Raw genomic sequence first — 56421 nt, forward strand, 5'->3', positions numbered from 1 at the left:
GAGCTTGCGCTTGTCGCGGATGACGACCCGGGGTTCGTCGCCGGTGTCCTTGCCGGCGCCCGGCGCCGACCCGGTGGCACCCGGGTCGGCCGCTCGTGGCTTGTCCGTCATGCGGTTACCTCATCCCTCTGCGGTGCGAATCGTGTCCGGGACCGGATGTCACTTCTTGTCCTCGTCCACGATCTCCGCGTCGACCACGTCGTCGTCGCCACCGGCCTTCGGGCCACCGGCCGCACCCGCGCCGGCACCCGGCCCGGCCGCACCCGATGCGGTCTGCTCGCCCTCCTGCTGCTGGGCGTAGAGCAGCGAGCCCGCCTGCTGGGAGACCTGCGCCAGCTTCTCGTGCGCGGACTTGATCTTCTCGATGTCCTGCCCGCCGAGGGCGCTGCGCAGCTCGCCGAGCGCCTCGTTGAGCTGGTCGCGGTTCTCGCCGGGCAGCTTGTCGCCGCTCTCGGCGAGGAACTTCTCGGTCTGCCACTGGAGCGCCTCGGCGACGTTGCGGGTCTCGGCCTCCTCGCGGCGGCGCTTGTCCTCGTCGGCGTGCTCCTCGGCGTCCCGGCGCATCCGCTCGATGTCGTCCTTCGGCAGCGAGGAGCCGCCGGTGATCGTCATCTTCTGCTCCTTGCCGGTGCCCAGGTCCTTGGCGTGCACGTTCACGATGCCGTTGGCGTCGATGTCGAACGTGACCTCGATCTGGGGCACGCCGCGCGGGGCCGGCGGGAGACCGGTCAGCTCGAAGGTGCCGAGCTTCTTGTTGTAGGCGGCGATGTCCCGCTCGCCCTGGAACACCTGGATCAGCACCGACGGCTGGTTGTCGTCGGCGGTGGTGAACACCTCGGAGCGCTTGGTCGGGATGGTGGTGTTGCGCTCGATCAGCTTGGTGAAGATGCCGCCCTTGGTCTCGATGCCCAGGCTCAGCGGGGTCACGTCGAGCAGCAGGACGTCCTTGACCTCGCCCTTGAGCACGCCCGCCTGGAGGGCGGCGCCGACGGCGACGACCTCGTCCGGGTTGACGCCCTTGTTCGGGTCGCGGCCGGTGAGCTGCTTGACCAGGTCGGTCACGGCCGGCATCCGGGTCGAGCCGCCGACCAGGATGACGTGGTCGACGTCGGAGATCTTGATGCCGGCGTCCTTGACGGCCTGCTCGAACGGGCCCTTGCAGCGGTCCAGCAGGTCCTGCGTCATGCGCTGGAACTCGGCGCGGCTGAGCGTCACGTCCAGGTGCAGCGGGCCGGCCGAACCGGCGGTGATGTACGGCAGGTTGATGTTGCTGGTGGTGGCGGCGGACAGCTCGATCTTGGCCTTCTCGGCGGCCTCCTTGAGCCGCTGCATGGCCATCTTGTCCTGCGAGAGGTCGATGCCGTGCTCACCGCGGAACGTCTTCACCAGGTGGTCGATGATCCGCTGGTCCCAGTCGTCACCACCGAGCTGGTTGTCACCGCTGGTGGACTTGACCTCCACCACGCCCTCGGCCAGCTCCAGCAGCGACACGTCGAAGGTGCCGCCACCGAGGTCGAAGACCAGGACGGTCTGCTCCTTGGAGCCCTTGTCCAGGCCGTACGCCAGGGCCGCCGCGGTCGGCTCGTTCACGATCCGCAGCACGTTGAAGCCGGCGATCTCACCGGCCTCCTTGGTGGCCTGGCGCTGCCCGTCGTTGAAGTAGGCCGGGACGGTGATCACCGCGTCGGTGATCTGCTCGCCCAGGTACGCCTCGGCGTCCCGCTTGAGCTTCATCAGCGTGCGCGCCGAGATCTCCTGCGGGGTGTACTTCTTGCCGTCGATGTCGACGGTCCAGTTGGTGCCGATCTCACGCTTGACCGACCGGATGGTCCGGTCGGGGTTGGTCACCGCCTGGCGCTTGGCGACCTCACCGACGAGCACCTCGCCGTTGCGGGCGAACGCGACGATCGAGGGAGTCGTACGCGAGCCCTCGGCGTTGGCGATGACGGTGGGCTCACCGCCCTCGAGAACGCTGACGCAGGAGTTCGTCGTGCCGAGGTCGATGCCGACCGCACGTGCCATGTTCGCTTCCTCGCTTCGTAACGGGTGAGCAGGTCAGACGGCCTGCCCGGCGGGTCGCCGGGAAGCGACCGCACCACAAGTTGAGTGAACTTGACTCAATAGTGCCACGCGATCGCCAATCCGCAAGTCGGGGTTGAGCCGACCCGGCGCAACCCGACCGTTACTACTGTCCGGTTGTCTTACCTTGCGTCGGTCGGGCACGCTTTAGCGGTGACGACGCATGGCGATTCCGCCACCCGTGCCGGCGCGCCCGCCGTCGCAGCCCGCACCGGGCCCACCACGGGCGACGATCAGCCTGCTCACGCCGCCGACGGCCTGCCCGCCGCGCTCACCGGCCTGCGCGCGGCGATCGACGCGGCCCGCTTCCCGCTCACCCTTCCCTCGGCCGAGCCGGCCCGGCACGCCGCCACCAGCCTCACCGACCAGCTCGACGACTACCTGCTGCCCCGGCTGGCCCGGCTCGACGCCCCGCTCCTGGTGGTCGTCGGCGGCTCCACCGGCGCCGGCAAGTCGACGCTCGTCAACAGCCTGGTCCAGGCTCGGGTCAGCGCGGCGGGCGTGCTCCGCCCCACCACCCGCTCCCCGGTGCTGGTGTGCAGCCCGACCGACGCGGCCTGGTTCCGGCAGGGCGAGCTGCTGCCCGGCCTGACCCGGACCACCGAGCCCAGCGAGCAGCCGGGCACCCTGCACCTGGTCACCGCGCCGGCGCTGCCGCCCGGCCTGGCCTTCCTCGACGCGCCCGACATCGACTCGGTGGTCGACGCCAACCGGGCGCTCGCCGGTCAGCTGCTCGCCGCCGCCGACCTCTGGCTGTTCGTCACCACCGCCGCCCGGTACGCCGACGCCGTCCCCTGGGAACTACTGCGCAGCGCCCGGGCCCGGGGCACCGCAGTGGCGATGGTGCTGGACCGGGTCCCCCCGGAGGCAGCCGACGAGGTCGCCGCCCACCTGTCCGAGATGCTCGCCGAGCAGGAGCTGGGCGCCTCCCCGCTGTTCGTGCTGCCGGAGACCTGGGTGGACGGGCAGGGCCTGCTGCCGGACCGGATCACCGCGCCGCTGAGCGACTGGTTCGCCCGGCTCGCCGCCGACGCCGAGGCCCGCGCCGCGGTGGTCCGGCAGACGCTCGACGGTGCGCTGGCCGCGCTGCACCCGGTGGTGGAGGCGCTGGCCGAGGCCGCCGACGAGCAGGTGAGCGCCGCCGACGCGCTGGACGAGCGGGTCCAGGCCGCGTACCGGAGCGCGGAGCGCAGCGTCGACCAGGGGCTCAGGGACGGCCGGCTGCTGCGCGGTGAGGTGCTTGCCCGCTGGCAGGAGTTCATCGGCACCGGCGACTTCTTCCGCGGGCTGGAGGCCCGCATCGGGCGGCTGCGCGACCGGGTGGTCGCGGCGGTCACCGGGCGGCCCGCGCCGGCCGCGGAACTGCGTACCGCGATCGAGTCCCAGCTCGTCACGCTGCTGCGCGGGGTGGCGGCCGAGGCGGCGGAGAACGCGTACACCGGTTGGAAGGCGCACCCGGCGGGTGCGGCGCTGCTGGAGCCGGACCTGGCCCATCCCTCGGCCGACCTGCCGGAGCGGGCCGAGCAGCTGGTCCGCGACTGGCAGCGCGGCGTGCTGGAGCTGGTCCGGGTCGAGGGCGGCGACCGGCGGTTCGTGGCCCGCACGGCCGCGTACGCGGTGAACGCCACCGGCCTCGCCGTCATGATCGGCGTGTTCGCCTCCACCGCGTTCATCCCGACCGGCCTGGAGGTCGCCGCGGGCACCGGTACGGCGGTGGCCGGGCAGACGGTGCTCCAGGCGATCTTCGGCGACCAGGCGGTCCGCAACCTGGCCCGCAAGGCCCGCGTCGACCTGCTCGACCGGGTCGGCAAGCTGCTGGCCGAGGAGGCCGAGCGCTACCTGAGCCGCACCGAGGCCGAGCGCCCCGCCGCCAACGCCGGTGCGGCGCTGCGCTGGGCCGCCGTCGAGGTCGAGCGGGCCCGGCACCGCAGCGGCCTGTTCCCGAACATCGAGCAGGACGGTCGCCCGTGAGCAACGTCGTCGGACGGATGCGTGACGCGCTGCGCGGCGAGCAGCGGGTCGACCCGGACGTGCTGATCGAGCGTCTCCAGGCGATCCAGCGGTTCCTCGGCGCGGTGGACGGCCACGTGCCCGACGCCCAGCTCGTCGCCGCGCACACGGTGGTCGAACGCGCCGGTGACCGGCTCGCGCTCTCCGGCCGCCACACCGTGGTCGCGCTCGCCGGCGCGACCGGCAGCGGCAAGTCGAGCCTGTTCAACTCGCTGGCGCGGCTGGACCTCTCGCCGGTGGGCGTACGCCGGCCCACGACGGGAGTCGCGCACGCCTGCGTATGGGGTCCGCTCGACGGCGCGGTCCGGCTGCTCGACTGGATCGGCGTGCTGCCCCGGCACCGGTTCGTCCGGGAAAGCCCGCTGGACGCCGACGACGAGTCCGGGCTGCACGGCCTGGTCCTGCTCGACCTGCCCGACTTCGACTCGGTGCAGCACGGCCACCGGCTGGAGGTGGACCGCCTGCTCGGCCTGGTCGACCTGGTGGTCTGGGTGGTCGACCCGCAGAAGTACGCCGACCGCGTGATCCACACCAGCTACCTGCGCGAGTTCCACAGGCACAAGGACGTCACCGTCGTGGTGCTCAACCAGGCCGACCGGCTGCACCCGACCGAGCTGCCGAAGGTCCTCGACGACCTGCGCCGGCTGCTCGACGCCGACGGGCTGGGCGGGGTGCCGCTGCTGCCGACCGTCGCGGTGGACCCGAACGGGCTGGAAGGGCTGCGGACCGAGCTGGAGCGTACGGTCGCCGAACGGCAGGCCGCGCTGCGCCGGCTCTCCGGCGACGTGGACGCCGTGGTGGCCGATCTCGAACCGCTCGTGGGGCCGGAACCGCCGCGCACCCGGCCCGGTGACGCCTCGGCGCAGGAGCTGACCCGGGCACTCGCCGGGGCGGCCGGGGTGCCGACAGTGGCGGCGGCGGTCGAGGGCGCGTACCGGCACCGGGCGGTCGGCAACACCGGCTGGCCGCTGCTGCGGAGCTGGCGCAAGCTGCGGCCGGATCCGCTGCGCCGGCTGCACCTGTCCGGGCGGGACCCGGACGCGCCGGCGGAGAGCCTGGTCGCTGCCACCTCCGTACCCGATCCGACAGCCGCGCAGCGCTCCGCCGTCATGCTGGCGATCCGCGCGGTGGCCGAGCGGTCCGCGAGCGGCCTGCCGGCGCCGTGGCCGGCCGCGGTGACCGCCGCGGCCCGCGCCCGGCAGGCCGACCTGCCGGGCGCGCTCGACCACGCGGTCGCCGCGACCGACCTGGGCATGGACCGGCGGCCCGCCTGGTGGCGGGTGGTCGGCGCGCTCCAGTGGGTGGTCACCCTCGCCGCGCTGGCCGGCCTGGTCTGGCTGCTCGTCGGGTACGCGGTGCGCCTGCTCGGCCTGCCGCCGCTGGAGCATCCGACGCTCGGCGTGGTGCCCTGGCCCACGGTCCTGCTGCTCGGCGGCCTGCTGGCCGGGCTGCTGATCGCGGCGCTGACCCGGCCGGTCATCGGGTGGGCGGCCCGGCGGGCCCGGGCGCGGGCCGAGCAACGCCTGCTCACGTCGGTGGGCAGCGTTTCCGAGAAGTACGTGCTGGACCCGGTCTGGGCGGTGCTGGCGCGCTACGGCACGGCCCGGGACGCGCTGCGCGAGGCGGGACGGCGCTGAACCCGGCGTGCTGACCGGTGTGGGGGCGGCCGGTGCGGCGTAGGGTCGATGCATGGCCACGCCACAGACCCCCTACGACGCGGTGCTGCACGCCGCGCGCGACGTGACGAGGCTCGACTCGGCCCTGGACGCGGAGATGCTCGGCGCCGCGTTGCTGGGCAGCGTCTACGCCGTCGCGGAGCACGACCGGGAGCAGGCCGTCCGCGAGTTCGTCAGCGGCTTCCTCGCCGCCACGTCCCGGCGCCGCAGTGCCGCCGCGACCACACTGCGGGCCGTCTTCGCCGCGCTGGTGCCCGACGCCGACGGCGCCGCCCGGGTCCGGCCCGGGGCGTACGCCCCGTCGTGGGCCGGCCAGCTCGGCCGGGTGCGCGTCACCGGCGCCTGGGCGTACGGCGACGTGTACGGCGACCAGACCTCCTACCTCGCCACGTTCGCGTACGACGACGAGGAGGAGGGCGGCCCGGAGCACGCCCTGGTCGCCCTCGTCGACCACAACATCGGCATCACCAAGGACGTCTTCGTCGGCGGCCCGGCCGGACGGATCGTCGAGCAGGCCCGGGAGATCTGCACCGAGGACGAGTTCACCTGGTTCCGCACCGAGGACCCGGCCCGGATGCACGCCGAGGTGAGCCGCCACCTGGCGGTCACCGACGACCTCACCGAGCTGCCCGCACAGGGCTCGCTGGCCACCGACCGGGCGCTCGTGGGCGCCCGGCTGGCCGCGCTCCCGGGGCCGACGCCGCCGGCCGGTCCGGCCGTGATGCCGGCGCCCACCGACGAGGAGCGCACCCGCCTGGTGCGTGCCTTCCTCGACTCACCCGAGGCGACCCGGTTCGGGCTGCCCGAGGTGGCCGACGGCGAGCTGGCCTCGCTGCACTTCTGCCTCGGCCTGCTGCTCGACCACGCGGCCAGCTTCCCGGATGCCGACCCGATGCGGTGGAGCCCGATGGTGGCCGAGCTGTTCCTGCTCGACTGGGTGCACCGCCGGGCCGTGCTGGACATGGACGACGCGGCGATGCTGCCCCGGGTGCTGCGCGCCTGGGCGGCGTACGCGGCCCGGCAGCGCGGGCTGTCGCAGTCGGCGGCGGCCCGGACGGACGAGGCGATCACCGAGATGGTCCCGGAGTTCGCCCGGCTCTACAGCACCGGTGAGCGGCGCAGCCCGGCCACCGCGGCGGTGGCGCAGCTCATGGCGGACGGGGTGGACCCGGACGACCCGGAGGCGCTGAACGCCTGGATCGAGGCGAACCGCCACCGCCTCACTGACGACCCGGCCTAGGCATTCCCGTTCGCATGATCGGCACCACGTCGGCGAGGTGGCGGCATCAGACCGCCCGGAACCACACCACCACGCCGTACTGGTGTCGATCATGCGGGTGACCGACCCGATGGCCTCGGCCCTGCCCTCGCTGATCCACACCACCTCGCCGAGGTGGCTGCATCGAGCCGGTCGGAACCACACCAGCACGGCGAAGTGGTGTCGATCATGCGACCCGCGCGCATCGGGACCACCCCGCCCGACACGCGGGGCTTCCCCCGAACCTCGTTGATCCACACCATTCCGGCGAGGTGGCCGTATCAAGCCGCTCGTGACCACACCACCACGCCGTACTGGTGTCGATCATGCCGGCGCCAGCCCCCAATCACCTCACCCCTCGTTGATCCACACCACCTCGGCGAAGTGGCTGCATCGGGCCAGGCGGGACCACACCACTACGCCGGAGTGGTGTCGATCATGAGGTGTGGGACACCGACGGGCCGGACGGAACAGAGGTGGCGGACGGCCCGGCAGGACCCGACGGATCAGCGGAACCCGACGGAGCAGCAGAACCCGACGGCTCGGCGGGACTCGACGGGTCGGCGGGACCTGACGGATCCGATGGGCTGGACGGGCCGGACGAGCCTCCCGAGGGCGTCGGCTCGGCGGTCGTGACGGACGGCTCGGGGCTCGGGCTCGGCTCGGGCGTCGGCGTGGCCGGGTCCGACGGCGAGTGCGACGGCGACGGCGACGGCGAGTGTGACGGCGACGGTGAGGGCACCGGCGACGGGCGCGGCGGGCGGATCGGGGTGGGCCGGACCGGCGTGGACGGCGGCGGGGGCGCGGCGACCGGGCGGGACCGGTGCCGGGAGCCGAGGTCGCTGTCGTCGGGCAGGGCCGGCGCCGCCGGGAGCACTGGCCGCGCCGGGGGCACCGAGGTCACGCCGACGGCGGGCGTGGGCGTGGACGGCGCCGGGGCCTGGGTGCCGTGGGGCATCGGGATCACCACCGGGCCGACCGAGGGGGTCGGCAGGAACGGGGTGCTGGTGTCGGGGAGGGCGCTGTTGCCGACCGTGGCGGATCCGGTGCTGATCGCGGCGAGGATCGGCATCGACGCGGTGCCGGCGAGCAACGCCACGGTGAGCAGGTAGCCGCGGCTGGGACCGCCGGTCCCGGTGGCGCGGTGGGCGCCCACGACCCGGCGGTACGGTGAGGCGGGCAGTGCCCGGTGCCGGCCGAGGAAGGGCGTACCGGGCGGACCCTCTGGTTCGGACACCGGCACACTCCTCACGCACGGACGGACGAAGAGCACGCGCGGATATTCGGACAAATGCCGCGCAACAGCTCACCGCAAGCTTGACCCAGTGACGCTCAGTTCACCAGCCGCAACCGCGTGTCGACACACATTTTGTACGTCGGCCGCATCCACCACTGCGGACAAAGCGCTTATCCGTCGTGAACCCGATCGAACCTCACCGGCGAGGGAGGCCATACTGTGGGCCCGCTCACCTCCTCTGCAATCATTCAGACACGACGGCAACGCAGCCGCCACCTCCGCGTACCCCGCGGCTGGTGCGGAACGGTGCCGGCGCTCCCGGGCCTGGGTCTGTCCCCGACCGACTCCGGCTCACGCCGCGCGGCAACCCCTACCGGGGTCAGGCGCGGTCGCCAGGGACCGACCCGGCACCAGCCGGGCGGGCGCACGAGGTGCTCGGCTCGGGTAACCCCCGGCGCCGGCGCAGACAGACAGGGAGAGACGGATGGCAAAGGGCGACCCCGGGGCCGCCACCCGCAGCAAGCGGGCCGCACCCCGAACCAGACGCGCCGCCGCGACCGGTGAACCGGAACTCGTACAACTGCTGACCCCCGAGGGTGAGCGGATCGAGAGCGCGCTCGGCCCGGACGGGACCGAGTATCGCGTCGACTTCACCGACGAGGAGTACCGCGGGCTGTACCGCGACCTCGTGCTGGTCCGCAAGCTGGACGCCGAGGCCACCGCTCTGCAGCGCCAGGGCGAGCTGGGACTCTGGGCCAGTCTGCTGGGCCAGGAGGCCGCGCAGGTCGGCTCCGGCCGGGCACTGCGTACGCAGGACATGGCCTTCCCGACCTACCGCGAGCACGGCGTGCTCTACTGCCGCGGCATCGACCCGATCATGCCGCTGGGCCTGTTCCGCGGCGTCGACCAGGGCGGCTGGGACCCGAACGAGTTCAAGTTCAACATGTACACGATCGTGATCGGGGCGCAGACCCTGCACGCGACCGGGTACGCAATGGGTGTCGCCATGGACGGCAAGACCGGCGGCGAGGACGGCGAGGCGGTCATCGCCTACTTCGGCGACGGCGCCACCAGCCAGGGCGACGTCAACGAGTCGTTCGTCTGGGCCAGCGTCTTCAACGCCCCGCTGGTGTTCTTCTGCCAGAACAACCAGTACGCCATCTCCGAGCCGCTGGAGCGGCAGACCCGCGTGCCGCTGTACCGGCGGGCCGGCGGGTTCGGCTTCCCCGGTGTCCGGGTGGACGGCAACGACGTGCTCGCGTCGTACGCGGTGACCCGGCACGCGCTGGACAACGCGCGCAACGGCCAGGGCCCGAGCCTGATCGAGGCGTACACCTACCGGATGGGCGCGCACACCACCTCCGACGACCCGACCCGCTACCGCATCGCCAGCGAGGTCGAGGCGTGGCAGGCGAAGGACCCGATCGCCCGGATGAAGGCGTTCCTGACCAAGCAGAAGATCGCCGACGAGTCGTTCTTCACCGCTGTCGACGAGCAGGCCCGCACCGAGTCGGTGCACCTGCGCGAGCGCGTGCTCGCCATGCCCGACCCGCAGCCGGTGACCATGTTCGACCACGTCTACCCCAACGGCTCTCCCGAACTGGACGAGCAGCGGGCCCGGTTCACGCAGTACATGGAGTCCTTCGAGGGGAGCGCGCACTGATGGCCACGGAGACGCTCACCCTCGGCAAGGCGCTGAACACCGGCCTGCAGCGGGCCCTGGAGAACGACCCCAAGGTCGTCATCATGGGCGAGGACGTCGGCAAGCTCGGCGGCGTGTTCCGGATCACCGACGGTCTCCAGAAGGACTTCGGCGACCAGCGCGTGATCGACACCCCGCTGGCCGAGTCCGGCATCATCGGCACCGCCGTCGGCCTGGCCATCCGCGGCTTCCGGCCGGTCTGCGAGATCCAGTTCGACGGCTTCGTCTACCCCGCGTACGACCAGATCGTGTCGCAGGTGGCGAAGATGCACTACCGCTCGCAGGGCAAGGTGCGGATCCCGATGGTCATCCGCATCCCGTTCGGCGGCGGCATCGGGGCGGTCGAGCACCACTCCGAGTCGCCCGAGGCGTACTTCGCGCACACCGCCGGTCTCAAGGTGGTGAGCTGCGCGAACCCGCAGGACGCGTACGTGATGATCCAGCAGGCGATCGCGTCGGACGACCCGATCGTGTTCCTGGAGCCGAAGCGGCGCTACTGGGAGAAGGGTCCGGTGGACCTGGACGCGCCGATCGCCGACGCGTACCCGCTGCACTCGGCCCGGGTCGCGCGGCCCGGCACCGACGCGACGGTGCTGGCGTACGGCCCGATGGTCCGCACCGCGCTCGACGCGGCCACCGCCGCCGCCGAGGACGGCCGCGAGCTGGAGGTCATCGACCTGCGCACGATCTCGCCGCTGGACCTGACCGCCGCGTACGAGTCGGTACGGCGCACCGGCCGCTGCGTAGTAGTGCACGAGGCCCCGGGCAACCTGGGTCTCGGGTCGGAGATCGCGGCCCGGATCACCGAGGAGTGCTTCTACTCCCTGGAGTCTCCGGTGCTGCGGGTGACCGGCTTCGACACCCCCTACCCGGCCGCCCGGGTGGAGGAGGAGTACCTGCCCGACCTGGACCGGGTGCTCGACGCCGTCGACCGCACGTTCGGCTGGTGAGCGGCATGTCCCGGATCAAGGAGTTCAACCTTCCCGACCTGGGCGAGGGCCTGACCGAGGGCGAGATCCTCGCCTGGCTGGTCAAGGTCGGCGATGACATCGAGCTGAACCAGCCGATCGTCGAGGTGGAGACCGCCAAGGCGGCGGTCGAGATCCCGGCGAAGTGGGCCGGCCGGGTGCAGGCGATCTTCCACCCGGAGGGGTCCACGGTCGAGGTCGGCGTGCCGATCATCGCGATCGATACCGACCCGAACGCCGGGCCGATCGAGGAGTCGACGACCGCGACCCCCGCGTCGGACCTGCCCGCACCGTCTGCCGCGTCGCTCGCCGCGGTCCAGGTCGCGCCGGCCGAGGGCATGGTCGAGCCGGGCCTGATCGGTGGTGTGGCCCCGGGTGGGCGCACCGCCGTGCTGGTCGGCTACGGCCCGCGCAACGCCCCGGCCAAGCGCCGCCCGCGCAAGGGCGACGCGCCGGCACCGGCTCAGGCCGCCGCCCCGGTGGCGCCCGCGCCTGTCGCTCCCGCGCCGGTGGCACCCGCTCCGGCGTCGGCGGTCAACGGCAACGGCCGGGTCACCGGTCCGGTGCTGGCCAAGCCGCCGGTCCGCAAGCTGGCGAAGGATCTCGGCATCGACCTGGCCACGCTCACCGGCTCGGGTCCGCTCGGCTCGATCACCCGTGAGGACGTGCAGCGGGCGGCGAGCGCGACCCCGGCGGCGGCCGAACCGCAGACGGTCGCGGCACCGGCCGCGTCGGCCGCGAGCTTCGGCGCGGACCGCGAGCAGCGCATCCCGGTCAAGGGGGTACGCAAGCTCACCGCGGAGAACATGGCCCGCTCGGCGTTCACCGCCCCGCACGTGACGGAGTTCCTGACCGTCGACGTGACCCGGGCGATGAAGGCGCTGGACCGGCTGCGCGAGCGGCGCGAGTGGCGGGACGTACGCGTCTCGCCGCTGCTGCTGGTCGCCAAGGCGGTGCTCCTGGCGGTCAAGCGGCACCCGATGGTCAACTCGACCTGGGCCGGTGACGAGATCGTGGTGAAGGAGTACGTCAACCTCGGCATCGCGGCGGCCACCGAGCGCGGCCTGATCGTGCCGAACATCAAGGACGCCGGGCGGCTCTCGCTGCGCGAGCTGGCGGACGCGATGACGGAACTGGTACAGACCGCGAAGTCGGGCAAGACGTCCCCGGCGGACATGTCCGGCGGCACGCTCACCATCACCAACGTGGGCGTCTTCGGCGTCGACACCGGTACGCCGATCCTGCCCCCGGGCGAGTCGGCGATCCTCGCCTTCGGCGCGGTACGGGAGCAGCCCTGGGTGCACAAGGGCAAGGTGAAGCCGCGCCTGGTGACCACACTCGGCCTCTCCTTCGACCACCGGATCATCGACGGTGAGCTGGGCTCGAAGTTCCTCCGCGACATCGGGGACTTCCTGGCCGACCCGGAGGCGGCGCTGCTCGCCTGGACCTGACGAACCACCGCTCCGGTCACGGCCGGTGTGCCGAGGGTGAACGCCCGGCACACCGGCCGTAACCGTTTTGGGAACGGAATCATAGGATTAAGGGGCGGGTGGACCTACGATCCGTAGGTGCGTGGTTCAGCTCACCTAATAATCGATGGCGATGACGGGCCCAGTGCGCTTAAATAGAGACATCAAGGGGCTGACAACCGAATAGCCAGGAGGAGAGACCCAAGATGAGCATGATCGAGCGAATCCGCACCCGCCGCGACGCCAACCGCCGCGCCCGCGCCATCGAGCACGCGCTGCGTTCCGCCAACTCGCCCGCGGTCCGCGAGGAGCTTCTCGCCATCGCCCAGCGTCACATGAGCTGACGCCACAGACCTTTCTCACCTCCTCCAGTCCGAAGACCCGCCCGACTCCGGGCGGGTCTTCGGCGTACCGGTATCGGTCGGCACCGGGATTCCACCTCGCTTCACCGCCCGGTACGGTTGGCACGGTCGCCAACCGGCTGACTCCGGACGGATACGAGACAGCGAAACCCATCGACGTCGTCCGGTGACTTTCGGTGACCGCTGATGCTCCCCCGAGCGGCCTCGGGCGACCACCGGATACGGTGCGGGGAGCCCGCACGGCCGGTACCCGCCGGCGACGCCGGTAGTCGTGCCGACGGTTCTCCCGACCGGCATCGGCGGCCGACCTGTGATGGAGGAGGCGCACCCATGACGTCCGAGGCTCCGCACCGCCCCGGCCAGGAGCCGGGCGAGGTGTCGCCGGGCACCGGCGGACCGGTGCCGTACGGCGATCAGCCGGCGCAGCAGGACAACGGGTACAACGGCGCACCCGACCTCGGCTGGGCACCGCCCCCGCCGGCCGGTCGGCCCGCGCAGCCGGCCCCGGCCTGGGCCGCGAACGACGACCAGCCACCCGCGTGGGCCCCGCCCGCCGGGCAACCGGTGACCGGGCGGGCGACCGCCCAGGTCCCGCAGCCCGCCTGGGGCGGCAACGACCAGGGCAGCCCCGCCTGGTCCGGTTCCGGTGGCCCCGCCTGGGGCAACCAGGAGCAGCCCGGCCCTGATCGCGGCGCCGAGCAGGCGCCGCCCGCCTGGTCCGCCACGCCGCCGGGCAGCCCGGCCGAGCCGTCGCAGGCCCCCTGGGCCGCCGCCGAGCAGAACCGTCAGGGGTGGAACGCCGGCGAGCAGCAGCAGGGCTGGTCGCCCTCCGGTGACCCGGCCGCCCGCGGCACCGGTTACGTGCCCGCCCCGGCCACCGTGCCGAACGAGACCTGGGTCACGCCCGCCCCCGCGGACGACCCGAACCGCTCCGGCGGCTTCGCGCCCACCGGCGGGCAGCACGAGGACGCCTCCGGTCGCGCCGGTGGCTGGGCCGCCGCGCAGCAGCAGCAGGACGACCCGAACCGCTCCGGCGGCTGGGCCCCACGCGACGAGCAGCCCGCCGCGTCCGACGACCCGAACCGCTCGGGCGGCTGGAACCCGCGGGAGAGCCAGCCTGCCTGGGCACCGGGTCAGCAGACCGGCGCCACCTGGCCGCCGGCCGACCCCCCCGCCCGGGCCGCCGCAGCGGTCTCGGTGCCCGGCGCCACCCGGCCGGACAACGCCTGGTCCACTCCGGAGCAGTCCGATCAGGACAACCGCTCGGCCGAGGACAGCGGCGGCTGGCGCGCGACCGGTGGACCCCAGCACGACGAGGGACAGCGCTCCGGTGGCTGGCCCGCCCCGCAGGCCGAGAACCGGTCCGGCGGCTGGGACGAGCCGGCCCGCACCGAGGACCCGGACCGCTCGGGCGGCTGGGCCGCCGGGCGCGCCGCGAACCCCGCCGAGGCGGCACAGCCGGGCGGTTGGGAGCCGAACCAGGGCCGGCAGTCCGGCGGCTGGGGTGACGGCGCCGCCGTACCGCAGCAGCGCGAACCCGCGCGGCCGTCGGACGAGCAGGCGCAACCCGCCTGGGGTGCCGCCGCGCCGGTCGAGGCCCGCGCGAGCGTGTCCGTGCCGTCGTCCGACGCGCCCGCCGGCTGGGGCGGCAACCAGGACGAGCGTCCGGCCGCACCGTCGCCCGAGCCGTGGCCGCAGGCCGAGGCGTGGGGCCGGTCCGAGGACTCCGCCCCGGCCTACCAGCCCGCGCCCGCGCCGGGCATCTCGCCCGGCAACGCGGTGCCGCTGCCGGCACAGCAGCAGCGAGTGCCGGGCGCCGCGCTGGCCGCGTCGTCGCCCGCCGACCACCCGGGCCCCGAACCCCAGGGGTACGAGCCGGAGCGCGGCGACGGCGGCTGGAACGCGTCCCGCCCGGAGGAGCCGCAGTCGCCCGCCGTTCCCGGCCCGCGTACCTCCCCGGAGGGCGGCCCGGTCTCGGCGAGCGCATCGGTGCCGGTGGCCAGCCGGGTCACCCCGCCGTCCGACCAGCCGCTGCCGACCGGCGGCCCCACGCCGCAGCCCCGCGTGTACGGGCGGCCCGCCCGCCCGGAGCCCGAGGACGCCCCCGAGCAGGACGAGTCCGGGTTCCCCGGCCAGGACGGGCCGCACGGCAACGGCTTCCCCGGCCCGCAGTCGCGATCCGAGGACACCGACGGCCCGCACGGGTACGCCGGAGCACCCTCCTCGCCGGCCGCGCCGCCGTCGTTCCCGGTCGGTGTGCCGTCCTTCGTGGACCCGCCCGGCAACACCCGCCCGGCAAACGGCGTGCACCCGGGCGGCGAGCAGCCCGACGCCTCCCGTGACCCGTTCGGCGGCCCGCAGAGCCCGTACGGCGCTCCCGGCGGCCAGGACGCGTTCGGCGGCCCGGGTGGCCGGCCGGACCCGTTCGGCCCCGGGGGTCAGCAGGAGTCGTTCGGCAGCCCCGGCGGGCACCAGGATCCGTTCGGCAACCCGGGCGGTCAGCCCGACCCGTTCGGCGGTCCGGGTGGGCAGCAGGCGGCGTTCGGCAGCCCGGCCGGCCGGCCCGAGCCGTTCGGCGAGCCGGACCGGTTCGGCCCGTCCGCCGGGGGACGCGCCTCGGTCGCGGTGCCCGGCCAGGGCCCGGCGGGTCCGAACGCCTTCCCGCCGCCCCAGCAGGCCCCGCCGGCGTGGGCGCAGGACGGGCCCGGCACCGAGCCGGAGCAGGGCCGCTTCGACGCGTTCAAGCCGGATGCCACCGAGTCGCAGACCGAGGCGCCCCCGCCGAAGGTGCGCAACGGCCGGGTGCTCGCCGCCGTGCTGATCGCGGCGGTGCTCATCCTCGCCGTACCGCTGGGTCTGCTCACGCTGCTCGGCAAGGTCGGCGGCGACAAGTCGGCGGGCTTCGACCCGGCCGTCGGCTCCTGCGTGAAGCAGTCCGGCACGAGCGCCGTGGCCGCCGACTGCGGCGAGCCGGGCGCGTTCAGCGTGGTGTCGAAGGTGGACAACAAGGACAAGTGCGCCGATCTGTCGCAGCCCTCGGTCTCGGTCGAGGGCGGCGGGACCACCCGGATCCTCTGCCTGAAGCCCGCCGGCCAGTAACCACACGTACGCGGAGCGCCCACCCCTCGCCGGGGTGGGCGCTCCGCGCCGTATCGGTGTGCTGAACACCGGCGGCAAGGCCGTCATGCTGGCCGACCTGCGCGGCAAGATCGTCCTGCTCGACTCCTGTAAGTCCTGAAAGACGCTTGCATCTAGTCCCGCCAGGGCCCTAGCGTCCTCGGCATGTCCGGCCCGTCCCGACGAGCCGCCGCTGCGCGTGACCCCCGTAGGACCCCATCCCGCGCCTGTTCGGCCCGGTAACTAGTCCAGCTGGAGCTGGGGCCGTTTGGCGTTGCTAGGGCCTCTGACGGCGTCGTTAGCGGCGTGGCAGGCTTGGCCGCATGACCTCTGCACCACGGGTACGAGCTCCCGAGCTTCGCGGTCGCGCTTGGCTCAACACAGGCGGACGAAACCTGACATTGCGGCACCTCCGAGGTCGTTGCGTCATCCTAGATTTTTGGACGTTCTGCTGCATCAACTGCCTGCACGTGCTCGACGAGTTGCGCCCGCTCGAAGACAAGTACGGCGACGTCCTGGTCGTGATCGGCGTGCACTCGCCGAAGTTCGAGCACGAGAAGGACCCGGCGGCGCTGGCCGCGGCCGTCGAGCGGTACGGCGTGCACCACCCGGTGCTCGACGACGCCGAGATGGACATGTGGCAGCAGTACGCGGCCAAGGCGTGGCCGACGCTCGCCGTGGTCGACCCCGAGGGCTACGTGGTCGCCACCATGGCCGGCGAGGGGCACGCCGAAGGGCTGGCCCGGCTGATCGACGAGTTGATCGCCGGCCACGAGGCGAAGGGCACGCTGCACCGGGGCGAGGGCCCGTACGTGCCGCCGGCCGAGCCGGACACGGTGCTGCGGTTCCCCGGCAAGGCGCTGCCGCTCGACGGCGGGAACCTGCTGGTCAGCGACTCGGCCCGGCACTCACTGGTCGAGCTGGCCGCCGACGGCGAGACGGTGGTCCGCCGCATCGGCGCCGGTTCCCGGGGTCGTACGGACGGCCCAGCCTCCGCCGCCACGTTCGCCGAGCCGCAAGGGCTCTGCCTGCTGCCGCCGCACGTGGCCGAGGTGGCCGGTTACGACGTGGTCGTCGCGGACACGGTCAACCACCTGCTGCGCGGCGTACGGCTGTCCTCCGGCGAGGTGGTCACCGTGGCCGGCACCGGGCGGCAGTGGCGCTCGACAGTCGACGACCACGCGCACGACGCCCGTGCCGTCGACCTGTCCTCCCCCTGGGACGTGGCCTGGTACGACGACCGGGTGATCGTGGCGATGGCCGGCATCCACCAGCTCTGGTGGTTCGACCCGATGAAGCGGACCGCCGGCATGTACGCCGGGACCACTGTCGAGGCGCTGCGCGACGGCCCGCTGCCGGACGTGTGGATGGCCCAGCCGTCCGGGTTGTCGGTCTCGGCCGACGGCACCCGCCTCTGGGTGGCCGACAGCGAGACCAGCGCGATCCGGTGGGTCTCCGGCGGCGAGATGCACACCGCCGTCGGTCAGGGCCTGTTCGACTTCGGGCACGTCGACGGCCCGGCCGACCAGGCGTTGCTCCAGCACCCGCTGGGCGTGTGCGCGCTGCCCGACGGTTCGGTGCTGATCGCCGACACGTACAACGGGGCGGTGCGCCGTTTCGACCCGGAGACCGGCCAGGTGGGCACCGTGGCGGACGGGCTGGCCGAGCCGAGCGACCTGGTGCTCACCGGTGAGGGCGACGTGCTGGTGGTCGAGTCGGCCGCGCACCGGCTGACCCGGCTGGCGCCGGGCGCGCTGACCTCGGCCGGCGCGAGCACGGTGGACGGCCCCCGGCACCGGCTGGAGCGCAAGCCCACCGACGTGGCGGCCGGGGAGCTGACGCTCGACGTGATCTTCACGCCGGCGCCGGGGCAGAAGCTCGACGAGACGTACGGGCCGTCGACCCGGCTGGTGGTCTCGGCGTCCCCGCCGGAGCTGCTGGTCGAGGGCGCGGGCACGACCACCGACCTGTCCCGCAGGCTGGTGGTGAGCGGCGACGTGGCGCAGGGGGTGCTCCAGGTGACCGCCCAGGCGGCGACCTGCGACGCCGACGTGGAGCACGCGGCCTGCCACCTGACGCGGCAGGACTGGGGGGTGCCGGTCCGGGTGGTCACCGGTGGCGCGACCCGCGTGCCGCTGGTCCTGCGCGGCATGGACGAGTCCTGACCGCTCCGTTCAGGTGAACGGGGTGGGGGTCACCCCGGCGTCGATGAGCGCGGCGCGGACCAGCTCCGCGCAGCGCACCGCACCGGGCGTGTCCCCGTGCAGGCAGATCGACTCGACCGGGGCGGGGATGACCGTCCCGTCCACGGCGACCAGCGTGCGCTCGACGGCCATCCGTACCGCCCGGACGGCCACCTGCTCCGGGTCGGTCACCAGCGCGTCGGGTGAGCTGCGCGGCACGAGCGTGCCGTTGGGGAGGTAGTTGCGGTCGGCGAAGCCCTCGGCCACCACCCGCAGCCCGGCGCCCGCGGCGAGCTGGGCCAGCACGGTGCCGGGCTGGCAGAGCACCGGCAGCTCGTGGTCGTACCCGCTGATCGCCGCCACCAGCGCGGCGGCCTGGCCCTCGTCGCGGGCCACTGCGTGGTAGAGCGCGCCGTGCGGCTTGAGGTAGCGGACCCTGGTGCGGTACCGGCGGCAGAACGCGTCGAGCGCCCCGAGCTGGTAGATCGTCTCGTCGCGTAGTTCGGCGAAGTCGTACGCGATGTGCCGCCGGCCGAAGCCGGCGAGGTCCCGGTAGCCGACCTGAGCGCCCACCGCGACGCCGCGTTCGGCGGCGCCGGCGCAGACCCGGTGCATGGTGGTCGCGTCACCGGCGTGGAAGCCGCAGGCGACGTTCGCGGAGCTGATCAGGTCGAGCAGCGCGTGGTCGTCGCCGAGCCGCCAGCTTCCGAATCCCTCGCCCAGGTCAGCGTTGAGGTCCATGGAACGTCACCGTAGTGCCTGGCCGGGCCTGGGCGAGCGCTGTCACGTCGTCCACCACCCCGATGACCGGGTACCCGCCGGTGGTGGGGTGGTCGGCCAGGAAGACCAGCGGCCGGCCGTCCGGCGGCACCTGCACCGCGCCGAGCACCAGACCCTCGCTGGGCAGTTCGCCGGCGACCGCGCGGGTCAGCGTCGCGCCGGCCAGCCGTGCGCCGACCCGGTTGCTGTCCGGGCTCACCGTGTACGCGGCGCGGCACAGCAGATCGAGCGCCTCGGGGGTGAACCAGTCCTGCCGGGGGCCGGGGCGCACGCTCAGCTGTAGCTCGTCCGGGACCGGCCCGGTGACGGGGACGTCGACGGGTGCGGGTGGGCCGGCCGGGGTGCCGAGGGGCAGCCGGTCCCCGTCGCGCAGCGGCGGCGGGCCGAGGCCGGAGAGCGTGTCGGTGGCGCGGCTGCCGAGCACCGGCTCTACAGCGATCCCGCCGCTGACCGCCAGCCAGGTCCGTACCCCGGCGCGGGCCGGTCCGACGTGCAGCACCGCCCCGGCGGGCAGCGCCAGCGGCCGTCCCACGTCCCCCGGGCGGCGCTGCGCGGCCCCGGCCGGCCACTCGACGACCACGTCGGCCGGGGCGCCGGTGAGGGCGACAGCCACGGCCCGGGTGACGCGCAGCGCGCAGCCGGTCATGGTGATCTCCAGCCCGGCGGCGTCCTCGTCGTTGCCGACGAGCCGGTTGGCCAGGCGCAGGGCGGCCGGGTCGAGCGCGCCGGAGCGGGGTACGCCGAGGTGCGCCCACCCGGGCCGCCCCTGGTCCTGAACGGTGGTGAGCGCCCCGGCACGCAGCACCTCGATCACGGCGCGTCGACCAGCCGGACGCGGCTGCCGGGGGTGAGCCGGGCGGGCGGGTCGGCGTGCACGTCGAACAGCGGCAGGTCGGTGCGGCCGACGAGCAGCCAGCCGCCGGGTGACGCGGCGGGGTAGATGCCCGCGTACGGGCCGGCGAGCGCGACCGAGCCGGCCGGCACCCGGGTACGGGGCGTGGCGAGCCGGGGCACCGCCAGCTCGGGCGGCAGCCCGGTCAGGTAAGCGAACCCCGGTGCGAACCCGCAGAACGCGACCCGGAACTCGGTACGCCGCAGCCGGTCCACGACCGCGGGCACGTCCACCTGCCAGTGGTCGGCGACAAGCGGGAGGTCCTCACCGTCGTACACGACTGGCACCCGGACCTCGGTGGTGGCCGCGCCGCAGGCGGCGGTCCGGGGGTGCCAGGCAGCGATCCGCGCGGCTGCCGCCTGCGGGTCCGGTACGCCGTCGAGCAGCACGGTGACCGCGCCGGGGACGATCTCGGTGGCGGTCAGCTCGCCCGCCTCGCGCCGGCGCCACAGTTCGGCCCGCCACGCCTGTGCCTGCTCCGCGTCGTCGCAGTCGAGGAGCAGGGCGTACGCCCCGACCGGCCGGATCAGCATCCGGTCATCCTCCCGCCGGGTGAGGTGACGGTCCACACTACTTGCAAGTAACCTACGCCGTCGTAACCTATTGAGGTGACGACCTCCGCACCGTTCCGGCTCCGGCCGGCCGACATCGGGAAGCCGCGCATGCGCGGCTGGCTGCACGCTTACGCGTTCTTCGCCGCTCTCGTCTGCGGCATCGTGCTGTGTTCGATCGCCGCCGGTCGTCCCGGCTGGGCGCCGCTGGTGAGCTGCCTGATCTACAGCTTCACCGTGTGCGGGCTGTTCGGCACCAGCGCGCTCTACCACCGGCGGGTCTGGTCCGAACGCGGCTACCAGATCATGCGCCGGATGGACCACTCGATGATCTTCGTGTTCATCGCCGGCACCTACACACCGTTCTGCGCGCTGCTGCTGGACACCCGGCAGGCCACGATCATGCTGAGCCTGGTCTGGGGCGGCGCGATCGCGGGCGTGGCGGTCAAGCTGATCTGGCCGCACGCGCCACGCTGGGTCTCCGCCCCGCTCTACCTGGCGCTCGGCTGGGTAGCGGTGGCCATGCTGCCGCAGATCCTGCACTCCGGTGGCGTGACCGCGCTGGTGCTGCTGAGCGTGGGCGGCGCGATCTACAGCGTGGGCGCGGTGTTCTACGCGCTGCGCCGGCCGAACCCGTGGCCCACCGTCTTCGGCCACCACGAGTTCTTCCACGCCTGCACGCTCGTCGCGGCGATCTGCCACCACATCGCGATCTACTTCGCGTTGTTCGCCTGACCCGGGCGGACCCCGGACATGCGCGAGGGCCCCGCTCCGTTGCGGGGCCCTCGGGTTCTCGGGGGTCAGGCCGGGTAGCCCGAGCCCGGACGGCGCACCTCGCGGTACTCCTCGCGTACGACGCGGTCGTCGCGCACCGGCACCACCGGCTCGGCGACGACCTGCTCGCGTACCGGAGCGGCCACCACACGGCGGCGGCTGTTCCAGAAGTAGAGCGTGGTGAGCAGGCCGGCGACGCCGGCGAGCATGAGCACCCAGCCCACCACGTTGAGGTTCAGCCATCCGAGATTGGCGTCGACGGCGAACGCGAAGATCGCGCCGAGCGCGATGAGGAAGATGCTGGCACCGATGCCCATGACGTCGCCTCCTTGGCGTCCTGCTGGCGTTTCCTGCCCGCCGCGGCCATGGATGAGGTAGCGGCACACATCGACATACCCAGGCGCTTTGATCGTCAATCAGGCAAGCTGGGCGGTATGACGGACGGCAGGAACGGGCAGCGGACGCTGGTGCTGCTGCGGCACGCCAAGGCCGAGCAGTCCGGTGACCTCCCGGACACGGACCGGTCGCTCACCGCGCGCGGGCACGCCGACGCCGCCACCGCGGGCGCCTGGCTGGCCCGGCACGCGCTGCTCCCCGACGTGGTCCTCTGCTCGCCCGCCCGGCGCACCCGGCAGACCTGGCACGACGTGGCGATGGGCATGAGCGGTTCCCCGCCGGAGGGCGGTCCGGCGGGCTCGGCTCCCGCGGTGCGATACGAGGTGACCGCGTACGACGCGCTTCCGGATCAGCTGCTGGAGCTGCTGTGGACGGTCGAGCCGACCGCCGGGACGGTGCTGCTCGTCGCGCACAACCCGGGGATCTCTCTGCTGTCGGCGCTGCTCGATCCGCAGCGGGCCGACCCGGACGGGCTACGGACCACCGACCTGGTGGTGCACCGGCCGACGACCCGCTGGGCCGACCTCGCGCCGGGGAACGCGCCGATCACCGGCCGCCACACCGCCCGCGCCTGAACGGACGGCTCAGGCCCGGCTGTCGTAGGTCGCCCGGTTGGCGAGCACGTCGTCCATGTGCGTCTCGGCCCAGGTCTTCAGGCCCCGGATCATCTCGTGCAGGGAGAACCCGAGGTCGGTCAGCTCGTAGGTGACAGTCACCGGCACTGTCGGCTCCACGGTGCGGGTGATCATTCCGTCGCGCTCCAGGGCGCGCAGCGTCTGGGTGAGCATCTTCTGACTGACCCCGGGCAGCGTGCGGAACAGCTCGGAGTATCGCCTCGGTCGCGGCTCACCGGCGCAGTCCGCTCCGAACCGGTGCGAGCCGTCGGTGCGCAACGCGGCCAGCACCAACGTGACCCACTTGTCGGTGATCCGGTCGAGCAGTTGCCGGCTGGGGCACCCGGCCAGGAACGCGTCGTACTCGGCCTTGCTCATGCTCTGCTCCTGCCACGCCGGTGAGCTACGCACTTTGAGGTGCCTACTTCCCGATGGAAAGTTACACCTCGATAGTGGAAGCCGGACGCCCCGATCCGGCGGCGTCGCGAAAACGACGAGAGGTACACGCATGGCCCGCACCACCCTGCCCGGCGGCACCTGGACGCTGGGCGACCTGACCGTCACCCGGTTCGGCTACGGCGCGATGCAGCTCGCCGGCCCCTGGGTGATGGGACCGCCGGCCGACCACGACGGCGCCCTGGCGGTGCTGCGCGAGGCGGTCGCGCTCGGCATCACCCACATCGACACCAGCGCGGCGTACGGGCCGCACGTCACGAACCGGCTGATCCGGGAGGCGCTGCACCCGTACCCGGATTCGCTGCACGTCGTCACCAAGGTCGGCGCGGACCGGGACGAGCAGGGCGGGTGGCCCACCGCACGGGATCCGGAGAGCCTGCGCCGGCAGGTCCGGGAGAACCTGGAGACGCTCGGCGTGGACGCGCTCGGCCTGGTGAACCTGCGGCTCGGCGACGCCACGGGGCCGCAGCCCGGATCGCTCACCGAGGCGCTGGACACGCTCGCCGCGCTCCAGCAGGAGGGTCTGATCCGCCACCTGGGCCTGAGCAACGTGACGCCGGAGCAGGTGGCCGAGGCGCAGACGATCGCGCCGATCGTCTGCGTGCAGAACCAGTACAACCTGGCCCACCGCGGCGACGACGACCTGATCGACGAACTGGCCCGGCAGGGTGTCGCCTACGTGCCGTTCTTCCCGCTCGGCGGGTTCACCCCGTTGCAGTCCTCGGCGTTGTCGGCGGTGGCCGAGCGCCTGGGGGCGACACCGATGGGCGTCGCCCTGGCCTGGCTGCTGCGGCGCTCACCGAACATCCTGCTGATCCCCGGCACCAAATCCGTCGCGCACCTGCGCGAGAACATCGCCGGCGCCGGGCTGGCGCTCTCCGGCGACGACCTCGCCGAGCTGGACCGGATCGGCCGCTGAGACGCGTCAGGACGGCGGGGCCGTCGGCGGCGGCGGGTCGGGCGGCGGCGGCATCATCGCTGTCGGATGCGAGAGCCGGTTCTCCTCCACGATGAGCGTACGGGCCCGCTTGCGGCGGTCCTGCCAGAACCACAGCGTGGTCAGCAGGACGCCCAGCCCGGCCAGGATGAACACCCAGCCGACCGCGCGCAGGTCGATCCACCAGACGTTGGCCCGGATGGCGAAGGTCATGATCGCGCCGAGCGCGATGAGAAAGATGGCGCTACCAATGCCCATGTGCGCTGCACTCCCCCGTGCGATGGCCTTGGGCGTACTCGGTCGTGGTCCGCGACGGTTACCCGCCAACGGGCCGCCTATCCACCCGGGCCGCGCGCACGACGACGGCCGGCGGGCTGGTGCCCGCCGGCCGTCGTCATGAGGGGGAGAGTGACGTTTCAGGGATGAAAGCCCCCGGAAGGGCTCAGAAAGCCTCCTCCGGGAGGTCCATGATCTCCAGGTCGGTGCCCTCGATGATCCGCCGGTCGGCGCCGATGCGGGGCAGCACCTCGCGGGCGAAGAACCGGGCCGCGGCGACCTTGCCGGTGTAGAAGGACTTGTCGGCCGCGGAGACCTCGCCGGCCAGCGCCTTCAGCGCCACGTCCGCCTGCTTCTGCAGCAGCCAGCCGACCACCAGGTCGCCGATCGCTAGCAGGAACCGGCGGCTGCTCAGGCCGACCTTGTAGAGCGCGCGGGTGTCGCCGCCCTGGGCCTCGCCCAGCCAGCCGGTCATCACGCCGAGGATGTTCTGGATCTCGGCGAGCGCCTTGCCGAGCGCCTGACGCTCCTCCTTGAGCTGGCCGTTGCCGGCCTCGGAGGCGATGTGCTCCTGGATCTCGGCGGCGACCGCCATCAGGGCCTTGCCGTTGTCCCGGACGATCTTCCGGAAGATCAGGTCGAGGCTCTGGATCGCGGTGGTGCCCTCGTACAGGGTGTCGATCTTGGCGTCCCGGACGTACTGCTCCAGCGGGTAGTCCTGGAGGAAGCCGGAACCGCCGTAGGTCTGGAGCGCCTCGTGACCGAGCAGCTCGTACGCCCGCTCCGAACCGACGCCCTTGACCAACGGCAGGAGCAGGTCGTTCACCCGCTTCGCCAGCTTGGTGGCCTTCTCGTCACCGGCCGCCTCGGCGATCGTGACCTTGTCCTGCCAGGTCGCGGTGTAGCAGACGAGCGCGCGCAGGCCCTCGGCGTACGACTTCTGCAGCAGCAGCGAGCGGCGCACGTCCGGGTGGTTGGTGATGGTCACCCGCGGGGCGGTCTTGTCGGCCATCTGGGTGAGGTCGGCGCCCTGCACCCGGTTCTTGGCGTACTCCAGGGCGTTGAGGTAGCCGGTGGAGAGCGTGGCGATCGCCTTGGTGCCGACCAGCATCCGGGCGTACTCGATGATCATGAACATCTGGCGGATGCCGTCGTGCTTCTCGCCCAGCAGCCAGCCCTTGGCCGGTACGCCGTGCTCGCCGAAGGTCACCTCGCAGGTGTTCGAGACCTTCAGGCCCATCTTGTGCTCGACGTTCGTGGCGTAGACGCCGTTGCGCTCGCCCAGCTCGCCGGTCTCGGGGTCGAAGTGGAACTTCGGCACGACGAACAGCGACAGGCCCTTGGTGCCCGGGCCGCCGACACCCTCGACGCCGACCGGGCGGGCCAGCACGTAGTGGACGATGTTGTCGCTCAGGTCGTGCTCACCGGAGGTGATGAAGCGCTTCACGCCCTCGATGTGCCACGAGCCGTCCGGCTGCTGGATCGCGCGGGTACGGCCGGCGCCCACGTCCGAGCCGGCGTCCGGCTCGGTGAGGACCATGGTCGAGCCCCACTGCTTGTCGATGAACAGCCGGGCCCACTTCTTCTGCTCCTCGGTGCCCTCGACGTGCAGCACGTGGGCGAAGGACGGGCCGGAGGCGTACATCCAGATCGGGGCGTTGGCGCCGAGCACCAACTCGGCGAGCGACCACCAGAGGGCACGCGGGGCGTTGGTGCCGCCCAGGGACTCCGGCAGGTCCAGGCGCCAGAACTCGGAGTCCATGAACGCCTTGTACGACTTCTTGAACGACTCCGGCAGCGGCGCGGTGAACGTCGCCGGGTCGAAGACCGGCGGGTTGCGGTCGCTGTCCGAGTAGCTGGCAGCCAGGTCCTCGCGGGCGAGGCGGTCGACCTCGCCGAGGAAGCTGCGGGCGGTGTCGACGTCCAGGTCCGTGAACGGGGCCTGGCCGAGCGTCCGGTCCGCCCCGAATACCTCGAACAGGTTGAACTCGAGGTCCCGCACGTTGCTCTTGTAGTGGGTCATGCTCGCTGGCCCCGCTTCCGGACAGGTGTTACCGATCAGTAACTCCAGACTGTATTACTCGCCGGTAGGCAACGACAAGCCGATCTCGGAAGTGACAGCGATTACACACTTCCCGTTCATCCGTCGGCGGCGCCGACCTCCCAGCTGGGAACCGGGGTGGCGGTGGTGCTGCTCGGGCCGACGTACTCCATCAGGACCAGCGCGATGTCGTCGTCGAGCCGGCCGTGCACCCACTCGACCAGGGCGGTCTCCAGCGAGGCCAGCCCGTCCGCGACGGTACCGTGGCCGAGCAGCCGCCAGGCCCGGTCGGCGGTGGGGAAGAACTCACCGTCCCGGCGCGCCTCGCCCAGCCCGTCGGTGAACAGCAGCAGCCGGTCGCCCGGTTCCAGCCGCTCCACCCGGGGCCGGACCACGGGCATGAAGCCGAGCGGCGGCGCGGGCGCGGGCGGCTCCAGCGGGATCACCGCGCCCCGGCGCAGCAGCAACGGTGGCGGGTGCCCGCAGTTGACGATGGTGAGCGTGCCGCCGCGCTCCTCGACCAGGGCCGCGGTGACGAAGTCCTCGTCGCCCACGTTGCGGGCCACCGCACGGTCCAGGTCGGTCACCACCGCGCGCAGGTCGGCCCGCTCGTACGCGACGTGCCGGTAGGAACCGAGCACGATGCTGGCCAGGCGGACCGCGTCCAGCCCTTTGCCCCGTACGTCACCGATGATCATGCGGACGCCGTACGGGGTGTCCATCACCTCGTACAGGTCGCCACCGATCTCCGCCGTGGCGGTGGACGAGATGTACCGGGCGGCCACCGCCAGCGTGCCGACCTGCGGGCCGAGCGGCCGCAGCACCGCCTGCTGGGCGACCGAGGCGAGCCGGGACAGTTCCGCGATCCGGTCCGCCTGGCGCTGGCGAATCGCCGCCGTGGCGGCCGCGATCGCGGTCGCCGCCCCGACAGCCGTCACGTTGACCACAGTCACCAGCGGGCTGCCCCGCTCCGCGACGGCGAAGCCGACACCGATGGCGGTGGCCAGGCCGCCGACCACGAGCACCACCCGCCAGGACGCCAGCGCCGCCGCGAGGAACGGCGCGACGACCATCAACGCGAGATAGTGCGCCGGACGGCCGTCGGCCAGCTCCACCGCGACCACGATCGCGAGCAGCGCGAGGGCCGCGCCGAGACCGGCGCGGGATCCGGGACTCAGCGGGCCTCGGCCCGGCTGGAAGGGTTGCGTGCGTACATCGGACAGCATGCCTGATGGACGTGGACGGGAGAATGAACCTGGCCCGTCGGTCGTGGAAGTTCTGCCCGAGTGGCCGGTCAGCCGAGCACCTCGTACCGGACGTTCACGTGACCGAGGCTCGTGGCGGCGATGGTCGCGAACGCGGCGCGGGACAGGTCCAGGCACCGGCCGTCGATGAACGGGCCACGGTCGTTGATCCGCACCACCACCGACTTGCCGTTTGCCGGGTTGGTCACCCGGACCTTCGTGTTGAACGGCAGCGTCTTGTGCGCCGCGGTCAGCGCATTCGGGTTGAACGACTCACCGTTCGCCGTCATCTGACCCTCGGCGTAGAAGGACGCGCCGCAGGAGCCGCTGTCCACGACCTTCGGGCTGCTCGTCTTCTTCGCCGTCGGCGACGGGGAGGCGGTCCGAGCCTTGCTCCGGGAGGCTGCCTGCGTACGGCTCGACTTCGGGCTCGGGGTGGCCTTCGGCGACGGGCTGAGGCTCGCGCTCGGCGAGGCGGACGCGCTCGGCGAGGGGGCGGCCGACGTGAGGGCGGGCGTGCTGGGCAGCGTCTCGACCACGGCCGGCTCGGCGGGCGGCTCGGCGGAGGTGAGCCGCACGGCGCCGACGGTACCGCCGACCGCGAGCGCCACACCGACCGCCGCGGTCGCGGCGATGGCGGCGGGCGAGGAGAACTTGCGGGTACGAAGGTGCCTAGCAGCCACCGGCCCGGTCCTTTCGTCAGCTGAACAAACCGGCCCGGACCGTAACGAGAGAAGCACTTCCGAAGTCAACGTGATCATGGTGCTATGCCCGCATTTACCCTGGTACGTGTAGCCGATCACGCCACCGTCGATCGGCCGAACGGCCCACCGATCCGCCGGGACGGAAACCGTGGATCCGCCAGGATGGAAAGCGTGCTGAGTCGTCGCCTGGTCGAGCTCTTCCGGTGGATCGACCCCGGCCCGGGCAGCACCCACCTGGTCAGCGACATCTCCGGCTGGTGGCGTGACCCCGAGGTGCTGGCCCAGGTCGGGCCGGCAGTGGCCGGGCTGTTCCCCGAGGACCGCCCGACCGTCGTGATCGCCCCCGAGGTGACCGGGCTGCTGCTCGGCCCCCTCGTCGCGGTCGCCGCCGGTGCCGGGTTCCTGCCCGCGTACAAGGACGGCGGCGAGCGGCGCCGGGTCGGGCCGACGCGCTGGGCGCAGACACCCCCCGACTACCGGGAACGGCGGCTGCGGGTCGGCGTGGACGGCCGGCGGCTCGGCACCGGCGACCGGGTGCTGCTGGTCGACGACTGGGTCGACACCGGCGCCCAGCTCGACGCGCTCAGCCGGGTCGTCCGGGACGCCGGGGCCGACCTGATCGGCGCCGCCGCGCTCGTCGCGACCTGCCCGCCCGAGGTCGCCGCGCGGCTGAGGCTGCGCGCCCTGCTGACCGGCGCCGACCTGCCGTGAGCCCGCCGGCGGTGGCGGAGCGTGCCGTAGCGTCGGCGGCATGTGGCCCCGCATCGGTGGATTGCGCGCACTCGCCCTCGGCACACCAGGCGAGCTGCGCACCCGGCTCAACACCCTCGTGCTCTCCGGCGTGAAGACCGCCACCGCCGGTCTCGTGCAGGAGTACGACGACGAGAACGAAGAACTGGAGTACGTCGGCGAGCGACTGGTCCTGGTCGACGACAACGACGCGCTCGTCGGCGTCGTGGAGGTCACCGGCGTCGAGGTGGTGCGCTTCGCCGACGTGCCGTGGGACTTCGCCCGCGCGGAGGGCGAGGGCGACCGGTCGATCGAGGAGTGGCGCGAGGGCCACGGCGCCTACTGGGCCCGGCAGGGCACCCCGGTCACCGACGACACCCGGATCGTCTGCCTCCGGTTCCGGCTGGTCTCCACCGAGGGCAGCGTCGGCACCTAGCCGGCCCGGCGCAGCTCCGGCAGCAGCGCCGCCGCCTCCACCAGCACCGCCTCGTCACCCGCGTACCAGCTGCTGGCCCGGGGCCAGTGCGTCACCACGTCGGTGAAGCCCAGCCCGGCCGCCCGGGCCACCTGCTCGGCGAGGAAGTCGGCGCTGGTCAGCGAGAACATCGGCGCGGAGTCGAGCGACAGGTAGCGGTCCAGCGTCGCCGGGTCACGGCCGGCCTCCTCCAGCGTCCGCGACATCCGCTCGGACAGCTCCGTCACCGTGCCCCACCACGCCTCGACGTCGTCGCCGCCGAGCCCGGTGGTGACCCAGCCCTGCCCGAACCGGGCGACCAGCCGCATCGAGCGGGGACCGTTCGCGGCCATCACGAACGGCACCCGGGGCTGCTGGACGCACCCCGGGTTGTTGCGCGCGTCCACTGCGGTGAACCACTCCCCGCGCCAGGTCGTGCCGTCCTCCCGCAGGATCGCGTCGAGCAGCTCGGTGAACTCGGCGAACCGGTCCACGCGCTGCCGGGGCGGAAGCGTCTCGCCGCCGAGCACCGCCGAGTCGAAGCCGATGCCGCCGGCACCCAGGCCGAGCAGCACCCGGCCGTCCGACACGTCGTCGAGCGCCGTCACCTGCCTGGCGAACGCCGCCGGGTGCCGGAAGTTCGGCGACGCCACGAGCGTGCCGAGCTTCACCCGGGACGTCACGCCGGCCGCCGCGGTCAGCGTCGTCCACGAGTCGAACCACGGCCCGTCGACCAGGTCACGCCAGCCCAGGTGGTCGTAGGTCCAGGCGTGGTCGAAGCCCCACTCGTCCACCTGGGCCCACCGCCGACGTGCTTCCGACCAGCGCTGGTCGGGCAGGATCACGATGCCGATTCGCATGATCGCCAGGGTACGACCCGGGCCGGACATCCCGGCCCGGGTCGCGGGGGATCACGCCGCCAGGTCGGCGACCACGCAGGCGACGTTGTCCGGCGCGCCGGCCGCGTACGCCAGCTCTACCAGGCGCTCGACGGCCGTCTCCGGGTCGTCCGCCTCGGCCAGCGCGGCGTGCAGCGCGCCCGGGTCCACCACGGCGGAGAGACCGTCGGAGCAGAGCAGGTAGCGGTCGCCGGGCAGCGCGGTCCGCAGCGCCAGGTCCGCCTCCACCTCCGCGCCCGCGCCGAGCGCCCGGGCCAGCAGCGCCCGCTGCGGATGCACCCCCGCCTCGGCCGGCGTGAGCCGGCCCTGGTCGACGAGCGTCTGCACGTACGTGTGGTCCTGGGTGAGCCGGGACAGCTCGCCGCCGCGCAGCAGGTACGCCCGGCTGTCCCCGACGTGCACCAGCGCGAGCCGGGTGCCGCGCCGCACCAGCGCGGTGAGCGTGGTGGCGGGCTGGTCGGCGTCTGTGGCGTGCGCGCGTACCGCCCGGTCGGCCCGGTTCACCGCGTCGGCGAGCGCGGCGAGCAGGTCGGCCTGCGGCGCGTCCGCCTGCTCCAACTGCCGCAGCGCGTCCACCGCCGCCGCACTGGCGGTGGACCCGGCGGGACCGCGTACGCCGTCGGCGACCGCGAGCAGCGTGGCGCTCGCGTACGCGGTGTCCTCGTTGGAATCGCGGACCGTGCCGGTCTCGCAGCGCGTCGCGTACCGGAAGGTGGTCTCGGACATGGTGGTGCCCCTCTCGCTGAGCCTGTCGACGAGGAGCGCGACGGCCCGGCCGCGTGCTGCGGTGTCCGCGCTGACCCGCCGCCACCAGGCGTCGAGCGCCTCGGCGGCGGCAGCGGGCGGAAGGCCGCAGACGGTACGGATCTCGGCCAGCGGCATCCCGGCCCGGCGCAGCCCGGCGATCAGCCGCGCCCGGTCCGCCTGCTCCGGCGCGTAGTAGCGATAGCCCGAGTGCGGGTCCACCGCAGCCGGGGGCAGCAGCCCGCAGTCGTCGTAGATGCGCAGCGCCTTGGCGCTCAGGCCGGTCGCGCGGGCGAACGCGCCGATGGTCAGCAGTCGCACCGTGCCTCCCTCGCGCTCCTCGTGCCGGTCACCGCGACCGGCACCGATCACGCTGGGCCTTGCCGCAGGGGACGGGTCAAGGCGTCGCTGCCGCCAGTTTGGTCAGCATCCGGCCCAGGTGCGGCTCGATCGTGCCGGCCGGCGCCTCGGTCACCTCGGCCGGCGTCCACCAGCGGATGCCGGCGAACTCCACCGGATCGGGCGTGAACCGCTGGTCACGGTGGGCGGACAGCACGCACCAGAGGCTCACGTCGGTGTGCCGGTGCTCGGGCGGGCCGACCGTCTCGGTGACGGTGAGGAACGCCGGGCGCTCGCCGAACGGCGGCGCGAAGACCGCCGCCCCGCCCAGTTCCTCCCGCAGCTCGCGGCGCACCGTGTCGGCCGGGTGCTCTCCCGGCTCGACGTGCCCGCCGCTCGGCAGCCACATGCCCGCGAGACGGTGGTCGACCAGCAGAACCGCGCCGTCAGCCTGGTCGCGGAGCAGGAAGTACGCGACCAGGTGCGGCGACGGCGTACGCGGCTTGGCCCGGCGGAAGATGTCCTCCGTGCCGGCCAGCCAGGCCAGTGCCGCCTCCCGGTGCCGCGCCTCCAGATCGTCCCCCGGTGGCAGTTCCTCGACCAGTGCCCGGATCTCGTCCCGCATCCCGCCGATGCTGCCAGCCGGGTACGACGTCACTCCGGCGGCAGCGGGTTGGCGTCGGCGGCCGCGCGGACGAACTCGCGTACCCGGGTGGTGGTGTTCCCGGCCGGCCACACCGGACCGCGACAGATCGGCGGCGCGTCGTGGATCGGCACGTAGGCCACGTCCGGGCGGGCGTAGAACTGACGGGCCTGCTCGCCCACCGGCAGCACCCCGCGCCCCAGCGCGACGAGCGCCAGCATCTCGGAGAAGCTGCCGCCCACCGGGCCCTTCGGCACCGGGCGGCCGGACGGGGTGCGGTCCGGGGTGCGGTCCTGCTTGAACGCGGCCGAGGTCACCACCGGGTACTGCACCACCGGATGGTCGCCGAGCACCTCCAGCGACACCGACTCCTCGGCAGCGAGCGGATGGCCCGCGGCCACCGCGAGCACCCGGCGCTCGCGCAGCAGCACCGGGCCGTTCGCCATGCCGTCGAAGGGGTACGAGGCGATCAGCACGTCGATCGTGCCGTCCAGCAGACTCGACCGGGTGCTGGACAGCGGCGCCTCGTGCACGTGCACCTCGCAGTCCGGATGGCGCTCGGTGAACAGGGCCACCGCGCGCAGCAGCACCGGAGCTGTCGACTCACCCACGTATGCCACCCGCAGCTCGCCGGTGAGCCCGCGCCCGGCGTCGACGGCCCGCTGCACCGCCGCCTCGATGCCGGCCACCAGCGGGCGCATCTCCTCGGCCAGGCGGGCACCGATCGGGGTGAGCCGGACGACCCGGCTGGTGCGCTCGAACAGCGACGCGCCGATGCGGCGTTCCAGCTTGCGCACCACGTGGCTGATCCGTCCGGTGCTCACCCGCAGCCGCTCGGCGGTCCGCCCGAAGTGCAGTTCCTCGGCCAGGGTCAGGAACGTCTCGACCTCGTACCGCTCCAGCACCGGGCACCTCCGTCGTTGCCTGCGAGTAAACGATCGTAGTCCGGATCGGGGTTGGTCCGAACGGCGCGCCGGACCAGGGTTGACGGCATGCAGAACCATCTCGTGACGGTGACCGGGTTCGACCACCTCGTGCTTTCGGTGAGCGACGTCGAACGCTCCCTCGGCTTCTACTGCGGCACGCTCGGCCTGGCCCCGGTGCGGGTCGACAGGTGGCGGGCCGGCGAGGTGCCGTTCCCCTCCGTACGCGTCGACGCCGGCACCATCATCGACCTGATCAAGGGCGACCCGACCGGGTCCAACGTGGATCACTTCTGCCTCGTGGTGGAGCCGGTCGACTGGCAGCGGGTGGTCGACTCCGGGGTGTTCACCGTGCTGACCGGCCCGGTCCCGCGCTTCGGCGCACGGGGCACCGGCACCTCGATCTACGTCAGCGACCCGGACGGCAACACAATCGAACTGCGCTGCTACCCGGCCGACGCCTAGCCTGGGCCGATGCCGGAGCTGGAACGACTCGCCGCCCACCACGCACCCGCCGTGCTGCGGTTCGAGCGGGAGAACCGGGCCTACTTCGCCCGGTACGTCCCCGACCGGGGCGACGACTTCTTCACCGGATACGCCGCCCGGCACGCGGCCCTGCTGGACGAGCAGGAACGCGGCACCTGCCACTTCCACGTGCTGGTCGGCGACCACGGCGCCGTGCTCGGCCGGTTCAACCTGGTCGACGTCGCAGACGGCAGCGCCGAGCTGGGCTACCGGGTCGCCGAACGCGCCGCCGGGCGCGGGCTCGCGAGTGAAGGCGTACGGCGCGTCTGCGAACTGGCCCGCACCGAGTACGGGCTGCGCCGGCTGGTCGCCTCGGCGGCGCTGGCGAACCCGGCCTCGCTGGCGGTGCTCAAGCGTGCCGGTTTCGTGCCGGATCATCGGGTGGAGCTGGACGGGGAGCCCGGCCTGCGGCACGTGCTCGACCTCCGCGCGCCCTACGCGGCCGCGTCACCGTAGGCGGGCGCACCGGCCGGCTCGTACGTCAGTTGCAGCGTGCCGTGGGCGTGGGTGACCGACTCGGTGAGCCGCAGCGCGCTCGGCACCGTCCCCTCGCCGAACAGGCGCTTGCCGGTGCCGAGCAGCACCGGATACACCCACAGGTTGAGCCGGTCCACGAGACCGGCGCGCAGCAGCGACTGCACCAGGTCCAGGCTGCCGATGACGTGCACCTCGTCGTGGCGGGCCTTCATCTCGGTGACGCGCTCGGCGAGGTCACCGGACACCAGCGACGAGTTCGCCCAGGCCAGCGGCTCGGTGAGGGTACGGCTGACCACGTACTTCGGCACGCCATTGAGCAGGCCGGTGAAGGGGATTTCCTCGGGCGCCTTCGGCCAGTAGCCGGCGAAGATGTCGTACGTCTTGCGGCCCAGCAGCAGCGCATCCATGCTGCTGGCCTGCTGGAACATCACCGCGCCGGACGCGTCGTCGAGCAGCGGCATCTGCCAGCCGCCGTGGTTGAAGCCGCCCTCGCGGTCCTCGTCCGGTTCGCCGGGCGCCTGCGCCACGCCGTCGAGGGTCAGGAACTCGGTCACGATCAACTTGCCCATTGGTCCGCTCCTCCGGTCACCGCTCGTCCCCCCGTCAGACCCGGCAACGACCCGCAACTCATCGCCGCCACCGAGCCGCTCTACTCGTGCCGGACGAGCCTGAAGGGCACCCCGTCGATCTCCGTGACGTACCCGATCACCGGCACCGGGTTCTTCAGTTCCGCGATCTCGACAAGCAATGCGGTGGCAGTGCCGGCGTAGGGCTCGGGCGGGTCGATCAGGGCGGTATCGCAGACCACCGTCGGCCACTGCTCGGGAGGACCGTCGTCCAGGTGCCAGCAGAGCAGATAGTCGAGGTTCACGGCTCCCCAGACCCGGAGGTCTCCCGGTGAGGTGCCGAAGTGGTACGGGAACCCTCCTGTGCACTCCGCCCTCTCGTTCATCGCGTGATGCCAGTTCCGCGCGTACCGGAGGAATTCCGGTACGCCCCAGTCGGAAGGATGAAGCACTTCCAGGAAGCCGAGGTTGCCGTGTGGGAAGCGCTCGACGAAGCGTCGGTAGTCCTCGGGAAAGGGGTGGCCGGCGGCCTCGGTGAGGGCCGGCCAGTCGACCTCGATTCCCGCCGACCCGTCCCAGTCGAGCAGGACGGCGAGCCGGTCCGTCGTCGGCGAAGCGCTCGGTGTCATTCGGCGACCTCCGGCAGATGATCGTAGATCGGGTGCACGCCCCGCCCCGTCTCCACAGTAAGGTCATCTCTTCGGCAGGCGTATGCCTCCGGAGTCCTCGAAGGTGGATTCGCCATGATCCCCGATCGGACTGAGACAAGCGTCCTCCTGGACGAGGCACTGGCGGGTGTGGCCGTCGCGTTCCAGGGCATGACGGCCCACGAGCAGGAGTCCAACTGCGAGTGCCACTGGGGCAGCGCGGAGGAACTGGCACTGCTGAAGACGCCGGACGTGCCGCTCGATGATGACCTGTTTCGTCGCACGTACTGGACCACGGACTGGCACTACCCCGGTCTGCTGCTGCGCCGGATCCTGCCCCAGGTGACCCAGCACCTCGTGGACGGCCGAATAGTGGCGACGGACGGGCTGGACAGCCTGGCGAACTTCTTCGCCGTCTCCCCCTGGCACGAGTGGCCGAGAGAGCAACAGGCCGCCCTGCGGAGATTCCTGAACGTCTGGTGGGTGCACGTCCTGGTCGAGCCCGACGCGAAGGTGCCCGCCCACGCAGCCCTGTCGTTCCTCGCCGAGGCCACCACAAAGCTCACCCCTTGGCTGGCCGACTGGGCGGAGGCGCTGGCTGACGAGCCGGCCCGGCGACAGCTGGTCGAGGCCATGGATGAGTGGATGTACGACCTGGGGGGCGACGCACTCCCGTGGTCGAGTTGGCACGACATCGACGCGTGGGCCCCCGCGCTGCAACTGTGGGTGATACGACACGCGCCGGCCGTCCTGCGCGAGCACGACGCGTCGGCCGAGCTGCTCGAGGACATCAGCAGGCTCAGCCGGCCCGATTCCGAGCGGTACGACAAGCCGCTCTCGCGGTGGCGCGCCGGGCGCCCGTGGCCTGAGTGACGTCGAAGGCCCTGGCTGGGACTTGCGTCCTGACCAGGGCCTTTCGCGTGGAGCGGGTGACGGGAATCGAACCCGCACTGTCAGCTTGGGAAGCTGATGTTCTGCCATTGAACTACACCCGCAGCGGCACCACTCTACCTGAAGCCCCCCACCCCCGTGCAGTCAGGTGCGCGCGCCACCTCGGCGAGGTGGCGGCATCGGTGGGCGGTTGACCCCGCCACCTCCCCGAACTGGAGTGGATCAAGCACCCATCGGAGCCGACAGGCGCGAAGTTGCACGTCGGAAACGTATGGGCGTTCTCAAATGCGTCGATGGGATGTAACGTCTGCCCCACGTTTCCGAACCGGCGTGACACACCCCCTGCCACGCCGTCAGAAAGAGGTGGGCCCATGGGACTCCGTCCCAACCTGCTGACCCGGCGTACCGCCGGTGTCGCGACGTCGACCCTCGCGCTGCTGCTCAGCACCGCCGCCGTCGGCGTCGTCCCCGCTGCTTCGGCCTTCTCGGCCGCCCCGGACGGCGTCTGCGCCGAACCGGCCGACGCCCACGCCGACGAGCACGCGAACGCTCGCGTCGCGAAGGGCGGCAACGCCAAGCTGGACCCCAACCACCTGACCGCCAAGCAGGTCCGTGACCGTGAGGCCGACCTCGCCGCCGCGCAGCGCGAGCGGGCCGGCTTCCGGACCGGCGCCGTCGCTCCGCTGGCCACCGTGACGATCCCGGTCGTCGTACACGTCATCCAGGAGAACAGCACCCGGGCCGGCGGCAACATCACCGACTCGATGATCAACCAGCAGATCACCGTGCTGAACCAGGCGTACGCGGGCTCGACCGGCGGTGCCGCCACCGCGTTCGGGTTCCAGCTCACGAAGATCAACCGGGTGACCAACCCGTCGTGGTACCCGATCGTGCAGGGCTCCTCCGCCGAGCGCTCGATGAAGACCTCGCTGCGTGAGGGCGGCAAGAACACGCTGAACATCTACCTCGGCGAGCTGAGCGACAGCCTGCTGGGCTGGGCGACGTTCCCGAAGCGGACGCTGGACAAGATGGACGGCGTGGTCGTGCTCAACGAGTCGCTGCCCGGCGGCACCGCGACCAACTACAACCAGGGTGACACCGGCACCCACGAGGTCGGCCACTGGCTGAACCTCTACCACACCTTCCAGGGCGGCTGCTCCGGCTCGGGCGACAGCGTCTCCGACACCCCGGCCGAGGCGTCCCCGGCGTACCAGTGCCCGACCGGCCGCGACACCTGCTCGACCGCCGGCAAGGACCCGATCACCAACTTCATGGACTACACGTACGACTCCTGCATGTACCAGTTCACCGCCGGTCAGGCGAGCCGCATGCTCACCGCGTGGAACGCCTACCGCGCAGCCTGACCGTCGTACCACGTACCGGTGCCGGCCCTGTCCTCGGACGGGGCCGGCACCGGTCGTTTCGGGGTCGGGGTCAGGCGGCCGGGCGGCGGGTGTCGAAGCCGTGCCGCCCGCGCCGACCCTCGGCGGCCACCCGCTCCCGCCGGGCCGGTTCGGCTCCGCGCGGGTCGAGCCAGACCCGCACCTGCGGCGGGGCGGCGCCGGGCTGGGCCACCGGGTCGCGCCGGGTCAGCATCGCCACCTCGACGGTGAACTCGAACAGCCGCCAGTCGCCCTGCGGCGACGCGCGGGCGATCCGGGCCAGCCGCGTCACGGTGGCCGGGTCGGTCACCGGCCGCGCGCGCCCCGCGATGTACGCCTCGTCGTCGCTCTCCTCCGGCGGGAACGAGTGCAGCGCGTAGCGGCCGTCGCGTTCGAGGTCGCGCCGCTTCGGCGAGTCGATGACGAAACACCAGAGACCGTCGGCGGTGATCACCGGGGAGACCGGGTGGACGCGGGGGCCACCGTCGGCGCGGACCGTGGCGAGGTAGCCGAAGCCCGGCCCGTACTGCTGCATCAGGAGGCGGATCTCGTCGGCGAGGCGGGGCTCGTCGGCGGCGAATTCGGACCAGGAAGCCATGTGGACACTCTATCGAACACGTGTACGAAGATGTAGTGCGACACGCAGGTCACCCGTACCGGTCGCTATGGTGTTCCGATGCTGCTCTCCGACCGCGACCTGATCTCCGAGATCAAGGCCGGCACGCTCGCGCTGGAGCCCTTCGAGCCCACGCTGGTGCAGCCGTCGAGCATCGACGTACGCCTGGACCGGCTGTTCCGGGTCTTCAACAACCACCTCTACACGCACATCGACCCGTCGGTCCAGCAGGACGACCTGACCTCGATGGTGGAGGTGCCCGAGGGCCAGCCGTTCGTGCTGCACCCGGGCGAGTTCGTGCTCGCCTCCACGCTCGAGGTGATCTCGCTGGGCGACCAGCTCGCGGGCCGGCTGGAGGGCAAGTCGAGCCTGGGGCGGCTGGGGCTGCTGACCCACTCGACAGCCGGTTTCATCGACCCCGGCTTCTCCGGTCACGTCACGCTGGAGCTGTCGAACGTGGCGAACCTGCCGATCACGCTCTGGCCGGGCATGAAGATCGGCCAGCTCTGCATCTTCCGGCTCTCCTCGCCGGCCGAGCACCCGTACGGCTCGGCCGTCTACGGCTCGCGTTACCAGGGGCAGCGCGGTCCGACGCCGAGCCGGTCCTGGCAGAGCTGGCGCACCTGGCCGACGCGCTGACGGCACGGCCGGGGCCCCGCCGTCACCGGCGGAGCCCCGGGCCACGACCTCAGCCGGGACGGCCGTAGCTGTTGATGTCGCCGTCGTCGACCCGCTTCATGGTGATGGGCTTGCCGGACTGGGAGGCGTGCACCACCCAGCCGTCGCCCACGTACATCGCCACGTGGTGCAGGTCGCTGTAGTAGAAGACGAGGTCACCGGCGCGCAGCTCGGCGCGGCTGATCCGCTTCGTCACGCCGTGCTGCTGGCGCGCGTTGTGCGGCAGCGAGACCCCGCCCTTGGCCCAGGCCGCCAAGGTGAGGCCCGAGCAGTCGAAGTGGTCGGGCCCGGCCGCGCCCCAGACATAGATCTTGCCGATCTGGGCGCAGGCGAACTTGACCGCCGCCCCGGCCGGGCCGCCGGGGTAGCCGGCCGGGCACGGCGCCGGGCGCAGCGGGCCGCCGCCGCCCTTGCCGTACACCTTGAGCCGCAGCTTCTCCAGCTTGGCGATCTCGGCGTCGATCTGCTTCTTCTTCGCCGCGAGCTGGGCCTCGGTACGGGCCAGCCCGGCGATCATCTCGTCCAGCGGCTTCTTCTTCGCCGCCAGTTCGTCGCGCAGCGCGGCGACGGAGCGCACCTGCTCGTGCTGGCGGTGCGCGAAGCGGTCCAGCAGTTCCAGGCCGGTGACCAGGTCACCGGGTGAGCGGCTGCCCAGCAGCGCGTTCACTGTGGAGAGGTTGTCGCCCTTGTAGGCGTCGGCGGCGAGTCCGCCGACCTGACCGAGCGCGGCGTCCACCCGGGCCTGGAGGGGTGCGATCTGCCGGCCGAGCGCGTCGGCCTGCTTGCGCCGCGCGGCGAGCTGCTCGCGTACGGCGTTGACCTGTTCGATGACCGGTTCGAGCTTGTTCCAGTCGCGGTCGATCTGGGCCTCGATCTCGGCGACCGAGGGTTCGGCGTGTGCCGCAGTGGCGCCGCCGGTCAGAACGACTGCGGTGCCGACCAGCGCGGCGAGGGCGGTGGTGAAGCGGGACCAGCGGGAACGCGGCGCGACGCTGGACCGGTCGGTGGACCGGTTCGACGACGGCCGCGGGGCATGGAGTGCCACCGGGCGTCCGTACTCCTTCTTCCGTACCGCCTACCGGGTTAGCTGACGGATTCGGGCGGGAAGGGAGCCGCCCTACCGCATCGCTGCGGATTCACCCCAGGTACCTGGTTCCCCGGCTCGCCCGGAGGCGACTCGGCGGTGTCGGACCGTCACCGACCGGGTTGGACGGTGAGACGTGCGGCCGACGATTCACCAGAGTAAGGACCACCGTTATCGATCCGCAACTTCCAGCGACGTGACACTCCGTACGCGATGAAGGGCCGCACCCGGAGCGGAGGTGAAATTTTCTTTCAAGGCTGATTACTCGCTGGAAAGGTATTGACCCCCGCGGGTGTGCGGAGTGAGGGTGGAGACGCAGTGACACCCATCCCTGTCCAGGAGGTTCGATGCACCTCTCCGCCCCGCCGTCGGGCAGACGGATACTGCTCGCCGCCGCAGTGGCGACAGCCACCGCGCTGGCGACGACCGGCCCGGTGACCGCCGCGCCGGACACGTCCGCGCCCGCGAGCGACAGGCAACAACAATACGCCGCCGCGGCGGCCGAGTACGGCGTGCCGCAGAACGTGCTGCTCGGTGTCTCCTATCTGGAGTCCCGCTGGGACACCCACCCCGGGCAGCCGAGCACGAGCGGCGGCTACGGCCCGATGCACCTGACCGACGCCGCGCACATCCTCGCCATGCCGGGCAGCGCCCACGTCGACGAGGACGAGGACCCGCGCGGCGACGACTCCCGGCCGCTGAAGCTCGACCCGGCCACCGCCGCCGCGCCGGAGCGGGAGACCCCGCTGCCGCCCGCCTCGCTCCAGACGCTCGACGCCGCCGCCGCGCTCACCGGGCTCGACGCGGGCACGCTGCGCACCGACCCGGCCGCGAACATCCGCGGTGGCGCGGCGCTGCTGGCGTCGTACCAGAAGGCTCTGGGTGGGCCGGTCGGCGCCGGCACCGACCCGGCGGCCTGGTACGGCGCGGTGGCCCGGTACTCCGGCGCGGACACCTCGGACGCCGCGGCGGCCTTCGCCGACGAGGTCTACGACCAGCTCGGCCAGGGCGCCAGCCGCACCACCGACGACGGCCAGCGGGTCACGCTCGCCGCCACCGCCGCGCAGCCGGACCGCTCCCGGCTGGCCCGCCTCGGCCTGCGCAACGCCGAGCGGCCGGACGGGCTGGAGTGCCCGGTACGGCTGGCCTGCGAGTGGATCCCCGCGCCGTACGAGCAGCTCAGCGACGACCCGGGCGACTACGGCAACCACGACCTGGGCGACCGGCCGAAGCAGCAGAAGATCGAGTACATCGTCATCCACGACACCGAGGGCTACTTCGGCCCGAGCGTCGACCTGGTGAAGCGGGCCGACTACCTGGGCTGGCACTACACGCTGCGCTCGGTGGACGGCTACATCGCCCAGCACATCAAGACCAAGGACGTGGGCTGGCACGCCGGCAACTGGTACGTCAACGCCAAGTCCATCGGCCTGGAGCACGAGGGCTTCGCCGGTCAGGGCACCTGGTACACCGAGGCGATGTACCGCACCTCCGCCAAGCTGGTGCGGCACCTGGCGCTCAAGCTCGGCATCCCGATGGACCGGCAGCACATCATCGGCCACGACAACGTGCCCGGCATCACCGCCGCCAACGTGGGCGGCATGCACTGGGACCCGGGACCGTACTGGGACTGGTCGCACTACTTCGACCTGATGAAGGCGCCGTTCCGCAGCACCGGCACGCCCCGTACCGGCCTGGTCACCATCGACCCGGACTTCGCCACCAACCGGCCGGCGTTCACCGGCTGCAACCAGCAGCCGCCCGGTGTCCCGACGCCCCGGCCGCCGGCCGAGCCGTGCCCGTCGCGCGGCTCCTCCGCAGTGATCCTGCGGACCGCGCCGAGCCCGGACGCCCCGCTCGTCAACGACCTCGGGCTGCGCCCGGACGGTACGCCGGACACCATGTACATCTCCGACCACGGCGCCCGCGCCTCCGCCGGTCAGACGTACGCGCTCGCCGGCCGGCAGGGTGACTGGACGGCGATCTGGTACCTCGGCCAGAAGGCGTGGTTCCTCAACCCGGCCTCCGCGCCGACCGCCAAGTGGGCCACCGGCTTCGTGGTGACCCCGCGGCCCGGCAAGGCCACCATCCCGGTGTACGGGCGGGCCTACCCGGAGCAGGCCGCCTACCCGGACACCATCCCGTACCAGACCATCTCGCCGCTGCAGTACACGTTCGCCGCGGGCCAGCGGTACGCGGTCGGCGGGGTGCTGCCCGGCGAGTACTACCGGGCGGTCTCGTTCGACGGTTCGGCACCGGGTGACCGGACCGTGGTCCGCGGCAAGAACAAGTACGTGCAGGTCCAGTTCGGTCACCGGATCATGTTCGTGAACCTGGACGACGTGCTGGTCCTGCCGTCCCCGGTCGGCACGCCAAGCTGACCTCTCCACGAGAACGCGAAAGCCCCCGGTCCCTGCGGACCGGGGGCTTTCCGTGTGACAGGGGTCAGGCGACCCGGACGAAGCCGGCGAGCGGCTGGGTGCTGATGCTCGACACCTGGACCGGTTTGCCGGTCCGTGGCGCGTGCACCATCACCCCGTTGCCGAGATAGAGCCCGACGTGGTGCAGGTCGGAACCGAAGAACACCAGGTCACCCGGTCTCGCCTCGGAGCGGGACACCTTGCGGCCCTCGTTCCACTGCGCGCCGGTGAAGTGGGTCAGCGAGATGCCCGCCGCCTTGTACGCGTACTGGGTGAGGCCGGAGCAGTCGAACGAGTTCGGGCCGGTGGCGCCCCACACGTACGGGTCGCCGACCTGGGCGCAGGCCGTCTTGATGGCGGTCCGCGCGGCGCTGCTCACCACACCGTCGATCTTCGGGCAGCCCGCCGGGCGGATCGAGGTCACCGGGAGCATGGCGGTCAGCCGCTTGATCTCCGAGTCGATCTGCTTCTTCTTCGCCGCGAGATCGTTCTGCTGCTTGATCTCCAGCGCGATCAGCGCGTCGAGCTTCTCCTTCTGCCTGTTGTACTCGTCGCGCACCTTGAGCACACCGGCGATCTGGCGGCGCTGGTCGTCGGCGATCCGGTCCAGCATGACCAGCTGCTCGGCCAGCGTGCCCGGCTTGGTGTTCACCAACAGTGCGCCCAGCTCCTGCGACGGGCCCTGGATGTAGTACCGGGCCGCGATGTCGCCGACCTTGTTCATGGCGAGCGTGGAGGCCAGCTCCAGCGGCACCATCTTGTCCTTCAGCGCCTTGGACTTCTTCTGGTTGGCGCGAAGCTGCGAGCGGACCTTGTTGAACTGCTCGATGGTGGGTTCGAGCTGCTGCCACTGCTTGTCGATCTGCGCGTCGATCTCGTCCACCGACGGCGCCGCGTGCGCCGGGGCGGTCAGCATTCCGGCGCCGACCGCGGCGGCCGCGACCAGGGTGACCAGACCGTGTACCACCCGTCGGAACCCGGCCCGCCGGCCGGGTGGAGCGCTCGGGGCGTGACGTTGAGGGGGCGTGGTTGCCACCGGCACGGACTCCTTTGCAACCGACCGCCGGGCGCCTCGCGAGAGGGAAGATCGAGGCAGACGACCCACAGCGGTCGGTGCCTCACATTAGGGAAGGCGTCCGATGGAATCAAGGCGACCGTTTGTTCAATCACGTATCCGCAATCGGTTGCACACCAAGGGTATTCAATTCATCTTCCCACGATGGCTGTCAATACGTCGTCGAGCGTCACCACACCCATCGGCCGGCGTCCGTCGCTGACCAGCACCATGTGGCGGCGTTCGCGGCGCATCGCGAGCAGCAGATCGGCGAGCGTACGGTCCGGCGGCACCACCGCCAGCGGCCGGTAGATCTCGGCCGGCACCGGCGCCCGGCGGCTCGCCCCGGCGTACCCGAGCACGTCCTTGACGTGCACGAAACCGAGCACCCGGCGGGTGGCCCGCTGCACCACCGGGAAGCGGGACCGGCCGGTACGGGTCGCCAGCACCTCCAGCGACGCCGGTGAGACGTCCTCGGCCACCGTGGTGACAGTGGACCAGGGTTGCAGCGCGTCCGCCGCGGTACGGCTGTGCAGGGCCAGCGCGCCGGTGATCCGGGCGTGCTCCTCGGCGTCCAGCAGTCCCTCGGTACGCGCCTGGGAGACCAGCCCGGCCAGTTCCTCGGCGGTGAAGACGGTCTTCACCGCGTCTGTCGCCTCCACCCGCCACCACCGCAGCACCTGCCGGGACGCCCACTTCATCGCCAGCAGCAGCGGCTTGGTGGCCAGGCAGAACGCCAGCATGGCCGGGCCGAGCCAGAGCGCCGACGGCTCCGGCCCAGCGAGCGTGATGTTCTTCGGCACCATCTCGCCGACCACCGTGTGCAGGAACACCACCACCGCGAGCGCGATGACGAACGACACCGGATGTACGGCCGAGGCGGGCAGCCCCAGGGCGGCGAACGCCGGCTCCAGCAGGTGCGCCAGCGCCGGCTCGGCGATCGCGCCGAGGCCCAGCGAGCAGACGGTGATGCCGAGCTGCGCCCCGGCGATCATCAGCGGGATCTGGTTCATCGCCGCCAGCGCCAGCCGGGCCCGCTTCGACGTCGCCGCCAGCGGTTCGATGACCGTACGGCGGGAGGCGATCAGCGCGAACTCGCTGCCCACGAAGAACGCGTTGCCGAGCAGCAACCCGACCGCGACGAGTAGTTCAGGCACCGTCGTCGGGCTCCTCGGGGCGTACCACCCGCACCTGCTCGATCCGGTGCCGGTCGACCTCCACCACTGTGAACTCGTACCCGGCCTCGTCGAGCGTCTCGCCCGGCACCGGGATGTGGCCGAGCCGCGCCATGAGGAACCCGCCGAGCGTCTCGTACGGCCCGTCGGGCAGCCGGAACCCGGTCTGCTCCACCAGTTCGTCGGCGCGCAGCACGCCGTCGGCCAGGACGGTGCGCTCGCCGCCGGGCACTGTGAGCTCCACCGGCCCGAAGCCGTCCACCGCGTCCGGGTCGAACTCGTCGGCGATCTCGCCCACCAGTTCCTCGACCAGATCCTCCACCGTCACCACACCGTCGGTGCCGCCGTACTCGTCCACCACGATCGCCAGGTCCGCCCCGGCGGCCTTGAGCGCGGCCAGCACCCCGTTCAGGTTGAGGCTCTCCGGGACGTACACCGGTTCCCGGGCCACGGCGGCGACAGTGGTGGCCGCCCGGCGGGCCAGCGGCACACCCAGCGCGTCCGGCACCCCGGCGACGCCGGTGACCAGGTCGAGCGTCTCCTCGTAGACCGGGAACCGGGTGCGGCCGGTCCGCCTGGACGCCTCCAGCAGCTCGGCCACGGTCGTGGTGGCGCGCAGCGCGGTGACGTCGACCCGGGGCGTCATCGCCTCGGCGGCCCGCTTGTCGCCGAAACGGATGGTGCGGCGCAGCAGCATCGCGGTGTCCGGCGGCAGCGCGCCGGCCCGGGCCGAGATCGCGGCGAGCAGGCCCAGTTCCTCCGGGGAGCGGGCGCTCGCCAGTTCCTCCTGCGGCTCCACGCCGAGGCGGCGCACGAGCCGGTTCGCGGATTCGTTCAGCAGCCGGATCAGCCAGCCGAACGTGCGGGAGAAGGCCCGCATCGGCGCTGCCGTGGCGAGCGCCGCCGGCATCGGGCGGGCCAGCGCGAGGTTCTTCGGCACCAGCTCGCCGAACAGCATCGAGATGAGCGTGGCGAGAGCCAGCGCGAGCAGGCCGGAGAAGCGTTCCGCGCCGCCGAGCGGGCGCAGCAGCGGCGCGAAGATCCGGGCCAGGGCGGGCTCGGCCAGGTAGCCGGTGAGCAACGCGGTGAGCGTGATGCCGAGCTGCGCGCCGGAGAGCTGGAAGGACAGTTCCCGCAACGCGCGGCGTACCGTGACGGCCCGGCCGTCGCCCTCGTCGGCCCGCCTGTCGATCTCCGCCCGGTCGACGGTGACCAGGGCGAACTCGGCCGCGACGAAGAACGCGTTGCCGGCGGTCAGCAGCACGAAACCGACCAGTGGCAACAGCGTCAGAAGCAGAAGGCCGTCGATGCGCGTGATTGTGGCACGCGGACGCCGATGGTGGACCCCCGTAGCGTGGTGCGCATGGACGGTCTGCTGCTCACCGACGAACTGGTCCTGCTCGCGTACGACGACGACGGCGCGAACCGGCTCGGCAGTCCGCACCTCGGCTACGGCCTCGCCGGGGCGGTGCTGCTGGAACTGGCCCTGGCCGGCCGGGTGGAGGTGGTGGACAAGCGGCTCGTGGTCACCGATCCCGCCCCGACCGGCGTACCGCTGCTGGACGAGGCGCTGGCGACTGTGGGGTCCGGCCGCCCGCGCAAGCCGAAGGACTGGATCGGCAAGCTCGCCAGGGGCCTGCCCGACCGGGTGCTCGGCGGGCTCGTCGACGGCGGGGTGCTGCGCCGGGAGTCCGACCGGGTGCTGCTGGTCTTCCCGCGTACCCGCTATCCCTCGCCGACCGGCGCGGAGCCGGCGGTGGAGACCGCGGCCCGGCAACGGATGACGACGGCGCTCACCACCGACGGCCCGGTCGACGCCCGGACCGCCGCGCTGCTCACGCTGACCCGCGCGGTCGGCCTGGACCGCAAGATCTTCCGCGAGCTGCCGAAGGAGCGGGTCAAGGCCCGGATCGAGGAGATCGCGGCGGGCGACTGGGCGTCGGCCGCCACCAAGAAGGCGATCGAGGAGATGCAGGCCGCGCTGATGATCGCGATGACCGCCGGGACGAGCGCCGCCATCATGACCACCACGACCAGCTGAACGCGACGGCGGCGGCACCGCACGGGTGCCGCCGCCGTCGTGGTCCGGCTCCTGCCGGGGTACGCCTCAGCTCGCGGCCGGCGCTACCTCCGGCTCACCGGCCGGGGCCTCGGGCTTGACCGAGCGCAGCAGCACGCTCGCCACGTCGACGACCTCGACCTGCTCGCCCGCGCCCTTGCCGTTCACGCCGTCGTTCAGCATCGTCGAGCAGAACGGGCAGCCGACCGCGATGGTCTTCGCCCCGGTGGACATGGCCTCCTCGACCCGGTCCACGTTGATCCGCTTGCCGATCTTCTCCTCCATCCACATCCGGGCGCCGCCGGCGCCGCAGCAGAAGGAGCGCTCGCTGTTGCGCGGCATCTCGGTCAGCTCGCCCTGGATCGAATCGCCGAGCACCTCGCGCGGCGCGGCGAAGATCCGGTTGTGGCGGCCCAGGTAGCACGGGTCGTGGTAGGTCACGCCGCCGTCGACCGGCTGGACCGGGGTGAGCTTGCCGGCGCTGACCAGGTGGGCCAGCAGCTGGGTGTGGTGCACGACCTCGAACTCGCCGCCGAGCTGGCCGTACTCGTTGCCCAGGGTGTTGAAGCAGTGCGGGCAGGTGGCGACGATCTTCCGCTTGCTCTTCTCGCGGCCCTCGAACGCCTCGTTCAGCGTCTCGACGTTCTGCTGGGCGAGCATCTGGAAGACGAACTCGTTGCCGATCCGCCGCGCCGGGTCGCCGGAGCAGGTCTCGCCCTCGCCCAGGATGGCGAACTTGACGCCCGCCTCGTTGAGCAGCGTGGCGACCGCGCGGGTGGTCTTCTTGGCCCGGTCCTCGAACGCGCCGGCGCAGCCGACCCAGAACAGGTACTCGAAGTCGTCGACCTCGCCGACGCGCGGCACCTCGAACCCGAGGCCCTTGGTCCAGTCCTCGCGGGTGTTCTGCGGGGCGCCCCACGGGTTGCCCTTGTTCTCCAGGTTGCGCAGCATGACGCCGGCCTCGGACGGGAAGCTCGACTCGATCAGCACCTGGTAGCGGCGCATGTCGACGATGTGGTCCACGTGCTCGATGTCGACCGGGCACTGCTCGACGCACGCGCCGCAGGTGGTGCAGGACCAGAGCACGTCCGGGTCGATGACGCCGCCCTCCTCGGCGGTGCCGATCAGCGGCCGGTCCGCCTCGGCCATCGCGAGCACGTCCACGCCGGCCAGCTGCTCCTGCGTGGCCTTCTCCTCGCCGGTCAGGTCCTTGCCGCCACCGGCCAGCAGGTACGGCGCCTTGGCGTACGCGTGGTCGCGCAGGCTCAGCACCAGCAGCTTCGGCGACAGCGGCTTGCCGGTGTTCCAGGCGGGGCACTGCGACTGGCAGCGACCGCACTCGGTGCAGGTGCTGAAGTCGAGCAGGCCCTTCCAGCTGAACTGCTCGACCTGGGCGACACCGAACTGGTCCTTCTCCGGGTCGGCCTCCTCGAAGTCCAGCGGCTTGCCCTCGCTGGTCATCGGGCGCAGCGGGCCCAGGCCGGAACCGGCCGGCTTCTCCGGGTCGCGCTTGAAGAAGATGTTCGGGAAGGCCAGGAAGCGGTGCCAGGCCACGCCCATTGTGACGTTCAGCGAGATCACGATGAGCCAGGTCATCGAAATCATGATCTTGATGAGCGCGGCGACGCTGACGCCCGCCTCCCAGTTCGGGAGGACCGAGCCGACCGCGTGGCTGAGCGGGGCGGCCCAGACCGGGTACTCGAAGTGGTCGGTGGCGACCTTGAAGCCGCGGATCACGAACCCGAAGATCAGGACCAGCAGGACGACCCACTCGACGAAGTAGCCCTGCCACATGGTCGAGCCGGTGAACCGGGAGCGGTTCTCCGCGCGGCCCGGCCGGTTGCGCAGCCGGATCGCCATCAGCACCCCGATGCCGACCAGGCCGAGGATGCCGATCCACTCGGTGACCAGGCCGAAGATCGTCCAGTGCCCGATGATCGGCAGCCCGCCGCCGGTGGAGACCACCTCGAAGTAGGCCTCCAGCACCAGCAGCGACAGCACGATGAAGCCGACCATCACGAACCAGTGGGCGGCGCCGACCACGCTCCACTTGAGCATGCGGGTGTGACCGGCGGTCTCCACCAGCATCTTCTTCGTACGCGCGCCCTTGTCGCCGAACCGCTCCGGCGCGGGCTGGCCGAGCCGGATGACGGCGGTCATCTTCATGACCGCACGCACCGCAAGCCACACCGCAACGGCGGTGATGGCGGCCGCGAGGATCGTGGTGACGATCTGGACGCTGCCCATCGAGTTGGCCTCCCGGTCTGCTGCTTTGTGCGTGCAGCCTACGCGCAAGGTTACCCAGCAGTAACGTGAGTCTTCTCGCACCAGGCCACGCCGCCCTGCGCACACCATAGGTGGACCGGCACCGAAGCGCCGTGCAGGGGCGGCGTGGCGTGACCTACGCCGGGGCGGGGCAGCGCCGGATCAGCGCCAGCGGGAGAGCAGGATCAGCGACGAGACCATCGCGCCGAAGCCCACGGCGAGGTTCCAGTAACCCCAGCTGGCGACCGGGTACGCCTGCTCGGAGAGGTAGTAGAGCACCAGCCAGCCGATGCCCACCACGATCAGCGCGACCGCGGTAGCGGGCAGCCAGATGGGGCTAGGCTTGCGCGTCGACGCCGTCGCCGTCGGACGGACGTCCGTCGGCGGGGTGTACACCTTCTTCTTGCGGACCTGAGACTTGGGCACGACGCTCTCCAGAGGGGGGTACGACCTCGTCCGGCCTGACAACCGGGCGCGAGGGCGACGGTCCATGGCCAATAATGTTCGACAGCTAGCGTAGTCCCGACGGACCGTCCAGGCCACGAATGGGGCCAGGCCGGTGCACTCAGTAACCGGAAAGAGCGGACTTTCCGGGTCGAGCAGGTCGGCTCGCACCGGCGCGGGCCGGAACGAGACGACGGGAAAGGGAACGCCCGGTGGAGTACACGTCCGGCGCCGCCTCCTGGCAGAAGGTCCTCCGCCGCGCGGCAGCCGCCCTGCTGCCCCGGCGCGCACGCCAGCGCCGCCCCGGCTGGTCCGTCGGCGTGCCCCTGATCGCCGCCGCGGCCGGTCTGCTGTTCACCACCACCGCCACCACCGCGGGCGGCACCTCCCTGCGTGAGGACCGCCGGCCCCAGCTCACCCAGCTGATCGAGGACCGCCGCGAGGAGGTCGCCGCCAGCGAGGCGAAGGCCGCCCGGCTCCGCGCCGAGGTGGAGGAGCAGACCGAAGCGCTCGCCGGCGCCGACGGGCCGATCAAGACCGAGCGGGACCGGGCCGCCGCGAGCCGGCAGGGCGCCGGGTTCACCGCGCTCACCGGCAGCGGCGTGACAGTCGAGCTGAACGACGCCGACCGCCGGCCCGACCAGCCGCTGCCGAAGGGCGCCAGCAACGACGACCTGGTGGTGCACCAGGGCGACGTCCAGGCGGTCGTCAACGCGCTCTGGGCCGGCGGCGCGGAGGCCATGTCAATCATGAACGTCCGCGTGCTGAGCACCAGCGCGGTACGCTGCGTCGGTAACACCCTGCTGCTGCACGGCCGGGTGTACTCCCCTCCTTTCAAGATCGTGGCAATCGGCGATCCCGCGGAACTCCAGCGGGCGCTCGCCGCCTCTGAGGGAGTGCGGGTGTTCAAGGAAGTGGCCGACCACTACCAACTCGGGTACGCCGAGCGCGTCTCCACAGTCACCGTGCCCGCGTTCGAGGACTCCACCGCGTTGCAGTCGGCGACGGTGCCCCGGTGACCGGCGGCGACCCCCGGGAACGCGCCGGCCACGACCGCCGGGAGGAGCCCACCGCGTTCCTTCCCCGCGTCGAGCGTCCGGCCCCGGCGTCGCCACAGCCGCTCGACCTGCCCTGGCCGGACGTCGGCCCGGCCCACACCGCCCCGGCCCGACGCGGCCGGGACACCCGGCCGCCCGTCCCACCGCCTTCCGCGCCACGGACCGCCCCGCCGGTCGCTCCGCCGCCGCCGTGGCCGGGCGGTCAGGCGCATCAACCGGCGAGCGCCCCCCGCCCCGAGGCCGACCCCCGGTTCCGCCCCCCGGCGAGCGAGCTTCCCCCCAGGGGTACGCCCCACCCGGCCGGCCCTGCGCACCAGGGCGCCGGACACCACGGCCCTACGCAGAACGGCCCCGCGCCCCACGGAGCGGCGCCCCGGGGTGGTCCCGCCCCCGGGGTGCGCCCGGCCGCGCCCGGCGACGTCGCACACCGGCCGGGCGGGCGCCAGTCGCGACCGGAGGGGTACGGACCGGCGGGACAGCCGTACGCCGTCCGCCATTCCACAGGTGGGGCGATCCCGCCCGAGCGTGGTGGCCGCGGTGGGCAGCCACCGCAGAACGGCACCCGCCCGTGGGAGGCCGGCGGACGCCCGCCGGAGGACGGTCGCCGAACGGCGGGGGGTGAGGGACGGCCGCCCGGCGTACCCCCTCTCGGTGGGCCGACCGGCGCGGACCGGAACCCTCCGGCCGACAGCGGCGCCACGGCGGTGCTGCCCGCCGTCACCCGCCCACCCGCGGACCCCCGCCTGGACGCCACCGGGCTGATGGGCGCGGTGCCCCCGCCCCCCGAGAACGGGGACGGCGGTGGCGCCGAACCGCCCGCCGAGCCGCCCCGCCCTCGGCGCGGCGAGCGGGTGGTGCAACTGCGGCCCGAGCAGACCGGCGACGGCTACCGCAGCGTCTACTCCGAGCTGACCCGCCCCACAGTCGGCTCCCGGCTGCGCACCGTCGTGCGGGGCACCGGCGAACTGCTGATCACCTTCGGGCTGGTGGTGCTCCTGTTCGCCGGGTACGAGATCTGGGGCAAGGCGGTCATCGTCGAGGCCCACCAGAACGACCTGAACAGCCAGCTCGCCCAGGAGTGGGACGCGGCGGCGGACCCGACCGTCGGTCCGACCACCGGGCCGACGGTGAAGCCGAAGCCACCGGCGGAGGGCAGGCCGGTCGCCGGCCTCTACATCCCCAAGTTCGACAAGCACTGGGTGGTGGTCGAGGGGGTCAGCCCGGAGGACATCCGGTACGCGCCGGGCCGCTACCCGGACAGTGCCATGCCCGGCGAGGTGGGCAACTTCTCCGTCGCCGGCCACCGGATCCGCTCCACGTTCTGGCGGCTGGACGAGATGAAGACCGGCGACGCGATAGTGGTCGAGACCAAGACGGAGTGGCTCGTCTACCGGGTATACCAGCAGCGGATCGTCAAGCCGTCCCAGGTGGAGGTGGTCGCGCCGGTGCCCGGCAAACCGGGTCAGAAGCCCACCGAGAAGCTGCTGACGCTCACCACCTGCAACCCGAAGTTCGACAACTACCAACGGTTGATCATCCACGCCCGGCTGGACCACACGCAGGCCAAGTCGGCGGGCCGTCCGGCCGAGTTGGAGGCGTGAGCCGTGTACTCGTGGATCTGGCGCAAACTGCCGTTCGGGCTGCCCGGCAAGCTGTTCGGCTCGCTGGTGCTGGCCACCGCCACCGTCGCGCTGCTCTGGTTCGTGGTCTTCCCGTGGGCCGAGCCGCTGCTGCCCTTCGACGACGTGCAGGTCACGCAGGACTCCGGCGTACCGGGTGACGGTGGGATCACCGAACCGACCGGGCTGCCCGGCGAGGAGGAGCTGCCGTACAGCACCGAGACGAACAACGCCCCACCCTCCACCCCGAACAGGTGACAGCGATGCGCGTACTGGTGATCGACAACTACGACTCGTTCGTCTTCAACCTCGTGCAGTACCTCGGCCAGCTCGGTGCCGACTGCGAGGTGCGGCGCAACGACGAGATCGACGTCGCCGAGGTGGGCCGCGCCGGCGCCGCAGGTGTCCTGCTGTCGCCCGGGCCGGGCAGCCCGGACCGGGCCGGCATCTGCCTGGACGTGATCCGGGAGTACGCCGGCAAGCTCCCGATCTTCGGCGTCTGCCTCGGTCACCAGGCGATCGGCGAGGCGTTCGGCGCGACAGTCGCCCGCGCTCCGGAACTGCTGCACGGCAAGACCTCGGAGGTACGCCACGACGGCGTGGGCGTGCTCGCCGGGCTGCCCGACCCGTTCACCGCCACCCGCTACCACTCGCTGGCCGTCCTGCCCGAGACGCTCCCCGACGAGCTGGAGGTCACCGGCCGGACCGCTTCCGGTGTGGTGATGGCGATGCGGCACCGCACGTTGCCGCTCGAGGGCGTGCAGTTCCACCCGGAGTCGGTGCTGACCGAGGGCGGTCACCTGATGCTGGCGAACTGGCTCGCCGCCTGCGGCTTCCCGGCGGCGCTGGAGCGCGCCCCGGAGCTGGCCGCCGAGGTCGACGCCCGCCGCCGAGCCGCCTTCTCCCCAGCCTGACCCCCGCGCTTCCCGCCCCACCCCCGCGCGGGGTCCCGCCCGCCCCCTCTCCGTCGATCATGAAGTTGGCGGGGACAAATCGGACGCCCGGTACCGCTAACTTCATGATCGACGCAGACATGGGCGCGGCGGCGGCCCCGGGATCGGGGACGCCGCCGCGTCGGTCGGTCAGGTGGTGGTCAGCGGTCGGTGCGGGTCGGGGTCACGGGCGGGAACGGGAAGCCGCTGCCGCCGCCGTTGCCGCCGCCACCGTTGCCCGGCGTGCTCGGGGACGTGCTGGGGGAGCCGCTCGGCGTCGGGCTGGTCGGCTCCTCCTCACGCGGCACGTCGACCCGGATGGTCACCCGCTCGCCCTTGGCCAGGCTGGTCCCGGCGGCCGGCGACTGGCTGCTGACCTTGCCCGCCTCGGCCGGGTCGACCTCGTCGCCCTCCTGGACCCGGACCTCGTAGCCGGCCTCCTTGAGCCGCTGCTTCGCCTGGTCCTCGGTGTAGCCGCGGACGTTCGGCACCTCGCTGACGTTGCCCAGGGAGACCTTGAGCGTCACCTTGCTGCCCTCGGCGACCGCGCTGCCTTCCTTCGGCGAAACGTCGACGACCTGGTCCTTCGGCAGGCTGCTGTTGACGGTCTCGCGCACCGGGGTCAGCCCGAGTTCGGTCAGACGGTCCTTCGCGGCGTCGAACGTGCCGCCCCTCAGGTTGGTGGGGATGGTCACCTGGCCGGGGCCGGTGCAGACGTTGACGGTGACCTCGGTGTCCTTCTCCACCCGCTGGCCGAACGACGGGCTCTGGTCGACCACCGAGCCCTTCTCGCACGTGGTGTTCTGCACCGGGTCGCCAGTGGTGAACCGCAGCCCCGCCTGGGTGAGCGCCGCCTGCGCCTCGGCCTGCGAACGGCCCACCACCTGCGGCACCGACACCTTCTCGTTGCCGGCCTGGTTGAGCCAGAGCGCGGTGCCGAGCGCGATCACCGCGAGCACACCGAGCGCGGCGAACGCGGCGATGACCCAGGACGAACTCTTGCGCTTGCCCGGATCACCCACCCGCGCCACCGGCTGCTGGCGGGTCTGCGGGCCCATCATCTGGGTCTGCTGCGCCTGGTGGTACCCGCCGCCCGCGGCGGCGCCCATCGGCATGGTCTCGTCGGCCGGCATCACCGGGGTGGCGAGCACCGGCCGCCCGGCGGCGGCGCGGAGCAGGTCCGCCCGCATCTCGCCGGCGCTCTGGTAGCGGTTGAGCGGGTTCTTCGACAGCGCCTTGAGCACGATGGCGTCGACAGCGGGGTTGACGTCCGGATTGATCGTGCTCGGCGTCGGCGGCTGTTCCCGTACGTGCTGGTACGCGACGCTGACCGGGCTGTCCCCGACGAACGGCGGGTGGCCGCAGAGCAGCTCGAACAGCACGCAGCCGGCCGCGTAGACGTCGGAGCGGGCGTCGACCGCCTCGCCGCGCGCCTGCTCCGGGGAGAGGTACTGCGCGGTGCCGATGACCGCGCTGGTCTGCGTCATCGTGGTGGCGCCGCTGGCGAGCGCCCGGGCGATGCCGAAGTCCATCACCTTGACCTGGCCGGTCTGGGTGAGCATCACGTTTCCGGGCTTGATGTCCCGGTGGATGATCCCGTGCCGGTGGCTGAACTCCAGCGCGGCGCACATGTCGGCGCAGATCTCCAGCGCCCGGCGCGGCTGGAGCCGTCCCTCGACGCCGAGGACCTCCTTGAGGGTCCGGCCGTTGACGAACTCCATCACGATGAACGGCAGGGTCTCGCCCGTGGGGCCGGTTTCCTCGCCGGTGTCGTAGACGGCGACGATGGCCGGGTGGTTGAGCGAGGCGGCGTTCTGCGCCTCACGGCGGAACCGCATCTGGAACGTGGCATCCCGGGCCAGATCGGCACGGAGCATCTTGATCGCGACATCCCGCCCGAGCCGGAGGTCACGGCCGCGGTGCACCTCGGCCATGCCGCCGTAGCCCAGCAGCTCGCCGACCTGATACCTGCCACCGAGCAGGCGGGCCTGCGCTGTCATCGCGTCTCTCGTCCTTCGCTCGTCGTCGTACCGCCGCCGGCCGGCAGGAGGCGTACCTCACGACGGTACGACGTGCGGACCGGATAGTCGCCTCCGTACGCCCGCACCGCGCCGGAGGTCACGCTCACACTCGCCGGCGCGGCTGCGGTATCACCGTATTTCCGGTACAGGAACGAAATCACGCCCGAGCAGAGGATGACCAGCACGGCCACCACGATCGCCGTCGTCCACAGCCCGGACCGGGAGCGCCGGGGCGGGGCGGCGGCGGGCGGTCGCGCGTACCCCAGGGGGTTGTGCTGAGGCACGGGGCGTGGCTGCGGCACGGGGGCCGCGCCGCGCGGCGCCACCGGCGGGCGGGGCTGCGGGACGGGATGCGCGACAACTGCTGGCCGCGGCGCGGCGAGAGGCGGGCGCGCCGGGGACACGGGCGGCCGGGGCTGTGGGTGCGGGACCGCGGCCGGCGGCTGCGGGCGCGGCACGGCGGTCGGCACCTGCGCCCGCGCGACCGGCGCGGCGGGCGAGGCGGGTACGCCGGAGATCGGGTGCCCGACGCGGGCCGCCTGGGAGAGCGCGAGCTTGGCCTGCCGGGCGATGCTCGCCAGCGCGGCGGCGCTCGGCCAGCGGGCGGCCGGGTCCTTCGCCATAGCCCGCTCCACGATCGCCCGGACCTGCGGCGGGATGTCCGGCGGAAGCGCCCGCGGGGTGTCCCGCACGTGCTTCATGGCGATTTCGAGGGGGTTGTCCCCTTCGAACGGGCGGCGGCCGGCCAGGCACTGGTACGCGACCACGCCCAGCGCGTAGACGTCCGAGGCGGGCGTGGCGACAGCGCCGGTGGCCTGCTCCGGCGAGATGTACGAGGCGGTGCCGAGCACCGAGCCGGCGGCGGTGAGCTGGCCGACCAGGTCCGAGCGGGCGATACCGAAGTCGGTGAGCACGAGCGTGCCGTTCGGCCGGACCAGCAGGTTGCCGGGCTTCACGTCGCGGTGCACGATGCCCTTCTCGTGCGCCGCGTGCAACGCGTCGGCGGCCTGCGCCAGCAACGCCATCGTGCGCGCCGGGGTCAGCCGGCCGACGCGGCTGAGCGTGGCGGAGAGCGCGTCGCCCTCGACGTACTCCATCACCAGGAACGCGATGTGCTGGTCGCTGCCGAAGTCGTAGACGTCGACCACGCCGGGGTGGTTGATGGTGGCCATCGTCCGGGCCTCGCCGCGGAACCGCTCGGCGAAGCCCGGTTCGTCCAGCAGCGCCGGGAGCAGGCTCTTGACCGCGACGGTACGGCCCAGCACCTGGTCGGTGCCGCGCCACACGTCGCCCATGCCACCGCTGGCGATCCGCTCGTCGAGGCGGTAGCGGTTGCCGAGCTTCACTCCCGGACCGAGCACGTCAGCGCCTCCCGGAGTCGGCGATCGCCGCCGCCATGATCCGGCCGGCGATACGGGCCGCCTCGGCGCTGCCGCCGCTGCCCGCCTGCTCCAGCTCGACACAGACCGCGGAGAGCGGCGTGCCGTCCTTGTCCAGCGCGAAGCCGATGAACCAGCCGTGGTCCGGGGTGTTCGGGCCGGACTGGGCGGTACCGGTCTTGCCGCCGACCACGAAGCCGTCGATGGCGGCCCGGCGGCCGGTGCCCTCCTTCACCACGTTCTGCATCATGTCGCGCAGGTCGGCGGCGACCTGACCGCTGATCGGGCGGCGCAGCTCGCGCGGCTGGGCGGCGTCGTAGACGGTGGTGCGGTCCGGCCCGAGCAGCTGCTTGACCAGGTAAGGACGCATCTGCTTGCCGTCCTTGTTCGCCACCGCGGCGGCGATCATCGCGCCCTGCAACGGGGTCATCCGCACGTTGTTCTGGCCGATCGAGGACTGCGCCAGCGCGGCCTGGTCGGTGCTGCCGTCCGGGTTCTGCATGTCGCCGGTGCGGCTGGCCGCCACCGGCAGGCCGCCCTCGCCGAGCTGGCCGACGTTGAGGTCCTCCTGCTCGAAGCCGAACTGCTTCGCCTTCTCCTTGACCTTGTCCGCGCCGAGGCGGACGCCGAGCTGGGCGAAGCCGGTGTTGCAGGACTCGGTCACCGCCTCCC

53 protein-coding genes, 1 tRNA gene and 1 riboswitch (2 of these 55 running past the window's edge) are annotated in these 56421 nt (G+C 72.5%); of the genes, 26 read left to right on the top strand and 28 right to left on the bottom strand.

Going from position 1 to position 56421, the window contains the following annotated elements; genetic code table 11:
• Together grpE and dnaK are read right to left on the bottom strand one after the other, a co-directional pair.
• Positions 1-111, bottom strand: partial view of a nucleotide exchange factor GrpE gene (gene grpE, locus IRY44_RS10140; RefSeq protein WP_194800190.1) — the 5' end (the start) only. Its footprint begins 627 nt before the window's first position; the window shows 111 of its 738 coding nt (coding positions 1-111); its start codon is at positions 109-111; its stop codon lies off the left edge, out of view.
• Between the two features lie 48 nt (positions 112-159).
• Positions 160-2022 (bottom strand): molecular chaperone DnaK, encoded by a 1863-nt coding sequence (gene dnaK, locus IRY44_RS10145; RefSeq protein WP_194800191.1) that lies wholly within the window; start codon positions 2020-2022, stop codon positions 160-162.
• A 210-nt stretch (positions 2023-2232) separates the two neighbouring features.
• On the opposite strand from dnaK, the gene IRY44_RS10150 reads away from it, so the two are divergent.
• The 10 genes from IRY44_RS10150 (at position 2233) to IRY44_RS10195 (ending at position 18043) form a co-directional block, all read left to right on the top strand.
• The gene (locus tag IRY44_RS10150; protein ID WP_194800192.1) at positions 2233-4050 is read left to right on the top strand and encodes an ABC transporter; all 1818 of its coding nucleotides are present in this window, start codon (positions 2233-2235) and stop codon (positions 4048-4050) included.
• Between the two features lie 17 nt (positions 4051-4067).
• Positions 4068-5726: a GTPase gene (locus tag IRY44_RS10155; RefSeq protein WP_194800422.1), complete on the top strand. Its 1659-nt coding sequence runs from the start codon at positions 4068-4070 to the stop codon at positions 5724-5726.
• Between the two features lie 52 nt (positions 5727-5778).
• Complete coding sequence (locus IRY44_RS10160) at positions 5779-7005, top strand: hypothetical protein (RefSeq protein ID WP_194800193.1); 1227 nt, start codon at positions 5779-5781, stop codon at positions 7003-7005.
• 650 nt (positions 7006-7655) lie between these two features.
• Positions 7656-8135: a hypothetical protein gene (locus IRY44_RS10165; protein WP_228531849.1), complete on the top strand. Its 480-nt coding sequence runs from the start codon at positions 7656-7658 to the stop codon at positions 8133-8135.
• Between the two features lie 609 nt (positions 8136-8744).
• On the top strand, positions 8745-9923 hold the full coding sequence (gene pdhA / locus IRY44_RS10170; protein ID WP_013473399.1) for a pyruvate dehydrogenase (acetyl-transferring) E1 component subunit alpha: 1179 nt from the start codon (positions 8745-8747) through the stop codon (positions 9921-9923).
• On the top strand, positions 9923-10912 hold the full coding sequence (locus IRY44_RS10175; RefSeq protein ID WP_194800194.1) for an alpha-ketoacid dehydrogenase subunit beta: 990 nt from the start codon (positions 9923-9925) through the stop codon (positions 10910-10912). The genes pdhA and IRY44_RS10175 overlap by 1 nt, the downstream gene beginning before the upstream one ends.
• Positions 10913-10917: 5 nt before the next feature.
• Positions 10918-12381, top strand: coding sequence for a dihydrolipoamide acetyltransferase family protein (locus IRY44_RS10180; protein WP_194800424.1), 1464 nt, complete (start codon positions 10918-10920; stop codon positions 12379-12381).
• Between the two features lie 224 nt (positions 12382-12605).
• Positions 12606-12743 carry a hypothetical protein gene (locus IRY44_RS10185; protein WP_013283356.1) on the top strand — a complete coding sequence of 46 codons (138 nt, stop codon included), beginning with the start codon at positions 12606-12608 and terminating at the stop codon, positions 12741-12743.
• A 348-nt stretch (positions 12744-13091) separates the two neighbouring features.
• On the top strand, positions 13092-15860 hold the full coding sequence (locus IRY44_RS10190) for a hypothetical protein (protein WP_194800195.1): 2769 nt from the start codon (positions 13092-13094) through the stop codon (positions 15858-15860).
• Positions 15861-16201: 341 nt separating this feature from the next.
• Positions 16202-18043 (top strand): NHL domain-containing thioredoxin family protein, encoded by a 1842-nt coding sequence (locus tag IRY44_RS10195; protein WP_194800196.1) that lies wholly within the window; start codon positions 16202-16204, stop codon positions 18041-18043.
• 9 nt (positions 18044-18052) lie between these two features.
• Here IRY44_RS10195 and IRY44_RS10200 read toward each other — a convergent pair whose 3' ends face one another.
• The 3 genes from IRY44_RS10200 to IRY44_RS10210 are packed head-to-tail and all read right to left on the bottom strand — an operon-like array spanning position 18053 to position 20266.
• Positions 18053-18802 carry a LamB/YcsF family protein gene (locus IRY44_RS10200; protein WP_194800197.1) on the bottom strand — a complete coding sequence of 250 codons (750 nt, stop codon included), beginning with the start codon at positions 18800-18802 and terminating at the stop codon, positions 18053-18055.
• The gene (locus tag IRY44_RS10205) at positions 18786-19655 is read right to left on the bottom strand and encodes a biotin-dependent carboxyltransferase family protein (protein WP_194800198.1); all 870 of its coding nucleotides are present in this window, start codon (positions 19653-19655) and stop codon (positions 18786-18788) included. The genes IRY44_RS10200 and IRY44_RS10205 overlap by 17 nt, the downstream gene beginning before the upstream one ends.
• The gene (locus IRY44_RS10210; RefSeq protein ID WP_194800199.1) at positions 19652-20266 is read right to left on the bottom strand and encodes an allophanate hydrolase subunit 1; all 615 of its coding nucleotides are present in this window, start codon (positions 20264-20266) and stop codon (positions 19652-19654) included. Before IRY44_RS10210 ends, IRY44_RS10205 begins: the two co-directional genes overlap by 4 nt.
• 75 nt (positions 20267-20341) lie before the next feature.
• On the opposite strand from IRY44_RS10210, the gene IRY44_RS10215 reads away from it, so the two are divergent.
• Positions 20342-21019 (top strand): hemolysin III family protein, encoded by a 678-nt coding sequence (locus IRY44_RS10215; RefSeq protein WP_174532829.1) that lies wholly within the window; start codon positions 20342-20344, stop codon positions 21017-21019.
• 65 nt (positions 21020-21084) lie between these two features.
• On the opposite strand, the gene IRY44_RS10220 is transcribed toward IRY44_RS10215, so the two are convergent.
• A complete protein-coding gene (locus IRY44_RS10220; protein ID WP_091413749.1) occupies positions 21085-21375 on the bottom strand; it encodes a DUF6458 family protein in 291 nt (96 codons plus the stop codon).
• 117 nt (positions 21376-21492) lie between these two features.
• Between IRY44_RS10220 and IRY44_RS10225 the strand changes: the two genes are divergently transcribed.
• A complete protein-coding gene (locus IRY44_RS10225) occupies positions 21493-22029 on the top strand; it encodes a histidine phosphatase family protein (protein WP_135242688.1) in 537 nt (178 codons plus the stop codon).
• Between the two features lie 9 nt (positions 22030-22038).
• Here the strand turns inward: IRY44_RS10225 and IRY44_RS10230 are convergent, their stop codons facing one another.
• Positions 22039-22446: a helix-turn-helix domain-containing protein gene (locus IRY44_RS10230; protein ID WP_194800200.1), complete on the bottom strand. Its 408-nt coding sequence runs from the start codon at positions 22444-22446 to the stop codon at positions 22039-22041.
• 130 nt (positions 22447-22576) lie between these two features.
• Here IRY44_RS10230 and IRY44_RS10235 point away from each other — a divergent pair, with 130 nt between their 5' ends.
• Positions 22577-23443: an aldo/keto reductase family oxidoreductase gene (locus IRY44_RS10235; protein ID WP_269697907.1), complete on the top strand. Its 867-nt coding sequence runs from the start codon at positions 22577-22579 to the stop codon at positions 23441-23443.
• Between the two features lie 6 nt (positions 23444-23449).
• Here the strand turns inward: IRY44_RS10235 and IRY44_RS10240 are convergent, their stop codons facing one another.
• The 4 genes from IRY44_RS10240 to IRY44_RS10255 all read right to left on the bottom strand — a co-directional run bounded on the left by IRY44_RS10240 (position 23450) and on the right by IRY44_RS10255 (position 27705).
• Positions 23450-23719 (bottom strand): DUF6458 family protein, encoded by a 270-nt coding sequence (locus IRY44_RS10240; protein WP_013283345.1) that lies wholly within the window; start codon positions 23717-23719, stop codon positions 23450-23452.
• A 184-nt stretch (positions 23720-23903) separates the two neighbouring features.
• Positions 23904-25760, bottom strand: coding sequence for an acyl-CoA dehydrogenase (locus IRY44_RS10245; protein ID WP_194800201.1), 1857 nt, complete (start codon positions 25758-25760; stop codon positions 23904-23906).
• Positions 25761-25876: 116 nt separating this feature from the next.
• Complete coding sequence (locus IRY44_RS10250) at positions 25877-27004, bottom strand: PP2C family protein-serine/threonine phosphatase (RefSeq protein ID WP_194800202.1); 1128 nt, start codon at positions 27002-27004, stop codon at positions 25877-25879.
• Between the two features lie 68 nt (positions 27005-27072).
• Positions 27073-27705, bottom strand: coding sequence for a septal ring lytic transglycosylase RlpA family protein (locus IRY44_RS10255; protein ID WP_194800203.1), 633 nt, complete (start codon positions 27703-27705; stop codon positions 27073-27075).
• 183 nt (positions 27706-27888) lie between these two features.
• On the opposite strand from IRY44_RS10255, the gene IRY44_RS10260 reads away from it, so the two are divergent.
• Together IRY44_RS10260 and IRY44_RS10265 are read left to right on the top strand one after the other, a co-directional pair.
• Positions 27889-28437, top strand: coding sequence for a phosphoribosyltransferase (locus IRY44_RS10260; RefSeq protein WP_194800204.1), 549 nt, complete (start codon positions 27889-27891; stop codon positions 28435-28437).
• Between the two features lie 40 nt (positions 28438-28477).
• Positions 28478-28891 (top strand): ASCH domain-containing protein, encoded by a 414-nt coding sequence (locus IRY44_RS10265; protein ID WP_151500991.1) that lies wholly within the window; start codon positions 28478-28480, stop codon positions 28889-28891.
• Here IRY44_RS10265 and IRY44_RS10270 read toward each other — a convergent pair.
• The 4 genes from IRY44_RS10270 to IRY44_RS10285 all read right to left on the bottom strand — a co-directional run bounded on the left by IRY44_RS10270 (position 28888) and on the right by IRY44_RS10285 (position 32439).
• Positions 28888-29799 carry an LLM class flavin-dependent oxidoreductase gene (locus IRY44_RS10270; RefSeq protein ID WP_194800205.1) on the bottom strand — a complete coding sequence of 304 codons (912 nt, stop codon included), beginning with the start codon at positions 29797-29799 and terminating at the stop codon, positions 28888-28890. The genes IRY44_RS10265 and IRY44_RS10270 overlap by 4 nt on opposite strands.
• 21 nt (positions 29800-29820) lie before the next feature.
• Complete coding sequence (locus tag IRY44_RS10275) at positions 29821-30873, bottom strand: MerR family transcriptional regulator (protein WP_194800206.1); 1053 nt, start codon at positions 30871-30873, stop codon at positions 29821-29823.
• 76 nt (positions 30874-30949) lie between these two features.
• Complete coding sequence (locus tag IRY44_RS10280) at positions 30950-31516, bottom strand: NUDIX hydrolase (protein ID WP_194800207.1); 567 nt, start codon at positions 31514-31516, stop codon at positions 30950-30952.
• Positions 31517-31545: 29 nt separating this feature from the next.
• Positions 31546-32439 carry a LysR substrate-binding domain-containing protein gene (locus tag IRY44_RS10285; RefSeq protein WP_194800208.1) on the bottom strand — a complete coding sequence of 298 codons (894 nt, stop codon included), beginning with the start codon at positions 32437-32439 and terminating at the stop codon, positions 31546-31548.
• Positions 32440-32526: 87 nt separating this feature from the next.
• On the opposite strand from IRY44_RS10285, the gene IRY44_RS10290 reads away from it, so the two are divergent.
• The gene (locus IRY44_RS10290) at positions 32527-32922 is read left to right on the top strand and encodes a VOC family protein (RefSeq protein WP_194800209.1); all 396 of its coding nucleotides are present in this window, start codon (positions 32527-32529) and stop codon (positions 32920-32922) included.
• 9 nt (positions 32923-32931) lie between these two features.
• The gene (locus tag IRY44_RS10295) at positions 32932-33438 is read left to right on the top strand and encodes a GNAT family N-acetyltransferase (protein WP_194800210.1); all 507 of its coding nucleotides are present in this window, start codon (positions 32932-32934) and stop codon (positions 33436-33438) included.
• On the opposite strand, the gene IRY44_RS10300 is transcribed toward IRY44_RS10295, so the two are convergent.
• Entirely contained in the window at positions 33417-34028 is a 612-nt protein-coding gene (locus IRY44_RS10300) for a dihydrofolate reductase family protein (protein ID WP_194800211.1), read from the bottom strand. The two genes, IRY44_RS10295 and IRY44_RS10300, sit on opposite strands and share 22 nt — an antisense overlap.
• 80 nt (positions 34029-34108) lie before the next feature.
• Positions 34109-34654 (bottom strand): hypothetical protein, encoded by a 546-nt coding sequence (locus IRY44_RS10305; RefSeq protein ID WP_194800212.1) that lies wholly within the window; start codon positions 34652-34654, stop codon positions 34109-34111.
• A gap of 114 nt (positions 34655-34768) precedes the next feature.
• Between IRY44_RS10305 and IRY44_RS10310 the strand changes: the two genes are divergently transcribed.
• On the top strand, positions 34769-35545 hold the full coding sequence (locus IRY44_RS10310) for a hypothetical protein (RefSeq protein ID WP_194800213.1): 777 nt from the start codon (positions 34769-34771) through the stop codon (positions 35543-35545).
• Between the two features lie 48 nt (positions 35546-35593).
• Here IRY44_RS10310 and IRY44_RS10315 read toward each other — a convergent pair.
• A tRNA-Gly gene (locus IRY44_RS10315) sits at positions 35594-35667 on the bottom strand.
• A 267-nt stretch (positions 35668-35934) separates the two neighbouring features.
• Here IRY44_RS10315 and IRY44_RS10320 point away from each other — a divergent pair.
• Positions 35935-36927, top strand: coding sequence for a zinc metalloprotease (locus IRY44_RS10320; protein WP_194800214.1), 993 nt, complete (start codon positions 35935-35937; stop codon positions 36925-36927).
• Between the two features lie 70 nt (positions 36928-36997).
• Here the strand turns inward: IRY44_RS10320 and IRY44_RS10325 are convergent, their stop codons facing one another.
• On the bottom strand, positions 36998-37543 hold the full coding sequence (locus tag IRY44_RS10325; RefSeq protein WP_194800215.1) for a pyridoxamine 5'-phosphate oxidase family protein: 546 nt from the start codon (positions 37541-37543) through the stop codon (positions 36998-37000).
• A 78-nt stretch (positions 37544-37621) separates the two neighbouring features.
• On the opposite strand from IRY44_RS10325, the gene dcd reads away from it, so the two are divergent.
• Complete coding sequence (gene dcd / locus IRY44_RS10330; RefSeq protein ID WP_043327610.1) at positions 37622-38200, top strand: dCTP deaminase; 579 nt, start codon at positions 37622-37624, stop codon at positions 38198-38200.
• Positions 38201-38249: 49 nt separating this feature from the next.
• Here the strand turns inward: dcd and IRY44_RS10335 are convergent, their stop codons facing one another.
• Complete coding sequence (locus tag IRY44_RS10335) at positions 38250-39284, bottom strand: NlpC/P60 family protein (RefSeq protein WP_194800216.1); 1035 nt, start codon at positions 39282-39284, stop codon at positions 38250-38252.
• A 13-nt stretch (positions 39285-39297) separates the two neighbouring features.
• A riboswitch (cyclic di-AMP (ydaO/yuaA leader) is annotated at positions 39298-39432 on the bottom strand.
• A gap of 238 nt (positions 39433-39670) precedes the next feature.
• Between IRY44_RS10335 and IRY44_RS10340 the strand changes: the two genes are divergently transcribed.
• Positions 39671-41704 carry an N-acetylmuramoyl-L-alanine amidase gene (locus IRY44_RS10340; protein WP_194800217.1) on the top strand — a complete coding sequence of 678 codons (2034 nt, stop codon included), beginning with the start codon at positions 39671-39673 and terminating at the stop codon, positions 41702-41704.
• A 64-nt stretch (positions 41705-41768) separates the two neighbouring features.
• Here IRY44_RS10340 and IRY44_RS10345 read toward each other — a convergent pair whose 3' ends face one another.
• The 3 genes from IRY44_RS10345 to IRY44_RS10355 form a co-directional block, all read right to left on the bottom strand.
• Positions 41769-42779 (bottom strand): C40 family peptidase, encoded by a 1011-nt coding sequence (locus tag IRY44_RS10345; protein WP_194800218.1) that lies wholly within the window; start codon positions 42777-42779, stop codon positions 41769-41771.
• A gap of 170 nt (positions 42780-42949) precedes the next feature.
• Positions 42950-43954 carry a hemolysin family protein gene (locus IRY44_RS10350; protein ID WP_013283320.1) on the bottom strand — a complete coding sequence of 335 codons (1005 nt, stop codon included), beginning with the start codon at positions 43952-43954 and terminating at the stop codon, positions 42950-42952.
• A complete protein-coding gene (locus tag IRY44_RS10355) occupies positions 43947-45254 on the bottom strand; it encodes a hemolysin family protein (protein WP_194800219.1) in 1308 nt (435 codons plus the stop codon). The genes IRY44_RS10350 and IRY44_RS10355 overlap by 8 nt, the downstream gene beginning before the upstream one ends.
• Before the next feature lie 81 nt (positions 45255-45335).
• On the opposite strand from IRY44_RS10355, the gene IRY44_RS10360 reads away from it, so the two are divergent.
• Positions 45336-46013, top strand: coding sequence for a GPP34 family phosphoprotein (locus tag IRY44_RS10360; protein ID WP_194800220.1), 678 nt, complete (start codon positions 45336-45338; stop codon positions 46011-46013).
• A 66-nt stretch (positions 46014-46079) separates the two neighbouring features.
• Here IRY44_RS10360 and IRY44_RS10365 read toward each other — a convergent pair whose 3' ends face one another.
• Positions 46080-48278, bottom strand: coding sequence for a (Fe-S)-binding protein (locus IRY44_RS10365; RefSeq protein ID WP_194800221.1), 2199 nt, complete (start codon positions 48276-48278; stop codon positions 46080-46082).
• A gap of 180 nt (positions 48279-48458) precedes the next feature.
• On the bottom strand, positions 48459-48722 hold the full coding sequence (locus IRY44_RS10370; protein WP_135242661.1) for a cell division protein CrgA: 264 nt from the start codon (positions 48720-48722) through the stop codon (positions 48459-48461).
• 230 nt (positions 48723-48952) lie between these two features.
• On the opposite strand from IRY44_RS10370, the gene IRY44_RS10375 reads away from it, so the two are divergent.
• The 4 genes from IRY44_RS10375 (at position 48953) to IRY44_RS10390 (ending at position 52331) form a co-directional block, all read left to right on the top strand.
• A complete protein-coding gene (locus IRY44_RS10375) occupies positions 48953-49759 on the top strand; it encodes a DUF881 domain-containing protein (RefSeq protein ID WP_194800222.1) in 807 nt (268 codons plus the stop codon).
• A 743-nt stretch (positions 49760-50502) separates the two neighbouring features.
• A complete protein-coding gene (locus IRY44_RS31255; RefSeq protein WP_194800223.1) occupies positions 50503-51399 on the top strand; it encodes a class E sortase in 897 nt (298 codons plus the stop codon).
• Positions 51400-51402: 3 nt separating this feature from the next.
• Positions 51403-51675, top strand: coding sequence for a hypothetical protein (locus IRY44_RS10385; protein ID WP_013473364.1), 273 nt, complete (start codon positions 51403-51405; stop codon positions 51673-51675).
• Positions 51676-51680: 5 nt separating this feature from the next.
• A complete protein-coding gene (locus tag IRY44_RS10390) occupies positions 51681-52331 on the top strand; it encodes an aminodeoxychorismate/anthranilate synthase component II (protein ID WP_194800224.1) in 651 nt (216 codons plus the stop codon).
• Positions 52332-52510: 179 nt separating this feature from the next.
• Here IRY44_RS10390 and pknB read toward each other — a convergent pair whose 3' ends face one another.
• The 3 genes in view from pknB to IRY44_RS10405 are tightly spaced (at most 1 nt apart) and all read right to left on the bottom strand, a layout consistent with a single transcriptional unit that may run on beyond the window.
• Positions 52511-54349 (bottom strand): Stk1 family PASTA domain-containing Ser/Thr kinase, encoded by a 1839-nt coding sequence (gene pknB, locus IRY44_RS10395; RefSeq protein WP_194800225.1) that lies wholly within the window; start codon positions 54347-54349, stop codon positions 52511-52513.
• Entirely contained in the window at positions 54346-55731 is a 1386-nt protein-coding gene (locus tag IRY44_RS10400; RefSeq protein ID WP_194800226.1) for a serine/threonine-protein kinase, read from the bottom strand. The genes pknB and IRY44_RS10400 overlap by 4 nt, the downstream gene beginning before the upstream one ends.
• Position 55732: 1 nt before the next feature.
• On the bottom strand, positions 55733-56421 hold the 3' end of the coding sequence (locus tag IRY44_RS10405) for a penicillin-binding protein 2 (protein ID WP_194800227.1). Its footprint extends 820 nt past the window's final position; the window shows 689 of its 1509 coding nt (coding positions 821-1509); its start codon lies beyond the right edge, outside the window — the gene reads right to left on this strand; the stop codon is at positions 55733-55735.

This window comes from Micromonospora sp. ANENR4 (assembly GCF_015354395.1).
Taxonomy (GTDB): domain Bacteria; phylum Actinomycetota; class Actinomycetes; order Mycobacteriales; family Micromonosporaceae; genus Micromonospora; species Micromonospora aurantiaca.

Bases quoted from the DNA above. Each gene is read 5' to 3' on its own strand.
- IRY44_RS10320 (WP_194800214.1), top strand. From the start codon at position 35,935: ATGGGACTCCGTCCCAACCTGCTGACCCGGCGTACCGCCGGTGTCGCG.
- IRY44_RS10290 (WP_194800209.1), top strand. From the start codon at position 32,527: ATGCAGAACCATCTCGTGACGGTGACCGGGTTCGACCACCTCGTGCTT.
- IRY44_RS10175 (WP_194800194.1), top strand. From the start codon at position 9,923: ATGGCCACGGAGACGCTCACCCTCGGCAAGGCGCTGAACACCGGCCTG.
- pknB (WP_194800225.1), bottom strand. From the start codon at position 54,349: ATGACAGCGCAGGCCCGCCTGCTCGGTGGCAGGTATCAGGTCGGCGAG.
- IRY44_RS10200 (WP_194800197.1), bottom strand. From the start codon at position 18,802: ATGGACCTCAACGCTGACCTGGGCGAGGGATTCGGAAGCTGGCGGCTC.
- IRY44_RS10240 (WP_013283345.1), bottom strand. From the start codon at position 23,719: ATGGGCATTGGTAGCGCCATCTTTCTCATCGCGCTCGGCGCGATCATG.
- IRY44_RS10260 (WP_194800204.1), top strand. From the start codon at position 27,889: ATGGAAAGCGTGCTGAGTCGTCGCCTGGTCGAGCTCTTCCGGTGGATC.
- IRY44_RS10340 (WP_194800217.1), top strand. From the start codon at position 39,671: ATGCACCTCTCCGCCCCGCCGTCGGGCAGACGGATACTGCTCGCCGCC.
- IRY44_RS10300 (WP_194800211.1), bottom strand. From the start codon at position 34,028: ATGGGCAAGTTGATCGTGACCGAGTTCCTGACCCTCGACGGCGTGGCG.
- IRY44_RS10230 (WP_194800200.1), bottom strand. From the start codon at position 22,446: ATGAGCAAGGCCGAGTACGACGCGTTCCTGGCCGGGTGCCCCAGCCGG.
- IRY44_RS10195 (WP_194800196.1), top strand. From the start codon at position 16,202: ATGACCTCTGCACCACGGGTACGAGCTCCCGAGCTTCGCGGTCGCGCT.
- IRY44_RS10325 (WP_194800215.1), bottom strand. From the start codon at position 37,543: ATGGCTTCCTGGTCCGAATTCGCCGCCGACGAGCCCCGCCTCGCCGAC.
- dcd (WP_043327610.1), top strand. From the start codon at position 37,622: ATGCTGCTCTCCGACCGCGACCTGATCTCCGAGATCAAGGCCGGCACG.
- IRY44_RS10185 (WP_013283356.1), top strand. From the start codon at position 12,606: ATGAGCATGATCGAGCGAATCCGCACCCGCCGCGACGCCAACCGCCGC.
- IRY44_RS10365 (WP_194800221.1), bottom strand. From the start codon at position 48,278: ATGGGCAGCGTCCAGATCGTCACCACGATCCTCGCGGCCGCCATCACC.
- IRY44_RS10310 (WP_194800213.1), top strand. From the start codon at position 34,769: ATGATCCCCGATCGGACTGAGACAAGCGTCCTCCTGGACGAGGCACTG.
- IRY44_RS10360 (WP_194800220.1), top strand. From the start codon at position 45,336: ATGGACGGTCTGCTGCTCACCGACGAACTGGTCCTGCTCGCGTACGAC.
- IRY44_RS10235 (WP_269697907.1), top strand. From the start codon at position 22,577: ATGGCCCGCACCACCCTGCCCGGCGGCACCTGGACGCTGGGCGACCTG.
- IRY44_RS10295 (WP_194800210.1), top strand. From the start codon at position 32,932: ATGCCGGAGCTGGAACGACTCGCCGCCCACCACGCACCCGCCGTGCTG.
- IRY44_RS10160 (WP_194800193.1), top strand. From the start codon at position 5,779: ATGGCCACGCCACAGACCCCCTACGACGCGGTGCTGCACGCCGCGCGC.
- dnaK (WP_194800191.1), bottom strand. From the start codon at position 2,022: ATGGCACGTGCGGTCGGCATCGACCTCGGCACGACGAACTCCTGCGTC.
- IRY44_RS10155 (WP_194800422.1), top strand. From the start codon at position 4,068: ATGCGTGACGCGCTGCGCGGCGAGCAGCGGGTCGACCCGGACGTGCTG.
- IRY44_RS10225 (WP_135242688.1), top strand. From the start codon at position 21,493: ATGACGGACGGCAGGAACGGGCAGCGGACGCTGGTGCTGCTGCGGCAC.
- IRY44_RS10270 (WP_194800205.1), bottom strand. From the start codon at position 29,799: ATGTCCGGCCCGGGTCGTACCCTGGCGATCATGCGAATCGGCATCGTG.
- pdhA (WP_013473399.1), top strand. From the start codon at position 8,745: ATGGCAAAGGGCGACCCCGGGGCCGCCACCCGCAGCAAGCGGGCCGCA.
- IRY44_RS10250 (WP_194800202.1), bottom strand. From the start codon at position 27,004: ATGCTGTCCGATGTACGCACGCAACCCTTCCAGCCGGGCCGAGGCCCG.
- IRY44_RS10220 (WP_091413749.1), bottom strand. From the start codon at position 21,375: ATGGGCATCGGTGCCAGCATCTTCCTCATCGCGCTCGGCGCGATCTTC.
- IRY44_RS10190 (WP_194800195.1), top strand. From the start codon at position 13,092: ATGACGTCCGAGGCTCCGCACCGCCCCGGCCAGGAGCCGGGCGAGGTG.
- IRY44_RS10265 (WP_151500991.1), top strand. From the start codon at position 28,478: ATGTGGCCCCGCATCGGTGGATTGCGCGCACTCGCCCTCGGCACACCA.
- IRY44_RS10305 (WP_194800212.1), bottom strand. From the start codon at position 34,654: ATGACACCGAGCGCTTCGCCGACGACGGACCGGCTCGCCGTCCTGCTC.
- IRY44_RS10245 (WP_194800201.1), bottom strand. From the start codon at position 25,760: ATGACCCACTACAAGAGCAACGTGCGGGACCTCGAGTTCAACCTGTTC.
- IRY44_RS10280 (WP_194800207.1), bottom strand. From the start codon at position 31,516: ATGCGGGACGAGATCCGGGCACTGGTCGAGGAACTGCCACCGGGGGAC.
- IRY44_RS10180 (WP_194800424.1), top strand. From the start codon at position 10,918: ATGTCCCGGATCAAGGAGTTCAACCTTCCCGACCTGGGCGAGGGCCTG.
- IRY44_RS10390 (WP_194800224.1), top strand. From the start codon at position 51,681: ATGCGCGTACTGGTGATCGACAACTACGACTCGTTCGTCTTCAACCTC.
- IRY44_RS10210 (WP_194800199.1), bottom strand. From the start codon at position 20,266: ATGCTGATCCGGCCGGTCGGGGCGTACGCCCTGCTCCTCGACTGCGAC.